At 73.0% G+C, this 55,990-nt stretch carries 53 protein-coding genes, 1 tRNA gene and 1 riboswitch (2 of these 55 only partly in view); of the genes, 26 read left to right on the top strand and 28 right to left on the bottom strand.

Annotated elements, in window-relative coordinates:
- Positions 1–695 carry the 3' portion of a PP2C family protein-serine/threonine phosphatase gene (locus AB0H82_RS24290; protein ID WP_362996019.1) on the top strand. It extends 484 nt beyond the left edge of the window, so only the last 695 of its 1,179 coding nucleotides appear in the window; the start codon falls outside the window, past its left edge; its stop codon occupies positions 693–695.
- A gap of 2 nt (positions 696–697) precedes the next feature.
- On the opposite strand, the gene AB0H82_RS24285 is transcribed toward AB0H82_RS24290, so the two are convergent.
- The 5 genes from AB0H82_RS24285 to AB0H82_RS24265 form a co-directional block, all read right to left on the bottom strand.
- Entirely contained in the window at positions 698–934 is a 237-nt protein-coding gene (locus AB0H82_RS24285) for a hypothetical protein (RefSeq protein WP_362996017.1), read from the bottom strand.
- A gap of 70 nt (positions 935–1,004) precedes the next feature.
- The gene (locus tag AB0H82_RS24280; RefSeq protein ID WP_362996015.1) at positions 1,005–2,270 is read right to left on the bottom strand and encodes an FUSC family protein; all 1,266 of its coding nucleotides are present in this window, start codon (positions 2,268–2,270) and stop codon (positions 1,005–1,007) included.
- Between the two features lie 52 nt (positions 2,271–2,322).
- Entirely contained in the window at positions 2,323–3,252 is a 930-nt protein-coding gene (locus AB0H82_RS24275; protein ID WP_362996013.1) for an SDR family oxidoreductase, read from the bottom strand.
- Between the two features lie 339 nt (positions 3,253–3,591).
- Positions 3,592–4,029: a nitroreductase/quinone reductase family protein gene (locus AB0H82_RS24270; protein WP_362996011.1), complete on the bottom strand. Its 438-nt coding sequence runs from the start codon at positions 4,027–4,029 to the stop codon at positions 3,592–3,594.
- 114 nt (positions 4,030–4,143) lie between these two features.
- Positions 4,144–5,661: an SDR family oxidoreductase gene (locus tag AB0H82_RS24265; RefSeq protein WP_362996009.1), complete on the bottom strand. Its 1,518-nt coding sequence runs from the start codon at positions 5,659–5,661 to the stop codon at positions 4,144–4,146.
- 182 nt (positions 5,662–5,843) lie between these two features.
- On the opposite strand from AB0H82_RS24265, the gene AB0H82_RS24260 reads away from it, so the two are divergent.
- From AB0H82_RS24260 to AB0H82_RS24245, 4 genes are all read left to right on the top strand, one after another.
- Positions 5,844–6,356 carry an SRPBCC family protein gene (locus tag AB0H82_RS24260; protein WP_362996007.1) on the top strand — a complete coding sequence of 171 codons (513 nt, stop codon included), beginning with the start codon at positions 5,844–5,846 and terminating at the stop codon, positions 6,354–6,356.
- Positions 6,349–7,971, top strand: a complete 1,623-nt coding sequence (locus AB0H82_RS24255) for an NAD(P)/FAD-dependent oxidoreductase (RefSeq protein WP_362996005.1) — start codon at positions 6,349–6,351, stop codon at positions 7,969–7,971. The genes AB0H82_RS24260 and AB0H82_RS24255 overlap by 8 nt, the downstream gene beginning before the upstream one ends.
- Before the next feature lie 375 nt (positions 7,972–8,346).
- Positions 8,347–9,240: a short-chain dehydrogenase/reductase gene (locus tag AB0H82_RS24250; RefSeq protein WP_362996003.1), complete on the top strand. Its 894-nt coding sequence runs from the start codon at positions 8,347–8,349 to the stop codon at positions 9,238–9,240.
- A gap of 64 nt (positions 9,241–9,304) precedes the next feature.
- Positions 9,305–10,339: a PHP domain-containing protein gene (locus AB0H82_RS24245; RefSeq protein ID WP_362996001.1), complete on the top strand. Its 1,035-nt coding sequence runs from the start codon at positions 9,305–9,307 to the stop codon at positions 10,337–10,339.
- 97 nt (positions 10,340–10,436) lie between these two features.
- On the opposite strand, the gene AB0H82_RS24240 is transcribed toward AB0H82_RS24245, so the two are convergent.
- From AB0H82_RS24240 to AB0H82_RS24215, 6 genes are all read right to left on the bottom strand, one after another.
- A complete protein-coding gene (locus AB0H82_RS24240; RefSeq protein WP_362995999.1) occupies positions 10,437–12,530 on the bottom strand; it encodes a xanthine dehydrogenase family protein molybdopterin-binding subunit in 2,094 nt (697 codons plus the stop codon).
- A 52-nt stretch (positions 12,531–12,582) separates the two neighbouring features.
- The gene (locus AB0H82_RS24235; protein WP_362995997.1) at positions 12,583–13,587 is read right to left on the bottom strand and encodes a xanthine dehydrogenase family protein subunit M; all 1,005 of its coding nucleotides are present in this window, start codon (positions 13,585–13,587) and stop codon (positions 12,583–12,585) included.
- Positions 13,584–14,141 (bottom strand): 2Fe-2S iron-sulfur cluster-binding protein, encoded by a 558-nt coding sequence (locus AB0H82_RS24230; protein WP_362996049.1) that lies wholly within the window; start codon positions 14,139–14,141, stop codon positions 13,584–13,586. Before AB0H82_RS24230 ends, AB0H82_RS24235 begins: the two co-directional genes overlap by 4 nt.
- 159 nt (positions 14,142–14,300) lie before the next feature.
- Positions 14,301–14,549 (bottom strand): DUF6332 family protein, encoded by a 249-nt coding sequence (locus AB0H82_RS24225; protein WP_362995995.1) that lies wholly within the window; start codon positions 14,547–14,549, stop codon positions 14,301–14,303.
- 201 nt (positions 14,550–14,750) lie between these two features.
- Positions 14,751–15,638, bottom strand: a complete 888-nt coding sequence (locus AB0H82_RS24220; protein WP_362995993.1) for an ANTAR domain-containing protein — start codon at positions 15,636–15,638, stop codon at positions 14,751–14,753.
- A 239-nt stretch (positions 15,639–15,877) separates the two neighbouring features.
- Positions 15,878–17,413, bottom strand: a complete 1,536-nt coding sequence (locus AB0H82_RS24215) for a diacylglycerol kinase family protein (RefSeq protein ID WP_362995991.1) — start codon at positions 17,411–17,413, stop codon at positions 15,878–15,880.
- A gap of 316 nt (positions 17,414–17,729) precedes the next feature.
- Between AB0H82_RS24215 and AB0H82_RS24210 the strand changes: the two genes are divergently transcribed.
- The gene (locus AB0H82_RS24210) at positions 17,730–19,016 is read left to right on the top strand and encodes a phosphatase PAP2 family protein (protein ID WP_362996047.1); all 1,287 of its coding nucleotides are present in this window, start codon (positions 17,730–17,732) and stop codon (positions 19,014–19,016) included.
- A 150-nt stretch (positions 19,017–19,166) separates the two neighbouring features.
- Here the strand turns inward: AB0H82_RS24210 and AB0H82_RS24205 are convergent, their stop codons facing one another.
- Positions 19,167–19,760, bottom strand: coding sequence for an MBL fold metallo-hydrolase (locus AB0H82_RS24205; RefSeq protein WP_362995989.1), 594 nt, complete (start codon positions 19,758–19,760; stop codon positions 19,167–19,169).
- Positions 19,761–19,842: 82 nt separating this feature from the next.
- Here AB0H82_RS24205 and AB0H82_RS24200 point away from each other — a divergent pair, with 82 nt between their 5' ends.
- Complete coding sequence (locus tag AB0H82_RS24200) at positions 19,843–20,799, top strand: helix-turn-helix domain-containing protein (protein WP_362995987.1); 957 nt, start codon at positions 19,843–19,845, stop codon at positions 20,797–20,799.
- Positions 20,800–20,954: 155 nt separating this feature from the next.
- Here AB0H82_RS24200 and AB0H82_RS24195 read toward each other — a convergent pair whose 3' ends face one another.
- The 4 genes from AB0H82_RS24195 to AB0H82_RS24180 form a co-directional block, all read right to left on the bottom strand.
- Entirely contained in the window at positions 20,955–21,185 is a 231-nt protein-coding gene (locus AB0H82_RS24195; protein ID WP_362995985.1) for a DUF5133 domain-containing protein, read from the bottom strand.
- A 197-nt stretch (positions 21,186–21,382) separates the two neighbouring features.
- Positions 21,383–23,662 carry a catalase gene (locus tag AB0H82_RS24190; protein ID WP_362995983.1) on the bottom strand — a complete coding sequence of 760 codons (2,280 nt, stop codon included), beginning with the start codon at positions 23,660–23,662 and terminating at the stop codon, positions 21,383–21,385.
- 321 nt (positions 23,663–23,983) lie between these two features.
- The gene (locus AB0H82_RS24185; RefSeq protein ID WP_362995981.1) at positions 23,984–24,727 is read right to left on the bottom strand and encodes a hypothetical protein; all 744 of its coding nucleotides are present in this window, start codon (positions 24,725–24,727) and stop codon (positions 23,984–23,986) included.
- A gap of 302 nt (positions 24,728–25,029) precedes the next feature.
- Positions 25,030–25,752, bottom strand: coding sequence for a LysM peptidoglycan-binding domain-containing protein (locus AB0H82_RS24180; RefSeq protein WP_362995979.1), 723 nt, complete (start codon positions 25,750–25,752; stop codon positions 25,030–25,032).
- A 4-nt stretch (positions 25,753–25,756) separates the two neighbouring features.
- Positions 25,757–25,913, bottom strand: a riboswitch (cyclic di-AMP (ydaO/yuaA leader).
- 787 nt (positions 25,914–26,700) lie between these two features.
- Here AB0H82_RS24180 and AB0H82_RS24175 point away from each other — a divergent pair.
- The 4 genes from AB0H82_RS24175 to AB0H82_RS24160 all read left to right on the top strand — a co-directional run bounded on the left by AB0H82_RS24175 (position 26,701) and on the right by AB0H82_RS24160 (position 29,821).
- Positions 26,701–26,774, top strand: a tRNA-Met gene (locus AB0H82_RS24175).
- Positions 26,775–27,004: 230 nt separating this feature from the next.
- On the top strand, positions 27,005–27,511 hold the full coding sequence (locus tag AB0H82_RS24170; protein ID WP_362995977.1) for a hypothetical protein: 507 nt from the start codon (positions 27,005–27,007) through the stop codon (positions 27,509–27,511).
- 90 nt (positions 27,512–27,601) lie between these two features.
- Positions 27,602–29,209: a hypothetical protein gene (locus AB0H82_RS24165; RefSeq protein ID WP_362995975.1), complete on the top strand. Its 1,608-nt coding sequence runs from the start codon at positions 27,602–27,604 to the stop codon at positions 29,207–29,209.
- A gap of 177 nt (positions 29,210–29,386) precedes the next feature.
- Positions 29,387–29,821 (top strand): VOC family protein, encoded by a 435-nt coding sequence (locus AB0H82_RS24160; RefSeq protein WP_362995973.1) that lies wholly within the window; start codon positions 29,387–29,389, stop codon positions 29,819–29,821.
- Positions 29,822–29,846: 25 nt separating this feature from the next.
- Here the strand turns inward: AB0H82_RS24160 and AB0H82_RS24155 are convergent, their stop codons facing one another.
- Positions 29,847–30,125 carry a S1 RNA-binding domain-containing protein gene (locus tag AB0H82_RS24155; RefSeq protein ID WP_362995971.1) on the bottom strand — a complete coding sequence of 93 codons (279 nt, stop codon included), beginning with the start codon at positions 30,123–30,125 and terminating at the stop codon, positions 29,847–29,849.
- A gap of 243 nt (positions 30,126–30,368) precedes the next feature.
- Here AB0H82_RS24155 and AB0H82_RS24150 point away from each other — a divergent pair, with 243 nt between their 5' ends.
- Genes AB0H82_RS24150 through AB0H82_RS24140 form a run of 3 tightly spaced genes read left to right on the top strand, consistent with a single transcriptional unit; the run spans position 30,369 to position 32,137 of the window.
- Positions 30,369–31,367, top strand: a complete 999-nt coding sequence (locus tag AB0H82_RS24150; protein ID WP_362995969.1) for a hypothetical protein — start codon at positions 30,369–30,371, stop codon at positions 31,365–31,367.
- Complete coding sequence (locus AB0H82_RS24145; protein WP_362995967.1) at positions 31,364–31,585, top strand: hypothetical protein; 222 nt, start codon at positions 31,364–31,366, stop codon at positions 31,583–31,585. The genes AB0H82_RS24150 and AB0H82_RS24145 overlap by 4 nt, the downstream gene beginning before the upstream one ends.
- Positions 31,586–31,630: 45 nt before the next feature.
- The gene (locus AB0H82_RS24140) at positions 31,631–32,137 is read left to right on the top strand and encodes a hypothetical protein (protein ID WP_362995965.1); all 507 of its coding nucleotides are present in this window, start codon (positions 31,631–31,633) and stop codon (positions 32,135–32,137) included.
- A 3-nt stretch (positions 32,138–32,140) separates the two neighbouring features.
- Here AB0H82_RS24140 and AB0H82_RS24135 read toward each other — a convergent pair whose 3' ends face one another.
- From AB0H82_RS24135 to hemG, 6 genes are all read right to left on the bottom strand, one after another.
- A complete protein-coding gene (locus tag AB0H82_RS24135; protein WP_362995963.1) occupies positions 32,141–32,935 on the bottom strand; it encodes a hypothetical protein in 795 nt (264 codons plus the stop codon).
- Positions 32,936–33,100: 165 nt separating this feature from the next.
- Positions 33,101–33,343: a hypothetical protein gene (locus AB0H82_RS24130; protein ID WP_362995961.1), complete on the bottom strand. Its 243-nt coding sequence runs from the start codon at positions 33,341–33,343 to the stop codon at positions 33,101–33,103.
- A 110-nt stretch (positions 33,344–33,453) separates the two neighbouring features.
- Positions 33,454–34,080, bottom strand: coding sequence for a hypothetical protein (locus tag AB0H82_RS24125; protein ID WP_362995959.1), 627 nt, complete (start codon positions 34,078–34,080; stop codon positions 33,454–33,456).
- Between the two features lie 869 nt (positions 34,081–34,949).
- Positions 34,950–35,399 carry a YdeI/OmpD-associated family protein gene (locus tag AB0H82_RS24120; RefSeq protein WP_362995957.1) on the bottom strand — a complete coding sequence of 150 codons (450 nt, stop codon included), beginning with the start codon at positions 35,397–35,399 and terminating at the stop codon, positions 34,950–34,952.
- Between the two features lie 180 nt (positions 35,400–35,579).
- Positions 35,580–36,215 carry a DsbA family protein gene (locus AB0H82_RS24115; protein WP_362996045.1) on the bottom strand — a complete coding sequence of 212 codons (636 nt, stop codon included), beginning with the start codon at positions 36,213–36,215 and terminating at the stop codon, positions 35,580–35,582.
- A 62-nt stretch (positions 36,216–36,277) separates the two neighbouring features.
- Positions 36,278–37,738, bottom strand: coding sequence for a protoporphyrinogen oxidase (gene hemG / locus AB0H82_RS24110; RefSeq protein ID WP_362995955.1), 1,461 nt, complete (start codon positions 37,736–37,738; stop codon positions 36,278–36,280).
- Between the two features lie 232 nt (positions 37,739–37,970).
- Here hemG and AB0H82_RS24105 point away from each other — a divergent pair, with 232 nt between their 5' ends.
- A complete protein-coding gene (locus tag AB0H82_RS24105) occupies positions 37,971–38,747 on the top strand; it encodes an alpha/beta fold hydrolase (RefSeq protein WP_362995953.1) in 777 nt (258 codons plus the stop codon).
- A gap of 189 nt (positions 38,748–38,936) precedes the next feature.
- Here AB0H82_RS24105 and AB0H82_RS24100 read toward each other — a convergent pair whose 3' ends face one another.
- From AB0H82_RS24100 to AB0H82_RS24080, 5 genes are all read right to left on the bottom strand, one after another.
- Positions 38,937–39,803: an NmrA family NAD(P)-binding protein gene (locus tag AB0H82_RS24100; RefSeq protein ID WP_362995951.1), complete on the bottom strand. Its 867-nt coding sequence runs from the start codon at positions 39,801–39,803 to the stop codon at positions 38,937–38,939.
- Positions 39,804–39,905: 102 nt separating this feature from the next.
- Complete coding sequence (locus AB0H82_RS24095) at positions 39,906–41,690, bottom strand: FAD-dependent monooxygenase (protein WP_362995949.1); 1,785 nt, start codon at positions 41,688–41,690, stop codon at positions 39,906–39,908.
- A 213-nt stretch (positions 41,691–41,903) separates the two neighbouring features.
- Positions 41,904–42,632: a gamma-glutamyl-gamma-aminobutyrate hydrolase family protein gene (locus AB0H82_RS24090; RefSeq protein WP_362995947.1), complete on the bottom strand. Its 729-nt coding sequence runs from the start codon at positions 42,630–42,632 to the stop codon at positions 41,904–41,906.
- On the bottom strand, positions 42,629–42,961 hold the full coding sequence (locus AB0H82_RS24085) for a non-heme iron oxygenase ferredoxin subunit (RefSeq protein WP_362995945.1): 333 nt from the start codon (positions 42,959–42,961) through the stop codon (positions 42,629–42,631). Before AB0H82_RS24085 ends, AB0H82_RS24090 begins: the two co-directional genes overlap by 4 nt.
- A gap of 151 nt (positions 42,962–43,112) precedes the next feature.
- The gene (locus tag AB0H82_RS24080) at positions 43,113–43,841 is read right to left on the bottom strand and encodes an SDR family oxidoreductase (RefSeq protein ID WP_362995943.1); all 729 of its coding nucleotides are present in this window, start codon (positions 43,839–43,841) and stop codon (positions 43,113–43,115) included.
- Between the two features lie 362 nt (positions 43,842–44,203).
- Here AB0H82_RS24080 and AB0H82_RS24075 point away from each other — a divergent pair, with 362 nt between their 5' ends.
- The 11 genes from AB0H82_RS24075 to AB0H82_RS24025 form a co-directional block, all read left to right on the top strand.
- Complete coding sequence (locus AB0H82_RS24075) at positions 44,204–44,650, top strand: carboxymuconolactone decarboxylase family protein (protein ID WP_362995941.1); 447 nt, start codon at positions 44,204–44,206, stop codon at positions 44,648–44,650.
- 136 nt (positions 44,651–44,786) lie between these two features.
- Positions 44,787–45,494 (top strand): sulfotransferase family protein, encoded by a 708-nt coding sequence (locus tag AB0H82_RS24070; protein ID WP_362995939.1) that lies wholly within the window; start codon positions 44,787–44,789, stop codon positions 45,492–45,494.
- 280 nt (positions 45,495–45,774) lie between these two features.
- On the top strand, positions 45,775–47,313 hold the full coding sequence (locus AB0H82_RS24065) for an alpha/beta hydrolase (protein ID WP_362995937.1): 1,539 nt from the start codon (positions 45,775–45,777) through the stop codon (positions 47,311–47,313).
- 211 nt (positions 47,314–47,524) lie between these two features.
- Positions 47,525–49,027 (top strand): FAD-dependent monooxygenase, encoded by a 1,503-nt coding sequence (locus AB0H82_RS24060; protein WP_362995935.1) that lies wholly within the window; start codon positions 47,525–47,527, stop codon positions 49,025–49,027.
- On the top strand, positions 49,024–50,532 hold the full coding sequence (locus AB0H82_RS24055) for an FAD-dependent monooxygenase (RefSeq protein ID WP_362995933.1): 1,509 nt from the start codon (positions 49,024–49,026) through the stop codon (positions 50,530–50,532). The genes AB0H82_RS24060 and AB0H82_RS24055 overlap by 4 nt, the downstream gene beginning before the upstream one ends.
- Positions 50,533–50,582: 50 nt before the next feature.
- The gene (gene cysC / locus AB0H82_RS24050) at positions 50,583–51,119 is read left to right on the top strand and encodes an adenylyl-sulfate kinase (RefSeq protein WP_362995931.1); all 537 of its coding nucleotides are present in this window, start codon (positions 50,583–50,585) and stop codon (positions 51,117–51,119) included.
- The gene (cysD, locus tag AB0H82_RS24045; RefSeq protein ID WP_362995929.1) at positions 51,116–52,063 is read left to right on the top strand and encodes a sulfate adenylyltransferase subunit CysD; all 948 of its coding nucleotides are present in this window, start codon (positions 51,116–51,118) and stop codon (positions 52,061–52,063) included. The genes cysC and cysD overlap by 4 nt, the downstream gene beginning before the upstream one ends.
- A 1-nt stretch (position 52,064) precedes the next feature.
- Complete coding sequence (locus AB0H82_RS24040) at positions 52,065–53,390, top strand: GTP-binding protein (protein ID WP_362995927.1); 1,326 nt, start codon at positions 52,065–52,067, stop codon at positions 53,388–53,390.
- A gap of 2 nt (positions 53,391–53,392) precedes the next feature.
- The gene (locus AB0H82_RS24035) at positions 53,393–54,520 is read left to right on the top strand and encodes an aliphatic sulfonate ABC transporter substrate-binding protein (RefSeq protein ID WP_362996043.1); all 1,128 of its coding nucleotides are present in this window, start codon (positions 53,393–53,395) and stop codon (positions 54,518–54,520) included.
- 29 nt (positions 54,521–54,549) lie between these two features.
- The gene (locus AB0H82_RS24030; RefSeq protein WP_362995925.1) at positions 54,550–55,338 is read left to right on the top strand and encodes an ABC transporter ATP-binding protein; all 789 of its coding nucleotides are present in this window, start codon (positions 54,550–54,552) and stop codon (positions 55,336–55,338) included.
- On the top strand, positions 55,325–55,990 hold the 5' portion of the coding sequence (locus tag AB0H82_RS24025) for an ABC transporter permease (protein ID WP_362995923.1). 216 nt of this gene lie beyond the right edge of the window; only the first 666 of its 882 coding nucleotides appear in the window; it begins with the start codon at positions 55,325–55,327; the stop codon falls past the right edge of the window. The genes AB0H82_RS24030 and AB0H82_RS24025 overlap by 14 nt, the downstream gene beginning before the upstream one ends.

The raw sequence follows: 55,990 nt of genomic DNA, 5'->3' as shown, positions 1-55,990 counted from the left end.
CGCGCACCATCGGCAACACCCACGTCGTCTCGACCGCCGTGCTGGAACCCGCCTACGAGATCGGCGGCGACGCCTTCGACCACAGCCTCACCCGAACGGCCCTGCACGCCACGATCGTCGACGCCATGGGCCACAACCTGCTCTCCGGCCTGACCACCGCGGTCGCCCTGGCCGCCTGCCGCAACGGCCGGCGCACCGGAGCGGACCTGCCCGAACTCCTGGAGACCGTGGACGCGGCGCTCGGCCAGTGGCTGCCCGACCAGTTCTGCACCGGCGTGCTCACCCGGCTCGACCTGGCCAGCGGGGTGCTGCGCTGGAGCAACTGCGGGCACCCGCCGCCCCTGCTGATCCGCGACAACCGGCTCGTCGACAAAGCCCTGGAACGCGAGGCCGACCCGCCCCTGGGCCTGGCCGCGCCCTTGCGCAGCACCGACCGCCAGGTCCACGAGACCCGGCTGGAACCCGGCGACCGCGTGCTCCTGTACACCGACGGGGTGACCGAGGCGCGGCTGGCGGACGGCAGCGAGTTCGGGCTCGAACGGTTCGCCGACTCCATCATCCGCGCCTCCGCCGCCGGAGAGGTGGCGGCAGAGGTGCTGCGCCGGCTCATCCACTCGATCCTGGACGCGCAGCCCGCCCGGCTCCGGGACGACGCCACCATCCTCATGTTCGAGTGGCAGCCGCCCGGCCGGTGACCTCAGCCGTCCTCGCCCCGCCGGCCGGGTTCGGTGTCCTGGTGGATGTCTTCCTGGGCGGTGGGACTGGGCGTGAGGGTGTCGCCGGCCTCCCCGTCCTTGGCGTGCTCGCGCCGCTCATCGGATACGGGCCGCGTCTCGGCGTCCTCCACCTCCTCCAGGACCTCTTCGGCCGCGGTCTGCGCGGGCCGGTGTGCGGAGCTCTGGTCGCGGTGGCTGTGGCTGTGGTTGTGGTGCATGGGTGATGTCCCTTCTGGTTTCTTTGCGGCTCTGTCTGGTTTCTTTGCGGCTCTGTCAGCACTCGGGTGGTCAGTTCTCGCGCCGGGGCCCCTCGCCACCGGCCTCCTGGGTCTCTTCGGCCTCCTTCGAGCCGTCGGAGGGGCGGCCGTCCGCCACGACCGCCAGGTCGCCCAGCAGCCGCTGGGTGTCCGCGGCCAGGCCGCCCAGGGCCGGGGTGACCTCGTGGCGGCCGTCCGTCAGCAGCCGCACGAGACGGCCGTGCGCCTCCTGCGCCGTGCGCAGGGCGGCCTGCCGCTCGGCCCCGCGGTCCACCCCGCCCGGCGGGGCACTGCCCTGTCGCGCGGAGTCCTTCAGGGCATCGGCCCGCGCCTCGGCGTCGGCGTAGTCGTCCAGCGCGCAGATGTCACCGGCCGACCGCAGCAGCTCCGTCAGGATCTGCCGCGCCTCTTCGGGCACATCGGTCAGCGCCGGCCGGTCCTGGCTCGTCTCGGCCAGCGTCCGCAGCATCACCCGGACCTGGTCGCTGATGCGGTCCCAGGCGAAGTCCCAGTCCGCGGAGGGCAGCAGCGGCTCGGAGCGGCGCAGCTTGCGTCCCGGGTTGAGGCGGTAGCTCTCGTGCGACCAGCGCCGCGCCGTGCGCAGGTCGGTCACCAGGTCGGTCAGCCGCTGCGCCCGGTCGTGCCAGGTCGCGGCCTGCTCCTGGTCGACGTTCTGCTGTACGCCGTCGGCGACCGCGTACAGCAGCTCGGCGCTCTCCTGGGCCAGCCGGGCCCGCAGATGCCGCACGTCCCGCCCGTGCACCGGGGGCAGCACCGCGGCGTTCACCACGATCCCGATGACGGCGCCGAGCACCGTCTCGAAGAGCCGGTGCAGGATGTCCACGCCCGTGTACGTCCCGTACGCCAGCACGAACAGGGCGGCGGTGGGGGCGTAGACGCCCTGGGTGCCGAACCGGGCGTAGCCGCTCAGCAGCACCGTCACCGGCAGCACGATCGCCATCGCGGCCAGCGAGTTGTTGTCCGTCACCATCGCGCCGCCCGCCGCCAGCAGGGTGCCGGTGACCACCACCGCGAGCTGCTGCAGTGCCGAGCGCACCGAGCGGTAGACGGTGCTCTGCACGATGAACAGCGCCGTCCACGGCGCCAGCATCGCCATCGGGGCGCTCCACCACCAGCCCGCCAGCGCCCAGGCCAGCACGCCGGCCCCGGCCGCCTTGAGCGACTGGACGGTCGTGTCCCGCTCGGGGCCCGGCGCCGTCACCGCCCGCCGGGCCGCGTTCCAGATGGCCTGTACGTCCCACGCCACCGCGCGCCAGATCTCGCTCACCTTCCTCATGCTCGGAAATGCTCGGCACCGTGCCCCAGGCCCCTGGACGGATGTCCGGGGGTCAGGGCAGGGGGGTGCCGCCGGTGGCGTTCATGACTTCGGCGGTGATGAAACTCGCGTGCTCCGAGGCGAGGAAGACGTAGGCCGGCGCCATCTCCGCGGGCTGCGCGGGCCGGCCCAGCGGCGCCTGCTTGCCGAACTCGGCGGTGTCGGGCAGCGTCGCGGGGATCAGCGGCGTCCACACCGGCCCCGGCGCCACCGCGTTGACGCGGATGCCGTCCTCGGCCAGCATCTGCGCCAGCCCCTGGGTGAAGGTCACGATGGCGCCCTTGGTCATGGCGTAGTCCAGCAGGTGCGGACTGGGCTTGTAGGCCTGCACCGAGGTGGTGTTGATGATCGAGCCGCCGCGCGGGATGTGCGGCACCGCCATCTTGCACAGCCAGAACATGCCGTACAGGTTGGTGCGCACGACCCGGTCGAACTGCTCCGTGGAGATGTCCTGGATGCCCTTGGGCCGGGACATCTGGTAGGCGGCGTTGTTGACCAGCAGATCGATCCGCCCGAACTCGGCCACCGCACGCTCCACCAGCGTGCGGCACTGCTCCTCCTCGCGGATGTCGCACTCCACCGCGACGGCCCGGCGCCCGGCGTCCTCCACCCAGCGCACGGTCTCGCGCGCCTCGCCGGCCTCGGCGGGCAGGTGGGTGAAGATGACGTCGGCCCCCTCGCGGGCCACGGCGATGGCCACCGCCCGCCCGATGCCGGAGTCACCCCCGGTGATCAGCGCGGCCCGGTCCCGCAGCAGCCCGGAGCCGCGGTAGGAGTCCTCACCGTGATCGGGCGGCGGGTCCATGGCGCCGGTCCACCCCGGCACCTGCTGGTCCTGCTGGGGGAAGTCGGGCCGCGGTCCCTTGGTGGTGGGATCCTGCGGCCCCTGACCACCGCTGTCCTGGGCGTTGCCGTTGCCGTTGCCGCCGGGGGCGTCCTTCATCTGCTGCTGCCTTTCTGTGGCGTGCGGCCGGGCGCGGGGCCTGCCGGGCCCCGCCGCGCCTGCTCCTACCTTCCGCAAGTCCGCGGCACCTCACCACCGGAACGCCTCGCCGTCGAGGCCCGGCCGCCCGGGTGCCGCTGCGGTCGCGGCCCCGGGTGCCCTGCCCCCCGAACGGCAAAACGCGCACGACAGGACCTGTTGCCGGGCGCCGGCAGGCATGTCCCGCCCGATCGGGGAAAGCCGACCACCATGAAGATCCTTCTCGTTCTCGTGGTCCTCGCCGTCGCCGCCGCCTGGTACCTGACCGCACGCAAGGGCCGCTGAGCATGCGGCCCAGGCTCAGGGGCGCCGCGCGGGCCCGGCCGCACCGGGCTTCACGGGGCGCAGCTCGATGAAGTCGAAGGCCTTGAGGCGGCGCAGGAGGGGCCGCAGCGGCGCCGGCAGGACGCGCTGCCGCTCGTCCACGAACACCCGCGGGTCGGCCAGCCGGACACGCCGGCCCAGGGTGCGCAGCTCGCAGCCGTTGTGGGCGAGGGTGTTGCGCACCCAGTCCGACTGCGGCCCGTACGGCAGCGAGATGACGTAGTACGGGCCGTTGCGGAACACCTTGACCGGGGTGCGGTAGAGGCGCCCCGAGGTGCGGCCGCGGTGCAGCACGGCACCGAAGCCGGGCAGGCGAGTGAGCACCGGGCCCACGACACGGTTGGCGAACCTGCGGTTGAAACGGGCCAGGCGTCTTCGGACAGGTCTCCCGGAGGATCGGGCGGTACCGGACATCCACAACTCCCTTGTCTGGTCGGGCCGTTCCACACTTTCGTCGATCCCGTCCCGCGGGACTTGTCGGATTGTGGCAGGAGACGAGGGCGTGCGGGCCGATGCCGTTCAGCCGGGTCAGTCGGGCTCCCTGCGCGCGGCCTCGGCGATGTTGCGGGCCATGCCGCCGAAGACCACGGCGTGAAAGGGCGCCACCGACCACCAGTACAGATGGCCGAGCAGCCCGCGCGGGTGGAACAGCGCGCGCTGGCGGTAGCGGATGCGGCCCGCGCCGTCCTGCTCCACGCGCATCTCCAGCCAGGCCAGCCCCGGCAGCCGCATCTCGGCCCGCAGCCGCAGCAGCCGGCCCGGGCTGATCTCCTCCACCCGCCAGAAGTCCAGGGAGTCACCCACCCGCAGGCGGTGCGCGTCGCGCCGGCCCCGGCGCAGGCCGACCCCGCCCACCAGCCGGTCCAGCAGCCCGCGCACCGCCCAGGCCAGCGGGAAGGAGTACCAGCCGTGCTCGCCGCCGATCCCCTCGACGACCCGCCACAGCGCCTGCGGGCCGGCCTCCACCACCAGCGTGCGGTGGTCGCTGTAGAGGCTGCCGCCGGCCCAGTCCGGGTCCGTGGGCAGCGGGTCGCTGGGCGCCCCGGGCACCGAGGCCGAGGACCACCGGGTGGTGACCTGCGCGTCCTGCACCCGCCGCAGCGCCAGCCGCAGCGCCTGGGTGAAGGGCAGCGGCCGGCCCGGCCCATCGGGCACCCACTCCGCGATGTCGTGCTCCTGGCAGACGACCTCGTGGCGCAGCGACTCCGCCAGCGGCCGGGCGATGCCGTGCGGCACGGGCGTCACCAGCCCCACCCAGTACCCCGACACCCTCGGCGTCAGCAGCGGCACCGGCACGATCAGCCGGTGCGGCAGCCCGGCCACCTCGGCGTAGGCCCGCATCATGTCCCGGTAGGTCATCACGTCCGGGCCGCCGATGTCGAAGCAGCGGTTCACCGAGCCGGGCAGGCCGGCGCAGGCCACCAGGTAGCGCAGCACGTCGCGCACCGCGATCGGCTGGATGCGGGTGCGCACCCAGCTGGGCGTCACCATCACCGGCAGCCGCTCGGTGAGATGGCGCAGCATCTCGAAGGACGCCGAACCCGAGCCGATGATGACCGCCGCGCGCAGCACCGCGCTGGGCACCCCCGAAGCCAGGAAGATCTCGCCCACCTCGGCCCGCGAGCGCAGATGCGGCGACAGCTGCGCCGCCTCCACCCCGGCCGGGGTGAGCCCGCCCAGATACACGATCCGCGCCACCCCGGCCGCCCGCGCCTGCTCGGCGAAGGTCCGGGCCGCCCGCCGGTCGGTGTCCTCGAAACCGGTGCCGGTGTTCAGCGCGTGCACCAGGTAGTACGCCACCTCGATGCCGCGCAGCGCGGCGGCCAGCGAGGCCGCGTCGCTCACATCCGCGCGGACCACCTCCACCCGACCGGCCCACGGGTGGTCGCGCAGCTTGTGCGGGGAACGGGCCAGGCACCGCACCCGGTGCCCGGCCGCCAGCAGTTCGGGCACCAGCCGGCCCCCGATGTAGCCGGTGGCCCCCGTCACCAGGACGTGCCGGCCACCGCGGGGGGCCTGGCGGGGGGCCTGTTCGGGTTCGCTCACGTGCGCTGCCGCCTCGTTTCGGTGCCGGGGGAGCGGGGCCGCTTCACCCCCGCAGTCTCACCCGCCGCGGCCCGCCCCGCGACACACACGCCCGGGGCGCGCGCACGGCCCCGGTCCCGCACGATGTTGAGACGAGCGGTTCGGGGCACTCGGCGATGACGGCGAGTCAGGGAGGCAGAGAGATGGCGCAGCGTCATCGACTGATCAGGGTGAGTCCGGCCACGGTGTGGAGGGTCCTGGCCGACGGCGAACGCTATGCCCAGTGGGTGGTGGGCACCGCATCCTCCACCCCGGTGCGCGGCCACTGGCCCGCCGTCGGCGCGGCCATCGAGTACCAGGTACGCCTGGGCCCCGTGCGGGCCACCAACGAAACGGTCGTACGGCGCTGCGAGGCGGGCTCCGTCCTGGAACTGGAGGCCAAAGCGGGCCCGCTGGGCACCGCACGCATCGCCATCGAAGTACGGCCCTGGGGCGAACACTGCCTGGTCATCGTGGACGAACACCCGCTGCGCGGCATGGGCGGCGCCCTGCACAACGCCGGCGTGGAGGCACTGATCCAGCTGCGCCACCGCGCGATGCTCGCCCGCCTGGCCCAGGTGTGCGAAGCCGAACAGGAGCACCCGCGCCGCGCCCTGGGCACGGTGACCGCCGGCCCGGGCACCGGCCCCGCGGGAGGCGGCGAGGCACATGCCTGACGCGGTGGTGATCGGGGCCGGCCCCAACGGACTGGTCGCCGCCAACCTCCTGGCCGACGCCGGGTGGAGCGTGACGGTCCTGGAGGAACAGAGCGAGCCCGGCGGCGCGGTGCGCCACGACCGCGGCGTGCACCCCGACTTCGTCAACGACCTCTTCAGCTCCTTCTACCCGCTGGCCGCCGCCTCCCCGATCCTGCGGCGGCTGCGCCTGGACGAGTACGGCCTGCGCTGGAGCCACGCACCCCACGTCCTGGCCCACCCCCTCAGCGACGGCCGCTGCGCCGTCCTGGACCGCCGGGTCGAGGTCACCGCGGACTCCCTGGAGGCCTTCGCCGCCGGCGACGGCGCGGCCTGGCACCGGCTGCACGAGCTGTGGCACGACATCCACCCCGACATCCTGAACGCCCTGTTCACCCCCTTCCCGCCGGTGCGCTCCGCCGCGCGCCTGGCCTGGCGGCTCAAGGCGGCGGGCGCCCTGCACCTGGCCCGCAGCCTGCTGCTGCCGGTCCGGCGCCTGGGCGAGGAGGAGTTCGCCGGCGAGGGCGGCCGGCTCCTGCTGGCCGGCAACGCCCTGCACGCCGACCTGGCGCCCGAGGCGGCCGGCAGCGGCGGCTTCGGCTGGCTCATGAGCCTGCTGGGCCAGAGCTACGGCTTTCCCGTCCCCGTCGGCGGCGCAGGCGAGCTCGTCCAGGCGCTGGTCAAACGGCTGCACGCACGCGGCGGCACCGTGCAGTGCGGCCGCCTGGTCCAGCAGATCCTCGTCCGGGACGGGCGCGCCGTCGCGGTGCGCACCGCGGACGGCGAGAGCGTGCCCGCCGCCCGCGCCGTGCTGGCCGACGTGTCGGTGCCCGCCCTGTACGGCGAACTGGTCGCCGCCGAGCACCTGCCCGGCCAGCTCCTGGCCGACCTGCGCCGCTTCCAGTGGGACTTCGCCACCTTCAAGGTGGACTGGGCGCTCAAGGGGCCGGTGCCCTGGCAGGCCAAGGAGGCCGCGGGCGCGGGCACCGTGCACCTGGCCGACGGGGTGGACGAACTCACCCGGTTCGCCGCGCAGCTGGCCATGCACCAGGTGCCCGACCGGCCCTTCCTGCTCTTCGGCCAGATGACCACCGCGGACGCCACCCGCTCACCGCGGGGCACCGAGTCCGCCTGGGCCTACACCCACGTGCCGCAGGACATCCGCACCGACGCCGGCCAGGAGCACCTCACGGGCGCCTGGAGCCCGGCCGAGCAGGACCGCATGGCCGACCGCGTCGAAGAGCAGGTCGAACGCTTCGCGCCCGGCTTCCGCACCCTCATCCGCGCCCGCCGCATCCTGGCCCCGACCACCCTGCAGTCCATGGACCGCAACCTGCACGGCGGCGCACTCAACGGCGGCACCACCTCCCTGCACCAGCAGCTGTTCTTCCGGCCCTCCCCGGGCACCGGCCGCCCCGAGACACCCGTGGCCGGCCTCTTCCTCGCCTCGGCCGGCGCCCACCCCGGCGGCGGCGTGCACGGCGCCCCCGGTGCCAACGCGGCCCGCGCCGCACTGCGGCGCCGACTGCCCCTGCTGTCCGCCGCCCAACGCAGACTCACCTCCCGCGACCGCACCGGCAGCCGGCATCCCCACTAGCCCCCGACCCCGCGCCGCCCCCGGAACCCCCGACCCCCGCGCCGCCCCCCCGCGGCGGCCCTCCGCCCCCGACGACATCCGACGCCCTGCCCCCCCCCGGGGCCCCGACCCCCGCGCCTCCGCGAGGGCCCTCCGCCCTCAACGAGACCCGACCCTCCGCCCCGGACCTTTCGACGCCCTGCCCCGACCCCCGCGACGACCCCCGATCCCTCGACGCCCTGCCCCCGGACCCTCGACCCCGGCGAGCGACGGCCCTCCGACGCCCCCGGACGACACCCCCACTAGCCCCCCGACCCCGCCCCCCCCGAGCCCGACGCCCAGCACCCCTCGCTCCCACCTCCGCCCCGCCCCCGACATCTGCGAAGGGCCCCCGCCATGCGCGACAGCGACAGCCCCCTGCGCGGCCGCACCGTGGTGGTGACCGGGGCGGCCCGGGGGCTGGGGGCCGCCCTGGCCTGTGAACTGGCCCGTCGGCACGCCCGGGTCGCCCTGCTGGGGCACGAGCGGGCCGCCCTCGCCGCGGTGGCGGGCGCCCTGCCCGGCCCGGCCCTCGCCCTGGAAGTCGACATCACCGATCCGGCCGCCCTGCACACCGCCGCCGAGACCGTCCGCGCCCGCCTGGGCCGGCCCAGCGTCGTCGTCGCCAACGCGGGCATCGCCCAGGCCGGCCCGATCGAGACCGCCGACCCCGCCTCCTGGCGCCGGGTGATCGACGTCAACCTCACCGGCAGCGCGTTCACCGCCCAGGCCTTCCTGCCCGACCTGCTGCACACCCGCGGCTACCACCTGCAGATCGCCTCCACGGCCGCGCTGGGCGCCGTCCCCCTGCTGAGCGCCTACTGCGCCTCCAAGGCCGGCGCCGAGGCCTTCGCCCACGCCCTGCGCGCCGAGACGGCCCACCGCGGCGTGGCGGTGGGCATCGCCTACCTCAACTGGACCGGCACCGAAATGATCCGCGACATCCACACCCACCCGGCGCTTCGGGCGCCCCGTCTCCTGCTGCCGCCCCCCGCCCGCCGCATCCTGCCCACCGACCAGGTCGCCGCCCGCCTGGCCCGGGCCGTGGAACAGCGCCGCACCGCCGTCTACATCCCCGCCTGGGCGCGCCTGGCCCAGGCGGGCCGGGCCGGGCTGCCGCCCCTGGTCACCCGCCTGGCCCGGGCCCGCTTCACGCGCCGCCAGCCCGGCCTGCCCCGCACCCAGACCGGGCTGCTGGGCCCCGGCGGCCTGGCCGACCAGGCCGCCCGGCGCGACACCCCCCGCCCCTAGGGCGAGGCTGGAAAACGGACACACCCGTACCTAAAGCCGCCCCTTGGACCCTACGGAGGCGCCGATGGAGCCCGGCAAGGCCCTGGACCGCATCGCCTTCCTGCTCGAACGCGGCCGCGCCCCCACCTACCGCGTGCGGGCCTTTCGCACCGCGGCCGAGGTGATCGACCGGCTCGGTGCGCAGGAGACGGCGCGCCGCGCCGCCGACGGCTCCCTGGAGTCCCTCAAGGGCATCGGGCCCAAGACCGCGGCGGTCATCCGCGAGGCGCTGGCCGGCGCCGTGCCCGGCTACCTGGAGCGCCTGGAGGAGGAAGCCCGCGCCCCGCTGGCCGCGGACGCGGCCGGCGCCGGGCTGCGGGCGCTGCTGCGCGGCGACTGCCATCTGCACTCCGACTGGTCCGACGGCGGCAGCCCCATCGAGGCGATGGGCCGCGCCGCCCGCGAGATCGGCCACGAGTGGGCCGTGCTCACCGACCACTCGCCCCGGCTGACCATCGCGCGCGGCCTGTCCCCCGACCGGCTGCGCGAACAGCTGGCGGTGGTCGCCGACCTCAACGCCCGGTGGGCGCCCTTTCGCCTGCTGACCGGCATCGAGTGCGACATCCTGGAGGACGGTTCCCTGGACCAGGAGCCGGAGCTGCTGGACCGCCTGGACGTCGTGGTCGTCTCGGTGCACTCCAAACTGCGCATGGACGCCGCCGCGATGACCCGGCGCATGGTCGCGGCCGTGAGCAACCCCCGGGCCGACGTGCTCGGCCACTGCACCGGCCGCCTGGTCACCGGCCGCGGCCGGCCCGAGTCGCAGTTCGACGCGCAGGAGGTGTTCGCCGCCTGCGCCGCCGCCGCCACGGCCGTGGAGATCAACAGCCGCCCCGAACGGCTCGACCCGCCCCGGCGCCTGCTGCGCCAGGCCGTCGATGCCGGGGTGCTGTTCAGCGTGGACACCGACGCGCACGCGCCCGGCCAGCTGGACTGGCAGATCATCGGCTGTGCGCGGGCCGAGGAGTGCGGGGTGCCGGCCGAGCGGGTGGTGAACACCTGGCCGGCCAGGGAGGTGCTGGCCTGGACCCGGGCCAGCCGGGCCCGCACCACCGCCTGACCCCCGCGCTTGCATCTCGACGCGCCAGACCCCGCTCACCTGCACCGGAATGTGACCGCCACCCGACCGCGACCTGATCCGCCGGACAGGCCCCAGGTCACAGGGCGCTGTTGAGGACCCGGTCGGGGGTGAGCGGCAGCTCCCGCAGCCGTACGCCGGTCGCGTGGTGCACCGCGTTGGCGATGGCCGCGGCCGTCCCGACGATGCCGATCTCCCCGATGCCCTTGCTGCCCATCGGGTTGAGGTGGGGGTCCTCCTCCTCGATCCAGTGCGCCTCGATCACCGGCACGTCGGCGTGCGCGGGAACGTGGTACGAGGCCAGGTCGCACTCCGCGAAGTCACCGAAGGCGGCATCCACCGTGCTGCCCTCCGTCAGCGCCATGCCCAGCCCCATCGTCATGGCGCCGATGAACTGCGAGCGGGCGGTACGGGAGTTGAGGATGCGCCCGGCGGCGTAGACGCCGAGCAGCCGGCGCACCCGTACCTCCCCGGTCACCGTGTCCACGCCGACCTCGGCGAAGTGGGCGCCGAAAGCGTGCCGGGCGTAGTCGCTGTCCGCGTCGGCGGTGCCGGCCGTGTCGGCCGTGGCCTCCACCCCCTCGGGCGGCAGTTGCCCCTCCCGGTCCGCGAGCCGGCCGGCCAGGCGGGTGCAGGCCTCGTGGACCGCCCACCCCCACGACGCCGTCCCCGAGGAGCCGCCGGCCAGCGGCGCCGACGGCAGGTCACTGCTGCCGATCTCGGTGCGCACCCGCTCCACCGGGACGCGGAGCGCGTCGGCGGCGACCTGCGCGAGCACGGTACGGGCCCCGGTGCCGATGTCGGTGGCGTTGACCCGGACCACGAACCGCCCGTCGGGGCAGGCGCGGGCGCCGGCCCGGCACGGCGCGACGACCACTGGATAGGTGGCCGCGGCGACCCCGCTGCCCACCAGCACCGGCCCCTCGGCCCGCGAGCGGGGCCGCGGGTCGCGCCCGGCCCAGCCGAAGCGCCGGGCCCCCTCCCGCAGGCACTCGGCCAGGTGCCGGCTGCTGAAGGGCAGGCCCCGGTCGGGCTCGGTGGCGGTGTCGTTGCGCAGCCGCAGCTCGACGGGGTCGATGCCGAGCGCCACGGCCAGCTCGTCCATCGCCGACTCCAGCGCGTACATGCCCGGCGCCTCACCCGGGGCCCGCATCCACGAGGGGGTCGGCACATCCAGCGGCACCACCTGGTGGGTGGTGCGGCCGTGGGGCGAGGCGTACATGACGCGGGTGGCGGCGGCGGCCGTCTCCATGAACTCCTTGACGCGCGAGGTGTGCGCGGTCACCTCGTGGATCACGGAGGTCAGCGTGCCGTCCCGCTCGGCACCCAGCCGCACCCGCTGCAGCGTGGGCGAGCGGTGGCCCACCACGGAGGCCAGCTCCCGTCGCGGCAGGACCAGTTTCACCGGCCGGCCCGTCGCGCGGGCGGCCATCGCGGCCAGCACCACGTGCGGGCGCGGCGTGCCCTTGCAGCCGAAGCCGCCGCCGACGTGTTCGGAGACGACGGTGACCTGCTCCTCGGACAGCTCGAACAGGCCCGCCAGGACGTCGCGGACGGTGGTGGCGCCCTGGCTGGAGTCGTACACGAACAGCCGCCCGTCCTGCCAGTGGGCGGTGGCCGCGTGCGGCTCCATGGGGTGGTTGTGCAGGGGCGGCACCCGGTAGCGGGCATCCACGCGCACCGGCGCGGCGTCGAACGCCCCCTCGGGGTCCCCGCGCACGTGCTCGCCCGAGGTGCCGTCGGAGTCCTCGGGCACGTAGGCGCCGGGGTGCCCGGTGCGCAGGGTGACGTCGTGGGGCTCCTCGGCGCAGCTGACCCGTACGGCCGCGGCCCCCTCGCGCGCCGCCTCCAGGCTGTCGGCGACCACCAGCGCCACGTACCAGCCGCGGTGCGGGACGCGGGCGTTCTGCAGCACGGCCAGGGTCGCGTCGTCCGGCTCGGCCAGGCGCGGCGCGTTGCGGTGGCTGAGGACGGCAAGGACGCCGGGCAGCGCCAGCGCCGCCCGGTCGTCGAGGGCCGTGACCTCGCCGCGCGCCACCGTGGCCGCCACCGGCCAGGCGTAGGCGCACCCGGGGGGCGTGTGCTCGGCGGCGTACCGGGCGATCCCGTGCACCTTGTCGGGGCCCTCCCTGCGCTCCAGGTCCGCCCCGAGAGCGTCGACGGTGTCCGGCATGAGGTTCTCCCTGCTGAAGGGCTGGGGCGAGTGGGGGAGTGGGGCTGGGGGGTCAGGGCGCGGCGGGCGGGGCGGGCGTGGCGGCCAGCCGGCGCAGGACGTCGCAGGCCAGGTTGCGGGCCAGGCGCACCTTGTACGCGTTGTCGCGCAGCGGCAGCGCCTCCGCGAGCTCCGCCTCCACGGCCCCGGCGAACGCCTCCTGGCTCGGCGCCGCGCCGTGCAGGGCCTGTTCGGCCCGCCGGGCGCGCCAGGGCCGGTGGGCCAGCGCGCCGAACGCGATGCGCACCTCGTCCACGGCGCCGTCCCTGACGCCGAGCACCACGGCCACCGAGGCGAGCGCGAAGGCGTAGGAGGCCCGGTCGCGGGCCTTGCGGTAGGCCGAGACGGTGCCCGGGGGCGGGGGCGGCAGCAGCACCCCGGTGATGAGTTCGCCGGGCGCGATCTCGGTGTCCCGCTCCGGGCTCTCGCCCGGCAGCCGGTGGAACTCGGCGGCCGGCAGCGTCCGCGCGCCGCGGGCGCCCTGCAGTTCGACCCGGGCGTCCAGCGCGGCGAGCGCGACGGCCATGTCGGAGGGGTGGGTGGCGATGCACTGCGCGGAGTGGCCCAGCACGGCGTGGTCGCGGTGGACGCCCTCGCGCGCCCCGCAGCCGGTGCCGGGCTCGCGCTTGTTGCACGGCTTGCCCAGGTCCTGGAAGTAGGGGCAGCGGGTGCGCTGCAGCAGGTTGCCGCCGGTGGTGGCCATGTTGCGCAGCTGGCCGGAGGCGCCCGCCAGCAGCGCCTGGGAGAGCACCGGGTAGCGCTCGCGGATCAGCGGGTGGGCGGCCAGGTCGCTGTTGCGCACCGTCGCGCCGGCCCGCACGGAGCCGTCGGCGAGCTCCTCGACCGCATCCAGCGGCAGCCGGCTGACGTCGATGAGCGTGCGGGGCCGCTCCACCCCGAGCTTCATCAGGTCGACGAGGTTGGTTCCGCCACCCAGGTAGCGGGAGGTGGCCCGGCCGGCGTGGGCGGCGGTCGCCTCGTCGACGCTGTGGGCCCGCACGTACATGAAGGACTTCACCGGACCCCACCCCCGCCACCCGCACCGGCGTCCGCACCGGTTGCGGCGTCCTCGACGGCTTCGACGGCTTCGACGGCTTCGACGATGTGTGGATAGGCCCCGCAGCGGCACAGGTTGCCGCTGAGCCGCTCGCGGATCTCGTCCCTGGTCAGCGGCACGGGCGCGCCGGTGGCCGCCGCCGGGTCCGTCACGTGCGAGGGGTGGCCCGCCGCGGCCTCCGCGAGGGCGCCGACGGCCGAACAGATCTGCCCCGGCGTGCAGTACCCGCACTGGAACGCGTCGCGCTCGACGAAGGCCCGCTGCAGCGGGTGGTCCCGCTCGCCGTCGCCGTCCCGCAGCCCCTCGACGGTGGTGATGTCGCACCCCTCCAGGGCGACGGCCAGCAGCAGGCAGCTGTTGGCGCGGCGCCCGTCGACCAGGACGGTGCAGGCACCGCACTGGCCGTGGTCGCAGCCCTTCTTGGCGCCCGTCAGACCCAGCTGTTCGCGCAGGACGTCCAGCAGGGTGGCGCGGTGATCGACGACGGGGCCGCACGGCCTGCCGTTCACCTTCATGGGCACTGGTGAATGGAACACATCGGTTCCCATGGCGCTCTGCTCCCTCGTCCCGGCCGTGCTGCGTGACGTCATCGCGTATCCAGCCTGAGTCAGGACACACGTTCCGGCATGCCGAAAGCGCGCGGGCCACCCCCGGGCGGGGGCGGGTCGGACGGGTCAGGGCCGCCGGGTGCCCGTGCGGCGCCACAGGACGTGCACGACCCGCAGCACCGCGAGGGCCGCGCCGAGCACGGCGCCCACCCGGGGCAGCGCCTGGTCCAGGACGGCCGGCAGCTGCCAGACCGCGACAGGACCGGCGATCACCCCGAACACCACGGCGCCCGCGAAACAGGCGCTGAACAGCGCGTATCCGATCTCGACGGTGATCTCGTCCCGTTCGGCCTGGCTGCGGCGGCTGCTCCCCATGACGCAGAGCCTACGGAGGCGGCCGGGCGGGGCGTACGGCGGCTCAGTCCCGGCAGACGCCCACCGCGCCCACCGCGCCCGCCGCGAGCGCCGCGAACGAGCGGACCGGCCCGCCGTGCCGGCCCTGCTTCCGCGACCCGCGCGACACCCCGGCCCAGGGCCGCGCCTGGGACCCGGCGGCGAGCCTCGCACGAGGGCCCGCTACGCCACCGGGCCCGCCCCCTGGCCGGGGATGCGGGCGAGCCGGTGCAGGTCCTCCAGCGCGTCCAGGAGCACGGTGTCCTGGTGCCACTTGATCCAGGAGCCCATGGTGCGGCCGGTGGCGCCCAGCGCCCGCAGCTGTGCCTGGGTGAAGCCGGCCAGCGGGCGGGCGTGGTGGGAGGAGATGACGCCGCGGACGGTGTTCTGGTCGTCGAGGAGGGGGATGCTGTGGACGCCGCGGCAGCCGGAGGTCAGGATCACCCGGCGCGTCTCGTCGTCGAAGCCGGGCGAGGACTCGACTTCCTTGACGGTGACCTGGCGGCTGGCGGAGGCGGCCCGCGAGCAGGCGGTGTTGCCCTCGACGAACGCGAAGTAGTCGGTGAAGTGCCGGGGCAGCCCCGCGTGTTTGGCCAGGCGCAGCACGTCGTCCTCCAGGAGCTGCACGTTGCCCATGTCGGTCTCGGTGACGCTCAGCACGCGGCGCAGCGCGGCGCCCAGGACCTCGCCCTGGTTGGCCGCGTCCAGGGTGCCGGCGCCGAGCGCGGCCAGGCTGGGCACCGGGTACGGGGTGCGCCGGGGGAGCCAGGTCTGCGCGCCGGGCTCCGGCCCCGGGGTGCGGGCGACCGCGGCGGCCAGCTGGTGCAGTTTGATGTTGGCCCGCTGGGAGGCCCGGCGCAGCAGCGCGAACGCCGCCTGCGGGTCGGCCAGCTGGTAGCGCTCCACCAGGATGCCCTCGGCCAGCGCGATCCTGGGCCGGGTGCGCGCCTGGACCTCCAGCTCGGCCACCTGGGCGCGCAGCTGCTCGGCGGTGGCCCGCAGCTGTTCCGTCTCATCCCTGAGCAGGGGCGACCGCTCGCCGTCGGGCTGCTCATCGGATGAGGGGGGCACAGTCGAAACGGTCGTCAAGCTCTCTCCCCAGGCCGCACCCTGCGGCCGCCTCGCTTCTGTGTGAGCAGCACGGCCGCAATGCCCGCCTGGGCCCCGGCCGGCACATTCCGCAGCCGGGGCCTGCTCCTCACGCACACTGAGGCGACCGTATCGGGCCCTGCCCCGTCATGTCATGACCGGCCCGGAGCCCCGGCCTCCGGCCCCGGCGCCTGCCGGGGCCGGGGCCGGGCGGTGCGCGCTCAGCGCAGCCACTGCTCCTGATCGGCGGGGCGGTACAGGGTGATCGCCTTGGGCAGCTTGTCGAGCACCAGGCGCCGGTAGGTGGCGTCGGTCACCTCGCCGTCGTAGGCGAAGTGCGGCTCGCCCTGCAGCACTTCCAGCTCCAGCCGGCGCACCTGGGCGGTGGTCAGCACCCGGGAGCTGTGCAGCGTCCCGGTCAGCACGGCCAGCAGGAGCCGGGTGCGGGCCAGCGGGGTGCCGGCGTCCACCGCGCGCACGTCGAGCAGTCCGTCGTCGAGCTGGGTGCGGTAGGTGGGGGCGAAACCGGCCGGGTGGTAGATGCCGTTGCCCGCGAACAGCAGCCAGATGCTGCGCCGGCGGCCGTTGATGACCACCCGCAGCGGGCTGCCGGTGGCCAGGACCCTGGCCAGCCCCACGGTGAGCGCGGGCCACTTGCCGATCCGCTGCTCCAGCCGCTCGCGGGCGTGCACGAGTTCGGAGTACACCCCGATGCTGAACGTGTTGAGGAAGAGCTGCTCGGTGCCGCCGGGCGTGCCGGGCTCCTGGGGGGAGGAGGCCCGGCCCACGTCGGCGGTGACCGCCTCGCCCGCCCGGATCGCGCGGGCCACGTCCTCCAGGCTCTGGTTGCCGAGGTCCGCGGCGAAGTGGTTAAAGGTGCCGCCGGGGAAGACCGCCAGCGGCACCCGGTGGCGGGCGGCGGTCGCGCTGCCCGCGTTGACGGTGCCGTCCCCGCCGCACACGCCCAGCGCCCCGCCGTCCGCGACGGCCCGCACCGCCGCCTCCTCCAGCAGCGCCACCAGGTCGTCACCGGGCTCGAACACGGTGATCGCCGCCTGCGGCAGCAGCGCGCGCAGGGCCTCGGCGGTGTCCTTGGACCAGGCGACGCCGGAGGCGGGGTTGACCACCAGATGCAGGCCCTTGCCCTCGGCCAGCGCGGGGGCGGGCCGGCGCGGGGGCGCGGCGGCGGCCGCGGCCTCCGGTTTCACCGGCCACCAGCGGCAGGTGAGCAGGGCCGCGCCGACCCCGACGACCACCCCGGCGGCCAGCCGGCCCCGGTGGCCGTGGGACGGGGCGCCGCGGCCGCGCACCCGGGCCAGGCCCGCGGCGAACGGCAGCACGGCCAGCCCGTGCCGGGGCGACTCCAGGGCGACCCCGCAGGCGAAGGCGGCCGCCGAGGCCATCGGGCTGGTGGGCAGCGGCCCCGGGCCCGGGCGGGCGGCGCGCCCGGTGAGCGCGTCCAGGACACGGCCGGCCCCCGCGCGGGCGGGGCGGCCGGCGGCCGGCTTGGCCAACGTCCGGCTGACCGCCGCGACGATCGCCACCGAGCCCAGGCCGCGCAGCGCCGCCCGGCGCGCGCTGCGGCCGCCCGTGCCGCCGAGCGCGGCCGCGGCGGCCAGCCACACGGTCTCGCTGCCGGCGGCCCGGCCCAGCAGGCGCAGCGCGGCCCCCGCCCGCCCGGCAGGCGGGGCGGCGAAGGCCGCGGCCACCCGGTCTCCCGGCCCCGGTATCGTGCCCAGCCGTCCAGGTCGCTTCATACGCTCGCTTCACCTCTGCACCTAGAAATCCAGTGCGCGCGAGCGGCCCGGCCCGCGGCGCTGCCTCACCCTAGCCGCGCCCGCTCTTTTGTTCGGAAAGATGGTTCGCCCGCACCGCTCCGCTAGCATGATCGAACTCACGACGATCGCCCTGATAGCCCAACCGGCACCATAAAAACACGCTATCTCGCACGAAAAGTGAGCCATTTAACTAAAATCTAACAAATCGGCCAAGCAATTGATATCAATAGCAACGCGAATATTTTCGCAACAAAATCGCAGAATTGTATTCTCCGCGCTGCGCAGGCCGCGGGTGCTGCTGTGGACCGCGGCCGGCGCGGTGACCCTCGCGTTCCTGGTCGCACTGGAGATCGCCGCCCGCCACTACGGCCTGCCCGGACCGATCGCCAACCAGGCGCGCGAAGTGATATTCGCCCCCAAATCGGGCCCGCTGCTGTATGCCAGCATGGCGCTGATGATGGTGGTCCTCACCTGGCGCCAGCGCGCCGTCGCGGCCGCCGCCGCCGTCGGGATCGACCTCGTCTTCTTCCTGGTGCGCTGGCTCGTCGGCGCCGACATGATGTTCGGCAACGGCGCGCTGTGGGTGATTCTGGGCTATGGGGTCATCGCCCTGACCCGCCGCACCGGCCAGGAGCGTGTCCTGCTGCTCAAGGGCGTCGGCCTGGGCCTGCTCCTGGTGGCCGGCCGCAAGACCGGCGACGCCTGGCTGCTCATCACCTCCAAGACCCGCCCCACCGTCCTGGACGAGTACGTGGCGACCGCCGACCACGCCCTGGGCAACCCCTCCTGGCTGGCCGGCCGCCTGGTCGAGGCCACCGGCCCCGTCGGCGCCCACATCCTGGACTGGGTCTACATCCAGCTCGCGGTCGCCGCCGTCGCCGTCTCCCTCTACCAGCTGCGCCACGTGGCCGCCGAGCGCCGCTTCCCCGGCCACTACCTGGTGCGCACCTTCCTGGTCATCGGCCTCCTGGGCCCGGCCATCTATATGATCTTCCCGGTGGTCGGGCCGATCTTCACCTACGGCACCGGCGCCTTCGGCACCGGCGGCCAGCAGTGGGCGCTGGCCGACCTGTGGCCCCACACCCCGCCGCCCCTCGACACCCCGCACGCCATCCCGTTCGACGAGATCACCCCCCGCAACTGCATGCCCAGCCTGCACACCGCATGGGCCACCGCGATCTTCATCCACTCCCGCAAGGGCCCGCGCGTGCTGCGCTACGCCGGCACGTTCTGGCTCCTGGCCACCCTCGGCGCCACCCTGGGATTCGGCTACCACTACGGCGCGGACATCGTCGCCGGCGTGGTCTTCGCCTTCACCATCGACGCGGCCCTGCGCGCCCTGGACCGCGGCTGGGACCGCCCGGCCCTCCAGCTCGTCCTGCACGGCACGGCCGTCTTCACGCTGATGCTGGTCTCCTACCGCTATTTGCCGGTGCAGATGGCCGACCACCCGTGGATATTCGGACCGCTCCTCATCCTGGCGATGATCTCGGTCATCCACGGCTACGTACGCACCACCCGGCTGTGGGAGCCCAAGACGGCACCGGCACAACACCCCGAACCGCAGCCCGAAATGGTGTGAGCCGCACCGGGCCAAAGGCCCGGACACGCCTCTATTTGCCCGAACAGGACCCGGACACCGGCCAGAACACGAGCACCGGCGGGTGAAAAAGCCCGCCCGGTGAAAAACCCGCCCCGCGCCCCGCCCCCGGGCTGATCCAAAAGACACGCCCTAGCGCGGCGTGCTCTCCTGGCCCCTGAACGGGCCGCCGTGGCCGGGCACGATCACATCCGCGGCGGCCAGCACCCGCAGCCGCGAGGCGCGCAGCACCGCGCGGTCGGGTGCCACCGGGTCCTCCGCCGGGCCCCGCGCGTGCCACCACAGGTCACCGGCGAAGGCGACCACCCCCGCCTTCGTGCCCGCCAGCAGCGTGATGTCCTCCCGGCTGTGGCCCGGAGTGCGGATCAGCCGCAGCGACGGCGTCAGCTCATAGCCCTCCGCATCCCGGTTGCGCCACTGATCGCCGAGGTATTCCACCTGGTGGTCGTGGACCCGGGCCCGCCCGAACAGGCCCACGTTCATGGTGTTGTCGGGATGGTGATGGCTCAGCACCACATCGGTGATGTCGTCCGGGCCCAGCCCCAGCTCTCCGAGCGGCCCCAGGATGTCCTCACGGCTCGCCACCATCCCCGGATCGAAGATCACATGCCGGCCGGCGTCAAAGACGTAGGAGACGGTGGCGGCCACCCCGGGCCCGGTGGAACCGACGTAACCCGTGGTCAAAATCGTGTACACGGCGCTGCGGCCGAGCGGTGCGTCTGTCATGCCCCCCATCCTTCTGCCCGGCCGGGACGCCCACGAGTGGCACAACTGACACCGATCGCAGGATCAGTGCCACACTGCGCGCGTGCCCCCCTTCCACAGCGTCGCCGCCTACGCCCCGCCCGGAGCCGGCCTGCTCGCCGCCGGCATCGTCACCGAGATCTTCGGCCCGCACGGCCCGGCGCTGCCCGGCTTCGACTTCGCCCTGTGCACCGAGCACCCCGGCCCCGTCCCCACCGACCTGGGCACAGCGCTGACCATCACGCACGGCCTGGACCGGCTCGCCCGCGCCGACCTCGTCATCGCCCTGCCCTGGGCCGGCTTCCGCACCCCGCCCCCCGCCGCCGTCCTCGACGCCCTGGCCGCCGCCCACCGGCGCGGCGCCCTGGTGGCGGCCCACTGCGTCGGCACCTTCGCGCTGGCCGCCGCCGGCCTCCTGGACGGCCGGCGGGCCACCACCCACTGGCGGTTCGCCGACCTGCTCGCCCACCGCCACCCGGCCCTCACCGTCGAACCCGACGCCCTCTACATCGACGAAGGAGACATCGTCACCGGCGCCGGAGCCGCCGCCGGCTTCGATCTGTGCCTGCACCTGCTGCGCAGGGAACACGGCGCCGCGCTGGCCAACGCCGTCGCCCGGGACGTGGTACTGCCCTCCCACCGCGACGGCGGCCAGGCCCAGTACCTGGCCGCCCCCACCCCCAAGGACTGCCACGACGAACGCCTCACCGACGTCCTGGCCTGGGCCCGCGCAAACCTCCACGAACCCCTGCCCGTGGCCGAACTGGCCCGCCGCGCCCTGATGAGCAAACGCTCCTTCGCCCGCCGCTTCACCGCCGCCACCGGCACCACCCCCCACGCCTGGCTGCGCACCCTGCGCCTGAGCAGCGCCGAAGAACTCCTGGAGACCACCGACCTGCCCGTCGAGGAGATCGCCCGCCGCGTCGGCTACACCAGCGCCGCCGTCCTGCGCGAACAGTTCGTACGCCGCCGGGGCGTCCCCCCGCGCACCTACCGCCGCTCCTTCACCGCCACCCCCTGACCCGGTCGGCACGGCGCCGGGCGCAGCGGGAACTCACCGGCAGCGAGGCGCGGACCACCGCGTTCGGCGTCGCACCGGACGAGCCCCGCACACGCGTCGGCCGCCGCCCCCGGTGGGGCGGCGGCCAGCGGCGCGGAACGCGTATCGCACCGCTCCTAGGACACGGCCAGGGCGGAGTCACCCTCGCGGGAGAGGGCGGTGAGGCGGCTGCGGGCGGCCGCCAGGGCGGCACCTATCTCACGGGTCCCGGTCGACACGCACAGCGTGTAGGCGACGTCCTCCATCCGCTGACGGGCCTCCTTGGTGCCCTTCTCGGCGTGCGCAGCACGCAGCGTCTCGTACTGCTCCACCAGGTTCTTCAGCACCACGGGGTGTGCCATCAGCATCAGAGGCCTCCTCATCGCCACTACTCGCAGGGGGTGTGCACCGCCCCTTGTGCCCCCGATTCAGATCGGCATTCCCCCACAAATCAGCATTGTCGCCCCGGTGGGCGCCGCCCTCCAGTCGAGCCGCGGGCCCGGTGCGGGCGGCGGCGGCCCGCACCGCCACCGCCCCCACCGGGCCCCGCACCTCGCCCGGGGACCTACAGGGCGGGAGTGAACCGCTCCCAGACCCGGTGCGAGCCCAGCAGCCCGGTGACCGCCTCAAGGACCGCCTCAGGGCCCGCACCGCCGACCACGCCCGCGGCGTCCGCGGGCAGCCCCGCCGCCTCCAGAGCGGCCGCGCCGCGCCCCCAGGCCCCGATGGCCTTGCCGTGCCGGAACGCCTCCATGAGCATCAGCAGCAGCCGCGGCTCGACACCGGTCAGCCGGGCCGCGCCGTCGTCCGCCTTGGCATCGCGCGCCCCGTAGGCGTCGGGCGCGGGGGCGGGGGCCCCGGCCAGCAGCAGGGCGTCGAACTCGATGGACCGGGCGGTGGTGAAGGTGCGCTGCACGGTCACCGGGTCGCCGTCGGCATCCAGGGTGCCGCCGGCCGGGGCGATGACCAGCGGAACCATGCCCGCGTCCAGGACCGCCCGGCGCACCGTGCGCACCCCCTCCAGGTCGCTGACGCCGTCGGTGACGATGCCGATGATCCGGCCGTCCACCGGCCACTCCTGGCCCAGCTGGGAGAGCGCGGGGCTCGGCTCGACCGCGGCGAGCGGCGCGGACGGCTCGGGCACCGGCAGGCCCAGGCCCGCGGCGACCTGCGCGCACAGCTCGGGGTCGATGTTGGCCAGCACGTTCAGGCCGCGCTGCTTGATGCCCTCGTTCCAGCACTTGCCGAGCTCGAAGGTGTAGGCGGCCGCGATGTGCTCGCGCTCGGTGGGCGTCATGCTGAGCCAGAACTGCCGGGGCTGGCTGAAGTGGTCGTCGAAGGTGGCCGCCGCGTCACGGACCTTGCGCGAGGCCGGCACCTCGGCCGGCACCTCGATGTAGGCCCCGGTGTCCGCACCCGCCAAAAACGGACAGCCCCCGTCCACCGAGTTGGGCCGGTACGGCGCGGCCCCCCGGTGCACGGCCGTCTGGTGCATGCCGTCGCGCAGCATGTCGTTGACGGGCGCATGGGTGCGGTTGATCGGCAGCTGGGCGAAGTTGGGCCCGCCCAGCCGGCTGATCTGGGTGTCGAGGTAGGAGAAGAGCCGCCCCTGCAGCAGCGGGTCGTCGGTGACGTCGATGCCCGGCACGAGATGGCCCGGGTGGAAGGCGACCTGCTCGGTCTCGGCGAAGTAGTTCGAGGGATTGGCGTTCAGCGTCATCAGCCCGATCGGACGCACCGGCGCCAGCTCCTCGGGCACGATCTTCGTCGGATCCAGCAGGTCGATGCCCTCGAACATCTGGTCCTCGGTGTCGGGGAAGGCCTGGACCCCCAGCTCCCACTCCGGGAACGCCCCGGCCTCGATGGCATCGGCCAGGTCACGGCGGTGGAAGTCGGGGTCCACACCGCCGGTGAGCTGCGCCTCCTCCCACACCTGCGAGTGCACACCCAGCCGGGGCTTCCAGTGGAACTTCACCAAGGTGGTGGCGCCCTCGGCGTTGACCAGCCGGAAGGTGTGGACGCCGAAGCCCTCCATCATCCGGTAGGAGCGCGGGATGCCGCGGTCCGACATGTTCCACAGCGTGTGGTGGGTGGCCTCGGTGTGCAGGGTCACGAAGTCCCAGAACGTGTCGTGCGCGCTCTGCGCCTGCGGGATCTCCCGGTCCGGATGCGGCTTGCCGGCATGGATGATGTCGGGGAACTTGATCGCGTCCTGGATGAAGAACACCGGGATGTTGTTGCCGACCAGGTCGAAGACGCCCTCGTCGGTGTAGAACTTCGTCGCGAAGCCACGGGTGTCGCGCACCGTGTCGGCGGAGCCGCGCGAACCGAGCACGGTGGAGAAGCGCACGTACACCGGCGTCTCCACCCCCTCGGCGAGGAACCCCGCCCTGGTGATCCCCGCGGCGCTGCCGTACGCCCGGAAGACACCGTGCGCCGCGGCCCCGCGGGCGTGCACCACCCGCTCGGGAATCCGCTCGTGGTCGAAGTGGGTGATCTTCTCCCGCAGATGGTGGTCCTGCAGCAGCACCGGGCCGCGCGGCCCCGCCTTCAGCGAATGGTCGGTCTCATACAGGCGCGCCCCCTGCGCGGTGGTCAGGTAGGCGCCCTCCTGGGCGACCTTCTCCTGCGGCACCCCGGTGGGCTGCCCCGTCGGGCTGTAGGTCTGCGGGCCGCGCTGGTCGGCCTTGGGCGGCAACGGCTCACGCGGCTTCGTGGGCTCCTCCACCGGCACCGCCTCCGGGCCCGGCGCACCGGGAATCTCGTTTGCGGACCGCATGGCGTTCTGGACCTTCTCCACGGCCTTCTCCGCGGCGGCCGACACGGGGTTCTTCTTCTCGCTCACTGGATTCCGATCGTTCGAGAGGGACCGTGCCACGCACAGCCGTGCGTGACACGCGGCAGGGGCGCTATCGCGAGACGACGGGTACCCCACGACTCCTTGTGGGACACATGTACTGCGCCGTCCGGGCCCCTCTCCCGACCCACCCGGCCGGACCCCGACACCAGTGCCTGCCGCACGGCAGCAGGCAGGCAGGCAGCAGGCAGGCCGGTCCGGCCGGCCTGCCGTCATGCCCGCCGTCCGTGGCCTGCCCTCACCCGGCCACCGGCGAAGCCGCCGGACCGTGACCGGCACCGGCCTGCCGCAGCGCTGCCATGAGCGCTGTCACGCACCGGCAGCCGCGGGCTGCTGCTCCTCGCCCTGCACCGGGCCGGCCGGCTCCTCGCCCTGCGCCGGCGCGGCCTGCTCGGGCACCGGCGCCGAAGCGGCGGTGTAGAAGACCGACGAGCCCTGCTTGCTGCGCTGGACCTGGCTCTTGGCCACCAGCCCTTCGAGGGTGGTGCGCACCACGGTCGTCTTGACGCTGCGCTGCGGGTGGGCCTGGCCCAGGGCCGTGGCGATCTCCGCCGCCGAGCGCGGCTCGCTCTGCGCGGCGAGATGCCCGCGGATCAGCTCGACCAGCGTCGGCTGCGCCGGCTTGGCGGGCCTGGCGGCCTCAGCCTTGCCGGCCCCGCTGCCGGAGCTCTTCCCGGCCCCCTTCCCGGAGCTCTTCGCGGCGGCCTTCCCCTCGCTCTTCCCGGCGGCCGCCTTGGGGGGAGCGGTCTTGCCCGCCCGCGCCCGCTTGCTCGCCGCCGCATCGGAGCCGGTGGACTTCTTCTTCGTACGGGGGGCGGGCACCGCGGCCCGCTCCTCCAGGGCCGCAGGCTCTGCGGGGGCCGGCTCCTCACCGAGCGCCTGCTGGATGCTGACCAGCACCGCGTGGTCGCGCTGATGAGCCGCCAACTGCTCCTGCAGGGAGGCGATTTCCGCACCGAGGCGCTGCTGCTCCTTGGCGTTGCGTTCGAGGTCGGCACGGACTTGAGCGGTGTACTGCGATGTCAGTTCGGTGGCGGAAACATTCTCGGACATGGGGCGCACAACCTTTCCCGGACCTGCGGCCGGAGTTGAAGAGCCTGCTGCACATGTGTGCTTCCCGAGGCCGGGGTTGGGGCCCGGGCCTGCGGGGTGACAGCAATATTCAGTACACAGATGCCCTGACACGGCGATAGTACGGACAACCGGAGCGGCCCATTCTCCTTGACCATGCTGTGAACTGACCCGAGTTTCCACACATCCGATGCCATGGGCGGCGGCTGCACCACGCGATGAGCCCCGGAACGCCAGGCGTTCCGGGGCTCAGTCACCGACCGGGAAAGGGGTGGGGGTGCGGTCTAGTACGGGCCGTTCACATTGTCGATCGAGCCGTAGCGGTCGGCCGCGTAGTTGCAGGCGGCGGTGATGTTGGCGACCGGGTCGTAGCTGTCCGTCGAGGTGCCGGGCACGTGGTAGGCGGAGAAGGTGGGGGCGATGACCTGCAGGAGACCCTTGGAGGGGGTTCCGGCGACCGCGTTGGAGTCCCAGTTGTTGATGGCCATCGGGTTGCCGGAGGACTCCCGCATGATGTTGCGGTGGATGCCCTCGTAGGTGCCGGGGATGCCGTGCTGGGCCATGATGTCGAGCGACTGCCGGATCCAGCCGTCGAGGTTGTTGGCGTAGGACTTCTTCACCGCGGCGGGCTCGGCGGCGGCATTGGTGCGCGCGGAGCGGTCCGCCCGCTCGGGGGCGGCCGGGGCCTGCTCGCCGAGGGTGAGCTTGAGGCCGGGGTGGATCAGCTTCGGGTCGTCACCGAGGACGCCGCGGTTGTCCTGGTACAGCTTCTGCCAGCCGCCGCTCACGGAGTGCTCCCGGGCGATCTCGGCCAGGGAGTCACCCGCGACGACGACATAGGTCTTGGGGGCCGCGGCGGGCTTGGCGGCCGCGGCGGCCGGTGCGGCGGCGGCCGTGGTGGCGCCGAGCACCGGAAGAACGAGCACGGCGCCGCCGGTGCCCGCGGCGGCGATGCCCCGGGCGAGCGGGCTGGACTTGGGGCGGCGGTGCTTACCCTTTGCGGGCATGACGAATTCCTCTCCGTCGCCTGCGGGGTGAGCTGTCGGGTTCGGACGGGAGCTGTCCGGTCGCAGGGCATGCGACTTCACCCCGAGCCGTCCCGTCACCGGGATCGGCGGCTTACCTGGGTCCCCCGCTCCTGCCGTGCGTGAGTCAGTGGGTGTGGGTGGGAGAGTTTCCGGACAGCGGCAGGATTCGGCGTTCCATCCGGATTGACGGTGACGTTAGGCGAGAAAGCCGGTGCGGAACAAGGCCGGAATTCGAATACGGGGAATGCGCGGGGCCCGTCCCGGGTGAGAAGAACCCCGCCTCCTCTTTGATCAAAAACCCAACTCTCTTTGCGCGGAACGAAAACACGCTCAGCGGCCCGCGACGCCGTGGGCCTCCGGGCGTGACACATTTCACTGGCACGTAAGCCGCCAAAGCCCTGATGGGGATATTTTTGGTTAAATGCGGACACGATCAAAGATGGCCATTCGTGCCAGAACGGGCATATCACCATCGGCGCCGACCTGCCGGCCTGGCAGGCCACCCGGGCGTGAGCGGTATCCCCTGCCGCCGCGGGTCCACAGCGGACACCGCGTCAATAACGCTTCTGGTAGGGGGGTATGGGGCCGGGCGCCCGTCACTCGTTCCATGCGGGCGGGCAGAACGGCAAGCCGGTAAAGAAAGTGACGCCTGCCCAGAAAAGAAGGACGGCCGCCGCGACGGGCACCCTGTCCGGGCGGCCCGCGGAATTCCCCTTTTCATTCCGGCGGAAAGCGGCCCAGGGGAGCGGATGTGAAAGGGGAAAATGTTCTGCGGCTGTGTACTGCACGGCCGGGCAAGGCACTTGCCCACCGGCCCGCGTACGGAATGCCGCCCGTCCGGCGGCTGCCGCGCCGCTCGCGGACGCCTCCCGGGGCCTGCGCCGTGGTGTGAGGGCCCTCCCAAGTGGCGTAGGGTGGAGGAACCGACGCGGGGTGGAGCAGCTCGGTAGCTCGCTGGGCTCATAACCCAGAGGTCGCAGGTTCAAATCCTGTCCCCGCTACTGCGACAGCAGGGCCCGGATCCCGTGCGGATCCGGGCCCTGCTGCGTGTTACGGGCGGCGGCCGCGCACAGGTGCCCGGTGGCGCATGTGCAACAGGGGCGTATGCGCGGGCAGTTGGGTGGAACGCGCCGAGCGGGCCGGGCCTGGGGCGTTCCCCGTCCGAAGCAGCGCGTACTGCTGATCAGGGCACCGCACCTGTCCAGGGCGCCGCCCATGTCAGGCTCCTCCCGTGGAGATACTCGAAGTCCTGACCGGCATGGCGATGACGGGCCGGCTGGGCCCGGTGTTCAGCGGCGCCGACTGGAGCGATGTGACCGCGGCTCTGGGCGAGCCGTGGGACATGGGAACCATGAGCCGGAAAAGAACGTGGCCGCGCCTGTTCGCCTACGGAGACCTGGAGCTGAGTGTCTGCCGCTGCCGCACGGTCTCCCTCATCTGTGTGCAGACCTGGCGCGAGGTCATCGAGCTCCCCGCGCCGCTGGCCGGGGGAGCGGACACCTTCCCGGCAGGCATCACGTATGCGGACGTGACCGACGCCCTGGACAGGGCCGGCTGCTCCTGGAAGCCCTACCCGCCGCTGACGTTCGGCACCCAGTGCTCGCTGGTGGCGGGCCCCGCGCAGGCGAACTTCACCTTCGAGACCCCCGGGGGCGAACAGCCCGTACTGAACGTCATGGGCCTGCCCGGCAACGCACATGACTGCCCCGCGCGGCCCGCAGGCCACCACCACCCCTGACTCCGGAGCTCAGCCCCACCGTCGCACAACCATTCGCCCATCCCGCCGGTCAAACGCGCGACACACACAGCAAGATCCGATGGGGGAGTCTTGAAGAAGTTCACGGCAGCGCTGACCACGAGCCTTGTGGTCTGCACTGCCACACTGGTCGCCGCACCCGCGGCGCACGCAGGGGACGGCGATTCGCGCAGCCGCACGGAAACCCTGCAGGAGGGCGGCAGGATCTACGCCCTCTACGAGCACATGTCCGCGCGTTTCCACCCCAAGGACGTCACGCTCGAAATCCACGCGAAGAACGACCCCGAGGTCCTCGCCAGCATCCGCCTCACCGGCACCGAGACCTGCCCCGACACGGGCGACTGCTACGAGAGCACCTTCCGCTCCGAGCCGGTCACCCTGCCCGCCATGGGCGCCTACGTGATCGACGTCGTGGCCAGGGACGGACAGCCCAACGAGATCGTCCAGCGCTCGACCGGCTTTCTCAACTACGGGCTCAACCCCAAGCTGACCCTCACCAGCAGCCACCCCTGGATCTCCTACGACAACCCGACCGGCAAGGTCACCGGCTCCCTGGTGGCCGAGGACCCCAACACCCACGAGGTGAAGCCCTTCGCCGGGGTGGGCATGTACTACCGCGCCCGGGAGACCCGCAAGGAGGGATGGGTGTGGACGAATGAGAGGGGGCGGTTCACCACCTCCGGGTACTTCGGCGAGTACAGCACCGACGTCACCTATGAGTACATGTTCGACCAGCAGTACGAGACGCTCAGCGTGCCCTTCCGCAAGCAGGAACTGAAGTTCACGGTGGACACCCCCGCCGGCACGGTCACCGCCCCCTACGGCAGTGACATCCCCGTCAGCGGCAAGCTCACCCGCATCGCGGACGACGGCACCGAAAAGCCGCTCGCCGCCGAGGTGCGGATCACCGAGGGCACGTCAGGCACCGGCAAGACCGTGGTGAGCGGCGAGAACGGCACCTTCGCCACCGGCTACACCGTCAAGCGGAGCGGGCCGGTCAGTGTCCAGCCGAGCGCGCGCAGCTGGTTCACGGCGCCGTCCCCGCACTCCTTCACCCTGGCCACGCCCCCGCGCACGAGCAAGCTGAGCGACGTCAAGGCCACGGTGAGCAAGTACCGCAAGGTCACCTTCACCGGCAAGCTCGGCGTCACCCAGGGCACCTACCCGGCGGGCACCAAGGCACAGGTGTCCATCGACTACCGCCCCGAGGGCGGGACCTGGTCGAGCACCGGCACCTTCGACGCCGCCTACGGCGCCTCCTTCACGGCCTCCTCGCCCAAGAAGGCCGACTCCGGCGCCCAGTGGCGGCTGCGCCTGGTCAACGCGAGCGTGAACAGCGAGAGCTTCAAGCTGGGCCGCAAGGACACCCAGGTCTGGGACGACGGGGTCACCCCCGAGGGCGTCCGCAAGGGCACCAAGGTCACCGCCAAGGGCGGCCTGATGCAGAAGTCCGGATCCACCTGGCGGCCCTACGGCGGGCAGAAGATCCGCGTCTGGTTCAAGGCCGCGACGGCCGGTTCCACCTGGAAGGAACTGGGCAGCACCAGGACGCTGAGCAACGGCACGTTCAGCAAGAAGTTCACCGCCCAGCAGGACGGCACCTGGCAGATGCGCTACACCGACACGGTCAGCTCCCACTACGCGGACTACGGCCGCGAGGACTACGTCGACGTCCGCTAGCGGACACCGGGGCCCGCGCGCCCGCACCGGGGCACGGAGCCCCACCTCCAGAAGGCGGCCCCGCCGGACGACGTGTCCGGCGGGGCCGCCTTCGCCGCAGAACGGGCGAGCCGGCCGGACAACTCCGGCAACCGCACCGGAAGATGAGCGCCGCCCAGCCCCTGCTATCGTGCGCCGATGTCATCGATCAAGCAGTTCCAAGTCACCTTCGACTGCGCGGAACCCGAGCGCGTGGCCCGCTTCTGGTGCGAGGTACTGGGCTACGTCGTACCGCCGCCCCCGGAGGGCTTTGCCACGTGGGAGGACTTCCACCGCTCCCAGCCGCCCGAGGAGCAGGGCACATGGGCCGCCTGCGTCGACCTCTCGGGGGTGGGCCCGCGCCTGTTCTTCCAGCGCGTCCCCGAAGGCAAGACCGCCAAGAACCGGGTGCACCTGGACGTGCGGGCCGGCACCGGACTCGTGGGGGAGGAGCGCCTGGCCGTACTTGAGGCCGAATGCGCACGCCTGGTCGCGCTCGGCGCGGTCCGTGTGCAGCTGCTGGCCGCCGACGAGGACAACGAGTCGTGCATCGTGATGCAGGACATCGAGGGCAACGAGTTCTGCCTCGACTGACCCGCCCCCTGCTGTCACCGACGGGTCACCGGCGCCCGGTTGAGGCCTGCCGTCGGGAGAGGCCCAGCCTGCGCCGCTCTCGGTCGACCTCGGCGACGACCACCGTGACCTCGTCGCCCACCTGGACGGCATCCGACGGGGTCCGTACGGGCGTCCGGGTGGGCTCGCGCAGAGGCACCAGCCCCTCGATGCCGTCGCCGACCAGGCCGAAGGCACCGAAGGGGACCACCTCGGTGACCGGTCCGCGCGGATTCCGCCCTGCCGCGATGCTGTCGGCGAATGCCAGGAAGAGGGCCGGCCGCATCGCTCGCAGGGACAGTCGGGCCTCCAGATTCCAGGTGTCGAACTGGAGGACGGCCCCCGGTGATCACCGACTAAAGTTGATCATGTCTGGGACGTAAGTCCTGTTTTGGGTATGGGCGCGCCGTTGGCCACTTCTGCTGGTCCGTTCCTTGTGTCAGGGTCGCGATCAAGGTCGTCCTGGTGCGCGCGGCTTCGTCCCTTGAGGTCCGCGCCGGGGCGACATCGCCATTGACGGGAAAGTCTCATGCCTGTTCTGCACCGCACAACTGCCGGTTCCATAGCCGCCGTCACCACCGGCGCACTCCTCCTGGGCATCGCCCCGGCCGCCCTTGCCGACGGCCCGTCAGCGGTCGAGAAGACCGCGGCCGCCGTTGAGAGGGCCACCGGCACCACCGACATCGCCCCCAGCGAGCCTTTCGCCGACGGAACCCTCACCGCCAAGACCGCCAACGAGGACGGGCCGAGCGCGACGGTCACCCTCCCCGCCACAGCCGACGGCACCGTCAACACGACGACCTCCGGCGGCCTCAGCGTCAGCATCGGCCTGCCGAACACCAGTAACGCCCAGGCCGTCAAGACCGCCAACGGCACGGTCGTCTACCCGGACGCTGCCAGAGGCACCGACCTGGCCCTGCAGCCCACCACTGACGGCGGCGCGCGAGCCCTGGTCACCATCAACAACAGCGACGCTGCCCGGGAGTACCGCTTCGATCTGCACCTGCCTGACGGTGCCGTGACCCAGCAACTGGACGACGGCACGGTTCTGATCCTGGCCGGTGCGGGCGAGGATGCGGAAATCATCGGTGCCTTCGACGCCCCATGGGCAGAGGACGCGAACGGGAAAGCTGTTGCGACCGCCTACCGCGTCGAAGACGGCGCGTTAGTTCAGTCTGTTGAGTTCGACCATGAGGCGGCCTTCCCGATCGTCGCCGACCCGCAGATGACGCTCGGGAAACGGGTCTATCTGCACTTCGGGATCAAGGAGGTGAAGGGGATCGCCAAAATCGGCACTCCGGCCAAGTACCTGTCTGCCGCCGTGTGCAAGAAGGTGCCCTCGACCATCGCTATCGTCCTCAAGCCCCGCGCCGTATGTGCGTATCTCGTGACCAAACGCGTGGGAGCTACCGTGAAGGTGTTCAAGGATGCGGCCAAGCGCAGCCAGTGCGTGCGCGTCACCGTGCCGTTCACGCCGGTCGGAGAGGCCATGACCGTGACGAGGAAGAAGTGCAGCAGCCTGCAGTGAGTGAGCATCGTGGCTCCGGCGAGAAGAACGCATGGCGCGGCCCGCTTTTGTGCTTTGTGGAGATTGCCGCAGCGGTGTTCGTCATGAACTGGTTCTTCAGCGATGACCGGGACCCCCTGCCCACTGCGATCATGTGGTCTTGCGTGGCTGGAGCAGCGGCGAGCATCCTCTTCCCCGGTCTTGCCCGGCTGTACAAAGCGTGGCGCAAGCGCTTCTGAGGGAAGCCGTGGGGAGTTGCCGGGGCGGCATGAAGGGAGTGAGCGATGAGCGAACAGCAGCGGCACGGCGGCGAGGAACCCACCTGGGACTCCCTCGGCACCAAGGGGAAGATCCTGGCCGCGGTCGGGATCACGGGACTCGGCGTCGGGGTCGCGGCCCTCGTTCTGCTCTTCCTCCTGCTCATGGTCCTGATCGTGACGGCCGCGTTCAGCGACTCGATCGAGTTCGACGGGCCGGGCACCCTGCTCTGGGCCGCCCTGCTGTGTCTGCCCTGCGGGCTGCTCGCCGGTGTCTTCACCGCCCCGGTGCGCTTCCTGCTGCGCCTCAACCAGCCCGCCCGGCGCACTCGGCAGGCGGTGGAGGCGGTCGCCTCCTGCCTCACCACGTTCCTCGCCGCCCTGTTCGTCCTGGAGTTCACCCCCGGCCTGCACGCCACCGACCCGTACCTGCCCGCGGCGGGGGCCACCGTGCTCGGGATCGCGGCGGACCTGGTGGTGGAGCGGGCGGAGTCCCGCAGGCGGCAGCGGCCGCGGGAGCGTCAGGGGCGGTAGCGCTCAGCCGGAGGCGAGCGGCCGCTGCCGCAGCTCGTGCATGGCGATGATCAGGGAGCGTTCGCGGGCGAAGTCGGCATGGATGTGCACCGCCGCCGGGGACAGGTGCTCCACGGCCTCGTCGATGGCCGCCAGCGCCTGGGTGTAGTGGCCCAGCCCGCGGTGAGCCGTGGCCTCGCGGAACAGCGCGATCGGGTCGGTCCGGGTGGCGAACGCTTTACGGTCCAGGATGCGCAGCATGGCTTCTTCGCGGCCCGCCAGGCCGTGGGCGAGCCACAGCCCGTGCAGCAGGACATGCAGCGTCTTGGCGTGGTCGTCGGCCTGCGCCAGCACCTCGTCCATGAGCGGGTATCCGCCGCGGTCGGACCGGGCGAGCAGGGCGAAGGCCCCCAATGCCCGCGAGTAGCAGTCCAGTTCGCCTCCGCCGTGCGAGGTGTGGGGGGCCAGGAGTTCCTCGATGGCCTGACAGCGGAAGTCGTAGCGCAGACTGTTGAGGTAGAGGTGCCGCAGGGCGCGGGCCGCGGTCGGCTCGCCGTGCCGGGCGATCTCGTGCGGTTCCAGCAGCAGCAGCGCGCTGCGCCCCATGGCGCGCGCCTGCCACGCGGCATCGGCGCACACCTCGGCCGACTCCTGCCAGGTGGCCCCCATGCCGCCGAGCAGGTCCGCGAGCAGCAGGGGCCAGCGCTCACCCTGCGCGGCCGACGCCGCCGCGGCGGCCCGCAGGCGGTCCAGCAGCACCTCGCGCCCGCCCGGGGCCCTGGCATCAGTCATCGGGTCCTTGCCTTCCGTGGCCGACACCTCCCCACCTGCCGCCTGCCGCCTGCCGCCTGCCGCCCGGTGCCCGGGGCGTTCAGGAGCGGCAGCGGGGTGAGCGTGCCCGCGGCCGCCCGGAGCGCAGCGCGGTGGTGAGGGGGACGGGTCCCTCCTCACCACCGCGCCGCCTGCGGCTGCCGAACGCGTGTGTCAGCGCCGGGCGCCGGGCGCGTGGCCCGTGCCCTCGTGGTCGTAGCCCGCGGCCTCGGCCCAGACGATGCCCAGCGGGCCGCCGGTGCTGTCGTACGTGCCGGCGAACCCCTCGTGGTCGTAGCCCACCTGGTGGTGCGGGGCGTAGCGGTCGTGGTCGTCGTCGGCGACGGCCGCGCCTGCCCCGACGGCCAGGGCGGAGACGGTCAGGGCGGCGGCGAGGATGGTCGAGCGAACGCGCATGAGTATATTCCTCCTGGAATATGCAGGTACTGTCGCTATGTCACCTGCCGCGGCAGCGGGGCCGGGTAACGGCATGGCCCACCCTCTCCACCCGAACGGGCCCCGGAGTGCTACCGCACGGCCCACTTGATCGGCTCCTTGTAGTACCCCTGCGAGTACGTCACCGCCTTCAGCGTGGCGTCGGCGGGAATGAGGTAGGGCTCGCACACGGTGCGCGTCTCGCCCTTCTTCCAGATGTCGTCGCCCTCCAGGCTCTTGGCGCCGTCGTTGCCGACGCAGTCCGAGGGCCGGCTGGAGAGGTCGCCGATGAGGAGGAACTTCGTCGCGGGCTCGCCCGCGGAGGTCTCGCCGCTCACGTCGCTCATCACCATCGGCTCCTTGACCGCGGAACCGCCCACGTGCTTGGCCTTCACATAGATCCAGGCGACCTTCAGGTCCTTGTACTTCTTCCGGTCGTTCAGCTCGTCCAGGTCGGCCGGCTTGCCCAGGGTGACCTTCGTCGGCGTGAGGGAGAACGTGCCGGTCTTCTCGTACTTGGTTATCTCCTGCACCGGCCCGGCCTGCCCGAGCTTGAGGTCCTTGGGCGCCCGGCTCGCCTCCGCGGACCCGCCGGCCCCGCCGGACCTGCTCTTCTTGCCCGACCCGCCGCCGCACGCGGCCAGCGAGAGAGCGGTGACGGCGGCAAGAGCCGCGAGGCCGATGCGCCGGCGGCAGGGGGTGGTGCGCTGAGTACTCATGTGTTTCCTGTGTTTCCTGATCCTGTGTGTTGCTCGGTGCGGGCGGCGTCACGACCGTCAGAGGATGCCACGGGGCAGGAGCCGCGCGTACGCGGCCCTGCCGAGTCCCGGCGGCCCGCGGATGCCGTGCGCCGTATCCGCGCGGGGGCAGGCCGGGGAGGACGCCCCCCGGGTCAGAGGTCCTGCCAGGTCAGGACTTTCGCCACGACCGCACCGGGGCGAGTCTTTCCAAGGTGCTGACTGCCTGTCAGGCGCGGTGCGTGCGCGCCCGCCTGACCAGCCGTCACTGCCCGCTGCCTGCGGAGGGGAACCGGGAACCGATGCCCGCCACCGTGACGCGCCGTCTGTCTCTGGCCTGTGTCGCAGCCGTCACCAGCGGGGCGCTCCTTGCCGCCGTGGCTCCCACCGCCATGGCCGCCGGCACCGCCGCCGTCGCGTCCGCCGCCCACGTCGCAGCGGGCGAGGCGACGGCGCCCGCTCTCACCGCGGAGCAGTGGGCCAGAGCCGCCGCACGCCACGAGACGCGGAGGTCCCCCGTGGCCTACATGTTCATCTTCGGCTGCTTCTGCGTCCTGGGGGCGGTCAGTCTCCTGGCCGCCCGCACCGGATACCGGGGTGAGGCCTGCGACAGGTCTGCCGGGTATGACGTCCCGGCGCGGGTGAAGGCCGACCCCGCGCTCAGGAAGCGGGCGAATCAGCTGATCGCTTTCTGGTGCACCGGCGCGGCGCTGCTGCCTTCGGCATCCCGGGGCGGGTGCCGGACCGGGGTGCCGAAGGGGTGCCGCGAAAGCGCTGAGCGCATGCGTGGAGGGGCGGGCCGGGGAGGGGGGGAGTGGGTGGGTGTGTGTCCGGGAGGGGGCCCGGTGTGGTTACGTGAACGGCTCCTCGCGCAGGTCCGCCACCGCCTTCTCGATCCGCCGCCGGCGCGTCTCGGGCTTCTTCGCGCTTTCGATGGCGTGCACGTGCGCCCTCTTGCGGCTGGGTGACAGCCGGTCGTAGACCTTGCGGGCGATCGGGTCGGCGTCCAGGGCCTGGGTGAAGTCATCCGGTTCGACCAGGACACGGGGTTCGGTGTCCAGGACGAGGTCCACCTCGACCTCCTCGCCGGTCTCGACGCCGGCGGCCTCCCGGTTGGCCTTGCTGAAGCCGATCAGGTGGCGGCCCCGCATGATCGCGAGGCGGCTGTTCCAGGAGTGCCCGTTGACCGTGATGGTCACGGCCGGCCGTTTGCCTCCGTCGAGCTTCTCCACGACCTCCGGAGGAACTTCCAGGCCCCGCATGGGCTCGGGAGGCTCGACGTGGGTTCGGAACTTCATCATCTGCTCCTGTCGACGTGGGGCGGCGCGCGGCGCGACGGTCACCTGGGTGCGTCCGGGGATCGTGCTGTGTCACATCCTGACGGGGCCGGGCGCCCTGGGGGCGGGGTTCGGTGCCATCCGTGTGGCGCAGCGTACGGCGGCCCGCGCGGGAGCGTGGCGCGGGCCGGCGGCCGGCAGGGGTCAGTCGAACACCGGCTTGCGGTCCCGGGTGCGCTTGAGCTCGAAGAACCCGTCCGTCGCGGTGACCAGCAGCACGCCGTCCCACAGCTTCGCCGCGGCCTCGCCGCGCGGTACGGGGGTGACCACCGGGCCGAAGAACGCGTTGCCGTCCACGGCGATCACCGGGGTGCCCACGTCGTAGCCGACCCGGTCCATGCCGGCGTGGTGCGAGGCGCGCAGCGCCGTGTCGTACTCGGTGGAGTCCATCGCCGCGGCCAGTTCCCCCTCCAGGCCGGCCGCCTCCAGCGCGGCCCTGAGGGTGTCCCGGTCCTTGGGCGCCTTCCGGTGGTGGTAGCGGGTGCCCAGTTCGGTGTAGAGGCGGCCGAGCACCTCGGGGCCGTACTTCTGCTCGGCGGCCATGCACACCCGCACCGGCCCGAAGCCCAGCCCGACGCGGTACTTGTGCGGCACGTCGCGCCCCTCGTTCAGGACGGCGAGGCTCATCACGTGCCAGCGGACGGTGATGGGCCGCTGCCCCTGCACCTCGTGGATCCACCGGGAGGCGATCCACGCCCACGGGCACTGCGGGTCGAACCAGAAGTCGACGGCGCTCACGCGCTCCTGGGGCCCGGGGCCCGCGGTGTCCTCCTGGGGCATCGGCATGTCAGCCTCCTTCGCGAGGGTTTTGTGCTGTGGGCGGGGTGCGGGCCACTCATGGCTCATGCCGAGGGGGCGGGGGCGTCGGTGCGCAGTCCGCCGAGCACCTCCTCGACGGCCTTGAGGGCGCTGGCCACGCACTGGCCGACGCCGACCCCGTCGTAGGCGGCGCCGCACACCGCGAGCCCGGGCTGTGACGTGACCCCCGCACGGATGCGCGCCACCCGCTCCAGGTGCCCGACCGTGTACTGCGGCACCGCCGCGCCCCACCGGCTCACCCGCGAGTCCAGCGGCCCGCCGGTGATCCCGGTGACCTCGGCGAGTTCGGCGGCGGCGAGCGCGACGAGGTCGGCGTCCTCGCGTCCGAGCAGGTCCTCGCCGCCGCTGCCGCCGGCCTGGCAGCGCACGATGTCCACCTCGCCCGCCAGGTGCGGCCACTTCACGGTGGAGAACGTGACCACCTTCAGCGCCCGCCCGTCCACCGCCGGCACCCGGTAGCCGCTGTGCCCCAGGGCGCGCATCGCCGCGAGCGCCTCACGGGGGAAGGCGAGCGTGATGATCACGGAGCCGGCGTAGGGGATCTCGGCGAGCGCCGCGGTGGCCTGGGAGCTGCCGGCCCCGGCGAGCAGCGGGCCGGCCTGGGCGGCGGGAGTGGCGACGATGACGGCGTCCGCGTCGAGGTGCTCCGGCCCGGCGGCGGCGTCCACGCGCACCCGCCAGCCGTGCGCGCGGCGTTCGAGGGCGCGCACCGTGGTCCCGGTGCGCACCGCCGAGCCGGGCGAGGCGGCGAGCAGGCCGTCGGCCAGGACCTGGGGCAGGGAGCCGAGCCCCCGGGCCAGGGTGGAGATGCCGGTGGTGGGCGCCTGCCCCGGCGGCGGCGGGGCGGGCAGCAGCGCCGCGGCCGCCTCGGCGAGCGAGGCGCGCCGGCGCGCGGCGGTGACCAGCGGGGTGAGGGTGGCCTCGAACGACAGCTCGTCGGCGCGGCCGAAGTAGGCGTCGGACAGGAAGGGGTCCACCAGGCGGTCCACGACCTCACGGCCCAGGCGTCCGCCGACGAAGTCCGCCACGGACACGTCCCCGTCCCGCTCGCTCCGCGCCAGCGTCAGGTCCTCGCGCGCCCGGGCCGTCCCCGCCTCGGACAGGACGCCGGACGCGGCGAGCTCGTCCAGGTCGCAGGGCACACCCATGAACTGGCGCTCCAGCGGCGGCCGCAGCTGCTTTCCGCTCCACAGCGCCATCGACTTGGTGCCCGCCGCCACGACCTGGTCCTCCAGGCCGGCCGCCCGGAGCAGGCGGGCGGTCTTGGGACGCCGGGCGTAGGTCGACTCCGCGCCCTCGTCGATGACGACGCCCGCCAGCTCCGAGACGGCCAGCTGCCCGCCCAGCCGGGACCCGGCCTCAAGGACGGTCACCCGCACCGGCTCCTCGCGCAGGAAGAACGCCGCCGCCAGCCCCGCGACGCCGCCCCCGACGACGACCACATGCGGAACCGCGCCTGCCCGAGCCACTCCGTTGTCCGCCATACGACCTGCTCCTTCGTGGATACGGTGTCGCATCAGTTTTGAAGGGGTGTCGATAGTCTCGGTTGAGCGGGAGTGGACCCGAAACCGGCCCGTTCCAGGGGCAGTTGGGGCTGTGCGAGCCTCCTTGCCGCCGGGGGTGCCGCACCCGATTCATCCTCAACCCGCCATCGACCGGGCCGCTGGACATTACCGCTGCGACAACACACCCATGGAACCTGAGGAGAGTGGTGGCATGCGGAAGGTCGTTTCCCAGGACGGCACAACGATCGCCTGTCGCAGCACCGGCGACGGCCCGCCCATCGTGCTGATGAACGGCGCGTTCCGCGATCACACCATCTTCGACGCGCTGGTCCCGGAGCTGGCGCCGCACTGCACCGCCTACGTCTACGACCGCCGGGGCCGGGGACAGAGCGGCGACGCCCCCCACTACGCCGTCGAGCGCGAGATCGAGGACCTCGCGGCGGTCATCGAGGACGCCGGCGGACAGGCGGTCGTCTTCGCCGGCTCCACCGGCGCGAACCTCGCCCTGGAAGCGGCCCTGGCCGGCGTGCCGATCACCAAACTCGCGCTGCACGAGCCCTACTTCCGCATCCCCCCGCACCCCAAGCCGCCGGCGGACTGCATGGACACCCTGCGCACGCTGCTCGCCCAGGACCGGCGCGGCGAGACCGCGGAGTACTGGCTGCGCGAACTGCTGGGCCTGAGCCCCCAGGTCATCGCCGACTGGCGCAAGGCCCCCCTGTGGGCGACGAACGAGACCAACGCCCACACCCTGCTGTACGACACGACCATCCTCGGCGACTTCGAGGTGCCCGCCGAGCGCCTGGCGGCCCTGCGGACCCCGACGCTGGTCCTCAACAGCGACGCGACCGGCGACTGGCTGCGCGACGCGGCCCGGGCGACCGCGACCGTCCTGCCCAACGGCTGGGGGATGCAGCTGCCCGGCTCCTGGCACCGCATCGACACCGACATCCTGGGCCGGGCCCTCACCGGCTTCGCCACCACCTGACACACCAGCTCCGCCGCCGCGGCCGGCACCGGTCACCGGCCGCGGCGGCGGCGTGCCCGCACCCGTGGGCGACGGCGCCGCCGGGCGAGCCCCCGGAGCCGGCCGCATCGGCCTCGATCCGGGTCCGGCCAGGACCCCGTCCACAGTCACCGGGGGCCAGGTGCACGGCCCGGGCCCCCGGGCCAAGGGTCAGGCCACCGGCACCGTCCAGTTGTCGCGCAGCCACGTCTCCAGGGGGACCAGGGCGGGCCGGATGCGGCGCAGTTCGGGCATGTCGGCGCTGTAGCCCTCGTGGTCGAGCCAGTCGAACATGGCGGCCAGGTCCGGGCGGGCGGTGCGCAGCGGTTCGAAGGAGCGCTGCTCGTAGCGGGCCGGGACACCGGCCACCGTCCCGAACGCCGCGGCGATCTGCGGTCCGGTCAGTTCCGCACTGGCGATCTCCACCTGCCGGCCCAGCCACGCGGCCGGGTCGTCGAAGGCGTCCGCGGCGAACGCCCCGATGTCGCTCGTCGCGATCACCTGGACCGGCACCTCGGGGCGCAGCCACAGGCCGAGGACCAGCTCGCCGTCGACCGGCTTCGGGCCGAGGTCCAGGAGGATGTCGTAGAACATGGTCGGCCGCAGCACCGTCGCCGGCAGGCCGAGCTTGTGGAGGTGCTGCTCGATGTTCCACTTGCTCCGGAAGTGCGGGATGACCTCGCAGCGGTCCGCGCCGCCCACCGAGCTGTACACGAAGTGGGCCACGCCCGCCTCGGCGGCGGCCTCGGCCACCGCCTTGCCCTGCCGCTCCTCCGCGGCCACCCCGCCGGGACCCCGGAACGTCTGGACGCTGAACACCCCCTGCACGCCCCGCATCGCCGCGCTCAGCGACGCCCTGTCCTCCAGGTCTCCGCGCACGAGCACCGCACCCGCCTCGGCGAGCGCGAGCGCCGCGGGCGCCTGCGGATCACGCACCAGTGCGTGTACGACCCGTCCCCGGCGCAGCAGTTCGCGGGCCGTCGCACCTCCTTGCCGGCCGGTTCCGCCCAGCACCAGGACCGCTCCGTCTACCGCCACGGTATTCCTCCGTTGTCCATTGCCCACCGATATGTGTGGTCCCGGCCTGCCCGGGGGCGGGATGCCGTGGGCAGGCCGGGACCCTGTCGTCTGCCGTGCGATTCAGGAACGGGAAGCGGAACCCGCGGTGATGCCCGGGTCGAGCAGGCGGGAGAACGCGTTGGCGAGCAGGTCCGCCGGGTTCTCGCCGGCGCCCATGCTGCGCCAGGCCACGTGGTTGTCGGGGCGCACCAGGACGGCGCCGTCCGCGGAGACCTCGCGGACGCGTTCCCAGCCGCCCTCGGCGTCAGTGAACTCCGCGCCCTCGCCGATGCGGACCGCGTGGATGGCCACGGACAGCTTCTCCGCCACCTGTGCGGCCGCCTCGGCCCACGCGGTGCCCTGCGCCCCGGTGATCAGCACGAACCCGGCCGGGGAGCCGGTCAGGTCGTGGGTGGACAGGCGCCGGCCGTCCTGTTCGAGCCATGCGTGCGGCAGCCGGTGCCCGGGCCGGGTGGTGGGCCGGTACACATCGCGCATCGGCACCCGGGCCGGGGGTGTGCTGCCGTCGGGGACGACCGCGCCCTGCTCGTAGTTGAAGCCGATCTCGAAGTCGTGCGCCTGGCAGCCGGCGCGGTGGGTGTCCAGGATCTCCGCGGTCCGGGCCCGCACCACCTCGCCGATGGGGGACTGGTCGAAGTACGCGGCGAACATCCGCTGCCTGCGCTGGGCGGGGGCGTGCGGGCCGAGGCCCACCGTGTCCAGGACGGCCTGGTGGTGGGAGGCCGCGGAGACCGCCCAGTCGACGTTGAGCTGGCACACGGGCCGCCGCTCGGCCTCGTAGGTGTCCAGGAAGGCGTCGTCGGCGCGGCCGCCGAGCACCGCGGCCAGCTTCCACGCCAGGTTGTGGGCGTCCTGGATGCCGGAGTTCAGGCCCAGGCCGACGGTGGGCGGCTGGCGGTGCGCGGAGTCGCCGGCCAGCAGCACCCGTCCCTTGCGGTACCGCTCGGCGACCAGGGCCTGCACCGTCCAGTTGGTCACGTGGTGCAGGTTCAGCTCCAGGTCGGGCAGGCCCAGCAGCTGGCGCACCCGGGCCACGACCGACTCCTCGTCGAGCCGGTCGGCGTCCATCGGCGGGAAGTGCAGGACCCACTCCTCGCAGGCCTTGCCCCAGCTGGGGCCCATCTCGATGAGGTTGCTGCACAGGTCCGGGTCGTAGGCGTTGAGGAAGTGGGTGAGCAGGGTGCCCTCCTGCCACCACTGCGACAGGTCGGCGCTGAAGTACGCGGTCGTCACGTCCAGCAGGCCGGGCACGCCCTGCATCTCGATGCCCAGGGCGCCGCCCACCGTGCGGCCGCCGTCGGCCCCGATCAGGTAGCGGGCGGTGACCGTGGTGGTCTCGCCGGTGGCCCGCTCGCGGACCTCGGCAACCACCCGGTCGCCGTGGTCGGTGAAGGCGACCATCTCGTGGCCGAACAGGACGCGTCCGGGGTTACGTTCCTCGGCGGTGCGCCGCAGGATCGGCTCCAGGCGCACCTGCGGCAGCTTGACCGGCATGACCGGGCCGGCCGCCGCGTACCGCTCGCGCAGCGTGCCGCCGCCGAAGGCGTCGATCTCGTGGAGCTGCTGGGCGTCCATCGGCCGGTCCCCGGCGAGCGAGGTCAGCCAGCGCAGCTTCCCGAACAGTTCCAGGGGCGCCCCCTGTTCCACCATCGGCCCGTCGAGCCCGTGCTGACGGAAGATCTCCATCGTGCGCTGATTGAGGTAGTGCGCCTTGGGCACGTGCGCGGTGTCCGCGTGCCGTTCGACGAGCAGGTGGTCCACACCGTGGTCGGACAGGAAGTTGGAGGCGGCAAGACCGCATCCGCCACCGCCCACGATAAGAACCGGAACCTCGACTGCTCCCATTTTCGTCCTTCCGGAAGGTGACAGTCTCACGCTCACGGGGACTGCCGGATGTGCCGGGAATGAAAGCGGCACGGAATGTGCCGGGATGTGCCGTGCTCGGCTGTGCATGCTGCATGCGTGATGTGCGCGAAGCATGACCAGGGGTTCTCCAGCCCGGGTCGATGACGGGTGGATCCGCCGGGTCGCTCGGTCGGGTGGCTCCCGCCGGGTGGTTCAGCTGCGCCGGGCCGCGTCCGCCAGGGCCCGGTGGAGGCGGTCGTCCTCGGTCTGGCCGGCCTCCCACTGCACGCCGAGCGCGAAGGGGTGGCCCACCGCCTCGACCGCCTCGACGACGCCGTCGGGTGTGCGGGCGGTGGCGGTCAGGCCGGTGCCGATCCGGTCCACGGCCTGGTGGTGGTGGCAGGCGGTCTTGGGGGTGTCGTCGCCGAAGATCTCGGCGATGCGGCTGCCGGCCCGCAGCTCCAGGACGTGCCGGCCGAACTCGAAGCCGGCGCCCTGCGGGCGGTGGGCGTCGCTGCCGGTGACCTCCGGCAGATGCTGGTGCAAGGTGCCCGCGCACCGCACGTTGAGCAGCTGCATGCCGCGGCAGATGGCCAGCAGCGGCAGCTGCGCCTCCAACGCGGCGCCGATCAGGGCGAGTTCGGCGCGGTCCAGGTCCGGGCTGCCGCCGCGGGTCCTGGGGTGCCGCTCCTGCCCGTACAGTGCGGGATCCACATCCGGGCCGCCCGGGACGAGCAGGCCCTGGAGGCCGCCGACGAGCTGCTCGACGCCGGGCCCCGGCGGCAGCACCACGGGAGTGCAGCCCGCGGCGGCCAGGAAGTCCACGTGCGACTGGAGCGAGAGGCTCACCACCATGTCGGTGCCCTGCAGGGTGACCGGGACCGTCCGTGCGGTGATCCCGACCACCGGCTTCGCCGGCCGTGCCGGCCGTGCTGACTTCATGTCCCTGTCTCCTGGTCCGTGGAGCGGGGTGCCACGTAGACGAAGCCGTCCTCGACCTTCACCCGGTAGGTGGCGATCGGCTGGGTGGCCGGCGGGTTGACGGGCTTTCCGGTGCGCAGGTCGAAGCACGAGCCGTGCAGCCAGCACTCGATCGTGGTGCCGTAGACCTCCCCCTCGGCGAGGGAGACCTCGGCGTGCGAGCACAGGTCGCTGACCGCGTACACCGTGTCGTTCCTGCGCACCAGCGCCACCGGTGCGTCCTCGACCTCCACCGCGATCGCGCCGTCGGCCGGGATCTTGTCCACCGGACAAACCTTGATGAAGCTCATCGCTCCCGCTCTCCTCCTGCATCGGGGTCCGGTATCTCCCGGATCTCACGCGCCGGGAGTCACGTTCCGCCCGGGCTCTTGAGGATGAGCCGAGCAGAAGACGAGGTTCATCGGAGCCCGCGGGCGGGCGCCGGGCCGGATGCGGGGCCTGCTACCAGGGCACCGGGCCGTCCTCCGACAGGGAGGCTCCCGAGGGCCCGGCGGCGTCCAGCAGCGCCAGCCGGACCGCGATCACAGCGCCCTGGGCGGGGGTGCGCCGGCCCCGGTGGCCGTTGATGTCCGTGGCCACCACGCCGGGGTGGGCCGCGTTCACCTTGACCGGGGTGTCCCGCAGCTCCTTGGCGTAGGCGAGGGTCAGGGCGTTCAGCGCGGTCTTGGAGGACTGGTAGGCGAGCATGTTGACATGCGCCATCGGGGAGGCGGGATCGGCGTTGAGGGCCAGCGAACCCAGGTGGCTGGACATGTTGACGATGCGCCCGGCCGGCGAGCGGCGCAGCAGCGGCAGCATCGCGTTGGTCACGGTGACCACGCCGAAGACGTTGGTCTCGTACACCTCCCGCAGGTCGTCCGCGGCCGCCTGGCTGGGCGCCCCGGTGAAACCCCCGGCGATCCCGGCGTTGTTGACCAGGATGTCCAGGCGGCCGTAGCGCTGCTCGATCAGGTCCGCGGCCCGGGCCACGCAGGCCGCGTCGCGCACGTCGACGCGCAGCGGCACCGCCGTGATGCCGCGGTCCGCAAGGACGGCGCTCGCCTGTTTGCCGCGCACCTCGTCCCTGGCGCCGACCAGGACGAGCACGCCCCGCTCGCCCAACTGCCGTGCGGTCTCCAGCCCGATGCCCTTGTTGGCGCCCGTGATCAGCGCGATCTTGTCGAGGGGCACGTCGGTCGTCCCTTCCGTCGTAGAGGGGGGATGTCGTAGCGGGGGATAGGGGGGCGGGCGCGCCCGCCCCGGCTCCGGCGGGGCTCACCCACGTCGCAACCCGTCGAAGACTCACACAGTTCGACCGGCACACCCCAGGCCATGGTGAACGCCGCACATGTTCAACTGCGGCAACGCGCGGTCGAACACCGGCGCCGGCCGCGGGCGTTCGCCACCCCCTTGCAGGACGGACAGCGCGACGGCAGCCTGGTGCACCGGCACTCGCCGCTGCCCGCCCCCGCTTCGCCCGCCGCCCCCGCGCACCTGGCCGGGAGGCGCCGGAGCGACGGCGGCGCGGGCCCGAACTCACAGGAGACGCCCCGATGCCACCCCGGATGAACAACCCCTCGCTGGTCGTCGCCGACGCCCTGCAGCCCCTGCTCGACCTGACCAAGGTCATCGGCAAGGTCGGCGTCCCGCAGCGCACGCTCGACCTCATCCGGCTGCGGGTGAGCCAGATCAACGGCCGCATCTACACCATCCCCGACGACCTGGGTCAGGCCGCCGAGGCGGACACCCGCCTGCCCCAGGTCGCCGAGTGGCGCGAGGCGACCTGCTTCAGCCCCGCCGAGCGCGCCGCCCTGGCGCTGGCCGAGGACGCCACCGAACTCAGCGGCCGCGACGACGCGGTGCCCGACGAGGTCTGGCAGGACGCGGCCGGCCACTACACCGAGGAGGAACTCGCTTCCCTGGTCATCCACATCGGCCTGGTCAACTGCTGGAACCGCATCAACGTCGCCACCCGGCAGGTGCCCGCGGCCTGGCGCTGAACCGCCCCGCCCACCCCGGACAGCGCCCGTCGGCGACGAGGCCTGTCACATCCGCGCGCCGCCGGGCGTCATAGCAGTGACGGCCGGCCCCTCACGCACCCCGCCGACCACCCAGCCGCAGGGAAGGAACCGCACCGTGTTGAAGCTCATCAACGCCGGTCTCGGCAGGACCGGGACCACCTCACTCCAGGTGGCGCTGGAACAGCTCGGATACGGCCCCTGCTACCACATGTTCGACATCGTCGGCGACGAGAACCGTCTTGAGCAGTGGGAACGCATCATCTGCGAGGGGCAACAGCCCGACTGGGAGACGGTGTTCGAGGGATACACCTCCGCGGTGGACGGCCCTCCCTCCTTCTACTACGACCAGATCATCCAGGCGTTCCCCGACGCCAAGGTCGTCCTCACGGTGCGCGACGCCGACGGCTGGTACGAGAGCACGTACAACACGCTGTACCAGTTCGTCCTGAAGAACAAGGAGACCCCTCCCGAGCAGGGCACCCGCCAGGCCCGGGTCTTCCGCATGACCAACGTCATGACCTGGGAGGGGCTGTTCAAGGGCCGGTTCTCCGACAAGGACCACGCCATCGAGGTCTACCACCGCCGCAACCAGGAGATCATCGACGCGGTCCCCGCCGACAACCTCCTGGTCTACGACGTCACACAGGGCTGGGAACCGCTGTGCGCCTTCCTGGGTGAACAGGCGCCGACGACCGTCTTCCCGCACGCCAACACCACCGCGAACATGCGCGAGCGGATGCAGCAGATGGCCGCCGGCGGCCCGCCCGCCCCCGGCACTCCCTCCGTATCCGGCGCTCCGTCCGCACCCGGCGGAGCGCGGTAACAGCACCCCCTCTTCTTTTCTCCTTTCCCCGCGGAGAGCCGAATTCCCGGCTGCTCCGCGGGGTTTTTCGCGTTTGCAGAACCGGCCCGCCGCACTGGCCCGATACCGCCATTCAAGGCCCGCTCGACCGGCGGTCATTGTTCAACCGTAGTTGTTTTCACGCCACTTCCCGCAGCCGATAGTCTCGCGCCGCCCCCTGGACCCTGCCCGTGAAAAACCGGCCTCGCCGGCCTGCCCGTATATCGGCCCGGCCGCGGACCAGCCTCAAGAAGGGGATTACGTGAGGAAGTTCCTAGCAATTACGGCGGCGGCCGCCACTGCCCTGGCGGGAACGCTCGCCGCGGCACCGGCGAAAGCCCCGGCCGACCGGCCGGTGTCCGGCGTCTCCTGGGCGCCCTGCCCGGACAGCGACCCCGTCGTCGGGGGCCTGCTCAAGGGGCTGGAGTGCGGCTCGCTCGACGTCCCGCTCGACCACGACCGGCCCCAGGGCCGCACCATAGAACTGGCGCTGACCCGCGCCAAGCACACCGCACCCCAGGAGCAGTACCAGGGCATCGTGCTGCTCAACCGCGGCCAGTGGCCCGGCCAGTTCGGCCGCGACCTGCCCACCCGGTTCGCCAAGGGCACCTCCGGACTGTCCCCGGCCGTCGGCGCCACCTACGACTGGATCGGCTTCGACCCGCGCGGCACCGGCGCCAGCGAACCGCGGATCACCTGCGAGCCGGGCTACGTCTGGCCCGGCACCGCCCGCGCCGACCTGGTCCCCGCCACCACCGCAGAGGAAGAGGCCTGGCGCACCAAGGCCCGCGACTACGCCGCCAGCTGCGGCCGCGCCCACGGCGACACCCTGGACCACCTCGGCACCAAGGACGCCGCCCGCGACCTGGACCTGATCCGCCGGGCCCTGGGCCAGGAACAACTCACCTACTTCGGCTGGGACTACGGCACCTACCTCGGCTCGCTGTACGCCTCGATGTACCCCCACCGGGTGCGCCGCATGGTCCTGGACACCGTGATGCTCCCCGAAAAGGGCTGGTACAAGAACGTCCTCGCACAGAACGCGACCTTCGAGAAGAGCGCCGAGAACTACTTTTCCTGGATCGCCCGGCACGATGCGACCTACCACCTGGGCACCACCCGGGCCGCGGTCGAGGCCAAGTACTACGAGGGCATGGACCTGCTGCGCCGGGCGCCCGTCGAGGGCAGGATCGGCCCGGCCGAGTACACCGAGGTCTTCCTGGTCCCCCTCTACCGCCGCTCCGCCTGGACCGGCCACACCAAGGCCCTGGCCGACTGGGTGCTGCGCAAGGACCCCGCGGGCCTGAAGGCCCACTTCAACGAACCGGGCTACCCCACGCAGAACAAGCAGGCCATGTACAACGCGGTCCAGTGCACCGACTCGCCCTGGCCGCGCGACTGGCAGCGCTGGCACACCGATTTCTCCCGCCAGTACCACGCCGGCAACACCTTCCTGACCTGGTACAACGCCTGGTATAACGCGCCGTGCGCGTTCTGGCCCGCGCCCGCGGACACCCCGCGGATGATCGGCGCCAAGGACGTCGACGCGCTGGTGGTCCAGGGCCAGCACGTCGCCGGCTCCCCGCTGTCGGGCGCCCACGCCCTGCACCGGCGCTTCCCCAACTCCCGGCTGCTGGTGGAGCGCGAGGGCTACGAGCACGAGACGTCCCTGTCCCGCAACGCCAACGCCTGCGTCAACGACCTGGTCGGCGCCTACCTCAGGGACGGCAGCCGCCCGGCCGCCGGCCAGGGCGCCGACGCCACCTGCCAGGCGGGCCCGCAGCCGGTCCCCGCGCCCTGACCCGCACCCGGAAGCCGGCCCGCACCCGGAACGTGCCCCCGGTATCCGGAAGTTGTTCGTCCGCCCGCCGCGTTCAACCGCGTGAAATGCGCGGTTGAACGCCCAATCCATCGGCCCCGCTTATGAATTCATCACCGTCATTGCAGCCGAACATGGTGATGTGTAGTTTGACATCGACGATTCCTCAGCCGCCCCGCGTGGAAGGTCAACAATGGAAACTGGCGTAATAATTGTCGGTGCCGGGCCGGTCGGATTGATGCTGGCCGGCGAACTCCACTTGGGCGGTGTGAATGTCGCCGTCTTCGACAAGCTCACCGCCCCCTCCGGGGAATCCCGCGCGCTCGGCTTCAACCGGCGGGCAGCGGAATCACTGGACCAGCGCGGACTGCTTCCCCGGCTCGGTGAATTCCGGTGGGGCCCGATGGGGCACTTCGGCGGCGTCCGCTTCGACCTCGGCATGCTGGACGAGGACCACAGCGGCGTCCTGGGGCTGTCCCAGGCCCGCACCGAGGCCATGCTGGGCGGCTGGCTGGCCGAGCTCGGGGTGCCGGTGCACCGCGGCCACGAGGTGACCGCGCTGCGCGAGCGGGAAGACGGCGTCGAGGTGAGCTTCACCGGTCCCCAGGGTCCCGGCGCGGCGAGCGCCCGGTACGTGGTGGGCTGCGACGGCCCGCACAGCACCGTCCGCACGGCGGCCGCCATCCCCGTCCAGGAGTGGCAGCCCACCCGCGGCATGTACACCGCGGAGATCACCGGGGTGACGCTGCGCCCGCGGCCCATCGGCGAACGCCTGCCCGGCGGCCACATGGTGGTGTGCACCCCGCTGGGCGAGGGCCGCTGCCGCATCGTCGTCCACGACAAGGACCTGCCCCCGCGGCAGGACCCCGCCACCCTGACGTTCACACAGGTCGCCGACGCCTGGCAGCGCCTCACCGGCGAGACCATCCACCACGCTCAGGCGCAGTGGATGTGGTCGTGCGACAACGCGGCCGCCCTGGCCGGCACCTACCGGCGCGGCCGGGTGCTCCTGGCGGGCGACGCCGCGCACGCGATGCCGCCGCTGGCCGCCTGGGGACTCAGCGCCGGACTGCAGGACGCGGTCAACCTCGGCTGGAAACTGGCCGCCGTGCTGGCCGGCCGGGCCCCGGAAGACCTGCTGGACACCTACCACGGTGAACGCCACCCGGTCGGACAGCAGCTGATCCGTAACGCCCGGGCCGCCTCGATGCTCTACCTCGGCGACGCCGACATGGACCCGCTGCGCGGCGTGCTGGGCGAGCTGATGGCCCACCAGGACGCGGCCGGACACCTGGCCGGCATCGTGAGCGGCCTGGGCATCGGCTACGACATGGGCCCGGGGGAGCACCCGCTGCTGGGCCGGCGCATGCCGCCCCACCGCGAACTCGCCCTGCCCGACGGCACCGTGGTCCGCGTCGCGAGCCTGCTGCACAGCGCGCGCGGCGTGCTGATCTGTACGCGGGGCACGGAGGGCGCGGGCAAGGCCGCCCAGCTCGCCGCGGACTGGAGCGACCGCATCGACATCGTCACCGCCGCCTGGGCCGACCACCCCGATCCGGTGGCGGAGGCGGTCCTGGTCCGGCCCGACGGCTACGTCGCCTGGACCGCGCCGGGCAGCGACCGCGACCTGAGCGAGGTACTGGCCCACTGGTTCGGCACCCCCCGCGCCAGCCACCGAACAGGAGCGTGCGCATGACCAGGGACGTGATCGTCGTCGGCGCGGGCCCGGTCGGGCTGATGATGGCCGGCGAACTGCGCCTGGGCGGCGCCGACGTCGTCGTCTACGAAAAGCTGCCCGCCCCGGCGCGCGAGTCCCGCGGCGCCAGCCTCACCCGGCGCGCCGTCGAAAGCTTCGACCAGCGCGGACTGCTGTCCCGGCTCGGCGCGACCGAGCCCGCCGACAGCCACTTCGGCGGCGTGCCCATCGACCTGGGCATCCTGGCGGAGGACCACAGCGGCGCCCGGGGCGTCTCGCAGTTCCGCACCGAGCGGATGCTGGAGGACTGGGTGGGCGAACTCGGGGTGCCGGTGCGCCGCGGCCATGAGGTGACCGCGCTGAGCGAGCGGCCGGGCGGCGTCGACGTGACCTTCGAGGGGCCGCAGGGGCCCGGCCGGGACAGCGCCCGCTACCTCATCGGCTGCGACGGCGGCCGCAGCACCGTCCGCAAGCTGGCCGGCATCGACTTCTCCGGGCCCGAACCCACCCGCGGCTTCTACACGGCCGACGTGACCGGCATCGAGACCCGCCGCCGGCGCATCGGCGAGAACCTCCCCGACGGCAGCATGATCATGGCGATGGACCTGGAGGACGGCGTCACCCGCATCGTCGCCTACGAGCGGGGCATGCGCCCCAAGGACCGCGACTCGCTGTCCTACGCCGAACTCGCCGACGCCTGGCAGCGGTTGACCGGCGAGTCCATCCACCACGGGCAGTGCCGCTGGATCAGCTGCTTCACCGACGCCTCCCGGGTGGCCGCCGAATACCGGCGCGGCCGCGTCTTCCTGGCGGGCGACGCCACCCACGTCCAGCCGCCGGCCATGGCCCAGGGGCTGAGCGTGGGCGTGCAGGACGCGGTCAACCTCGGCTGGAAACTGGCCGCCGTGCTGGCCGGCCGGGCCCCCGAAGACCTGCTGGACACCTACCACGGCGAGCGCCACCCCATCGGACGGCAACTGGCGCGCAACGCCCGCGCCGCCATCGAACTGCGCCTCACCGGCCAGGAGATGGCCCCGCTGCGCGACGTGCTGGGCGAGCTGCTGACCCACCAGGACGCGGCCGCACACCTGGCCGGCGTCCTCAGCGGCCTGGGCATCGGCTACGACATGGGCCCGGGGGAGCACCCTTTGCTGGGCCGGCGCCTGCCGCCCCACCGCGAACTCGCCCTGCCCGACGGCACCGTGGTCCGCGTCGCGAGCCTGCTGCACCGCGCGCGCGGCGTGCTGATCTGTACGCGGGGCACGGAGGGCGCGGGCAAGGCCGCCCAGCTCGCCGCGGACTGGAGCGACCGCATCGACATCGTCACCGCCGCCTGGGCCGACCACCCCGATCCGGTGGCGGAGGCGGTCCTGGTCCGGCCCGACGGCTACGTCGCCTGGACCGCGCCGGGCAGCGACCGCGACCTGAGCGAGGTACTGGCCCACTGGTTCGGCACCCCCCGCACCACCACCGCCCCCGCCACCGCGGCTGCCGGGCCGCTCTGACCCGGATGCGCGGCGCGGACGACACCCCCCGACCCCCTCAGGAGATTCACGTGACGACCGGAGTCACCGTCTGGCTCACCGGACTGCCGAGCGCCGGCAAGACCACCATCGCCTACGAGCTGGCCGACCGGCTCCGCGCGGACGGCCACCGCGTGGAGGTCCTGGACGGCGACGAGATCCGCGAGGCGCTCTCGGCCGGCCTCGGCTTCTCCCGCACCGACCGCGACACCAACGTGCAGCGCATCGGCTTCGTCGCCGAACTCCTGGCCCGCAACGGCGTCCTGGCGCTGGTCCCGGTGATCGCCCCGTACACCGACAGCCGCGAAGCGGTGCGCAAACGCCACGACAGCAACCGCACCCCCTACCTCGAAGTGCACGTCGCCACCCCCCTGGCGGTGTGCAGCGCCCGCGATGTGAAGGGCCTGTACGCCAAGCAGGCCGCGGGCGAGCTGACCGGCCTGACCGGAGTGGACGACCCGTACCAGGAGCCCACCGCGCCGGACCTGCGCATCGACTCCCAGCACCAGACCGTGCGGGAGTCCGCCGCCGCGGTGTACGCCGTGCTCACCGAAAGGGGACTGTTATGACGCCGACCGTCGACCCGGTCAGGGCCGGCGAGGAGGACGGGGCAACCGCCTGCGCCCTCTCCCACCCCGACGCGCTGGAGTCGGAGGCGGTCCACATCCTGCGCGAGGTGGCGGGCGAGTTCGAGAACCCGGTGGTGCTGTTCTCCGGCGGCAAGGACTCCATCGTCATGCTGCACCTGGCACTGAAGGCGTTCACGCCGGCGCCGGTGCCCTTCGCGCTGCTGCACGTGGACACCGGGCACAACTTCCCCGAGGTGCTGGCCTTCCGCGACCGCGCGGTGGCCCGGCACGGACTGCGCATGCACGTCGCCTCGGTGCAGGACTACATCGACCGCGGCGAGCTCAAGGAACGCCCCGACGGCACCCGCAACCCGCTGCAGACCCGGCCGCTGACCGACACCATCCAGCAGCAGGGCTTCGACGCCGTGTTCGGCGGCGGGCGCCGGGACGAGGAGAAGGCCCGCGCCAAGGAGCGCGTGTTCTCCCTGCGCGACGAATTCTCCCAGTGGGACCCGCGCCGCCAGCGCCCCGAGCTGTGGAACCTGTACAACGGCCGGCACCTGCCGCGCGAACACGTCCGCGTCTTCCCGCTCTCCAACTGGACCGAGCTGGACGTGTGGCTGTACATCGCCCGCGAGCGCATCGACCTGCCCGAGATCTACTTCGCCCACGAACGCGAGGTGTTCCGGCGCAACCACATGTGGCTGACCGCCGGCGAGTGGGGCGGCCCCAGGGACGGCGAGCGAACCGAGCGGCGGCGGGTGCGCTACCGCACGGTGGGCGACATGTCCTGCACCGGCGCGGTGGACTCCGACGCCGACACCATCGAGAAGGTCATCACGGAGATCGCCGCGTCCCGGCTGACCGAACGCGGCGCGACCCGGGCCGACGACAAGCTCTCCGAGGCCGCGATGGAAGACCGCAAGCGCGAGGGGTACTTCTGAGATGAGTGTTCTGACCGACACCACCGTCGACACGCTGCGCTTCGCCACCGCCGGCTCCGTGGACGACGGCAAGTCCACCCTGGTGGGCCGCCTCCTGCACGACTCCAAGTCGGTCCTGGCCGACCAGCTGGAAGCCGTCGCCCACGCCTCCCGCAACCGCGGCCAGGCCACCCCCGACCTGGCACTGCTCACCGACGGCCTGCGCGCCGAACGCGAACAGGGCATCACCATCGACGTCGCCTACCGCTACTTCGCCACCCCGCGGCGCCGCTTCATCCTCGCCGACACCCCCGGACACGTGCAGTACACCCGCAACATGGTCACCGGCGCCTCCACCGCCGAACTGACGGTGATCCTGGTCGACGCCCGCAACGGCGTCGTCGAGCAGACCCGCCGCCACACCGCCATCGCCGCCCTGCTGCGCGTCCCGCACGTCGTGCTCGCCGTCAACAAGATGGACCTCGTCGGCCACCAGGAGTCCGTCTTCACCGCCATCGCCGAGGAATACACCGCCTACGTCAAGGAACTGGGCGGCCCCGAGGCCACCGTGATCCCCATCTCCGCGCTGGCCGGCGACAACGTCGTGGACACCTCCGCGCACATGGACTGGTACGGCGGCCCCACCGTCCTGGAACACCTGGAGACCGTGCCGGTCGGCCACCAGCCGGCGCACTGCTCCGCCCGGCTGCCCGTGCAGTACGTGATCCGCCCGCAGAGCCCCGAGCACCCCGACTACCGCGGCTACGCCGGCCGGATCGCCGAGGGCGCCTTCCACGTCGGGCAGCAGGTGCGCGTACTGCCCTCGGGCCGCACCTCCACCATCGCCGCCATCGAACGCCTGGGCCGGCCCGTCCACAGCGCCCGGACCCTGGAGTCGGTGACCGTGCTGCTCACCGACGACCTCGACGTCTCGCGCGGCGACCTGATCGTGCCCGCCACGGACGCGCCGGCCACCACCCAGGAGGTGCAGGCGACCGTGTGCCACGTCGCCGACCAGCCGCTGCGCGTGGGCCACCGGGTGCTGCTCAAACACGGCACCCGCACGGTCAAGGCCATCGTCAAGGACATCCCCTCCCGGCTCACCCTGGACGACCTGTCCCTGTATCCGCACCCCGGACAGCTCGCCGCCAACGACATCGGCCGGGTCGAGATCCGCACCGCCGAACCGCTGCCCCTCGACTCCTACACCGACTCCCGGCGCACCGGCTCGTTCATCCTGATCGACCCCGGGGACGGCACCACCCTCACCGCGGGCATGGCCGGCGAGTCGTTCGCCTCCCCGGACCCGGCCGCCGAGGCCGCCCGGGACGACGGATGGGACTTCTGACCATGCCCGCCACCGGCCCGCCCCCGCCCGCCCGCCGCGTCCCGCGCCGCGCCGCACCCGTCCTGGCCGCCGTGTTCCTGCTGGCCCCCACCGCCTGCGGCTACGGCTCCCAGGCCAAGGACGACAACGGCACCGCGAAGATCGCCGCCGGCGCGCAACGCATCGACGGCCTGGACTCCGTACGCATCGGCTACTTCGCCAACCTCACCCACGGCACCGCGCTGGTGGGCAACCGCAAGGGCTTCTTCCAAAAGGCGCTGGGCGCCACCAGGGCGACGTACGCGACGTTCAACGCCGGCCCCTCCGAGATCGAGGCGATCAACTCCGGGTCGATCGACATCGGCTGGATCGGCCCGTCCCCGGCCATCAACGGATTCGCCAAGTCCGGCGGCAAGAACCTGCGCATCATCGGCGGTTCGGCCTCCGGCGGGGTCAAGCTGGTCGTCAACCCCGAGAAGATCACTTCGCTCCGGGACGTCAAGGGCAAGAAGATCGCCACCCCGCAGCTCGGCAACACCCAGGACGTGGCCCTGCTCAACTGGGCGGCCGAGCAGGGCTGGCACGTCGACGCGCAGAGCGGCAAGGGCGAGGTGACCGTGGTGCGCAGCGACAACAAGGTCACCCCGGACGCCTACAAGGCCGGCTCCGTCGACGGCGCGTGGGTGCCCGAGCCGACCGCCTCCAAAATCGTCGCCCAGGGCGGCAAGGTCCTGCTGGACGAGAAGACGCTGTGGCCCGGCGGCACGTTCGTCATCACGAACATCATCGTGTCGCAGAAGTTCCTCGCCCGGCACCCGCGGGTCGTCGAGGCGGTGCTGAAGGCGTCGGTGGACACCAACAAGTGGATCGACGCCCACCCCCGGGCGGCCAAGGCGGCCGCCAACCAGCAGCTGGCCGCCGACGCCGGCAAGGCGCTGCCCCGCCAGGTCCTGGACCCGGCCTGGAAGTCCATCGACTTCACCGACGACCCGCTGGCCGCCACCCTGCGCACCCAGGCCGGGCACGCCGTCAAGGCCGGCCTGCTCGATGCGCCCGACCTGGCCGGCATCTACGACCTCACCCCGCTCAACACGATCCTCAAGGCCGCCGGCCGGCCCCCGGCCGGCGACGCCGGACTCGGCGTCAGGTGACCCCGATGCGCTCCCAGGAGGTGACGACCATGACCACGACGCTGGCCGAGGCCGGTGAGGGCACCACGACGGCCCGCCACGCCGCCCGCCTCGCACACGTCTCGAAGTCGTTCCCCGGCCCCGCCGGGCCCCAGCTCGTGCTGGACGACATCAGCCTGACCGTGGCACCCGGCGAGTTCGTCACCCTCCTGGGGGCCTCGGGCTGCGGCAAATCCACCCTGCTCAACCTCGTCGCCGGCCTCGACGGGCCCACCACCGGCGAGATCACCACCGACGGCCGGCCGGCCCTGATGTTCCAGGAACACGCCCTGTTCCCCTGGCTGACCGCCGGCAAGAACATCGAACTCGCCCTCAAACTGCGCGGCATCGCCCCCCGGCAACGGCGCGAGCGCGCCGAGGAGCTCCTGGAACTCGTCCGCCTCAAAGGCGCCCACGGCAAGCGGGTGCACGAGCTGTCCGGCGGCATGCGCCAGCGCGTCGCGCTGGCCCGCGCGCTGGCCCAGGAGAGCCGCCTGCTGCTGATGGACGAACCCTTCGCCGCCCTGGACGCCATCACCCGCGACGTGCTGCACGACGAACTGACCCGGATCTGGAGCGAGACCCGGCTGTCGGTGCTGTTCGTCACCCACAACGTGCGCGAGGCCGCCCGCCTGGCCCAGCGCGTGATCCTGCTGTCCTCCCGCCCCGGGCGCATCGCCCGCGCCTGGGACGTGGACATCCCCCAGCCGCGCCGCATCGAGGACACCGCCGTCGCGGAGCTCTCCATCGAGATCACCGAACAACTGCGGGGGGAGATCCGCCGGCATGGCCAGTACTGAGACACCCACCGCCAAGGACGGCAACGACCTCGCCGGCCTCGACGCCCTGGAAACCCGCCAGCAGATCCGCAAGCCCTTCACCCTGACCCTGCGCGAAAAGGTCCTGCCGCCCGTCACCGCCGTCGCGCTCGTCCTCGCGGTGTGGCAGGCGCTGGTCTCCTTCGAGATCGTCGACGACCCCAGCAAGCTGCCCTCCCCGGGCGCCGTCTACGACGTGGCGCGCCAGGCCTGGCTGGAGGGCGAACTCCTGGGCTACATCTGGACGTCCGTCTCGCGCGGCCTGCTCGGCTTCTGCCTGGCCCTGCTCATCGGCACCCCCCTGGGCCTGCTCGTGGCCCGGCTGACGTTCCTGCGCGCGGCGATCGGCCCGATCCTGTCCGGCCTGCAGTCCCTGCCCTCGGTGGCCTGGGTGCCGCCCGCGGTGATCTGGCTGGGCCTGAACAACTCGATGATGTACGCGGTGATCCTGCTCGGCGCGGTCCCCTCCATCGCCAACGGCCTGGTCTCCGGCGTCGACCAGGTGCCGCCGCTGTTCCTGCGGGCCGGACGCACCATGGGCGCCACCGGCCTCAAGGGCACCTGGCACGTGGTGCTGCCGGCCGCCCTGCCCGGCTACGTCGCCGGACTCAAACAGGGCTGGGCGTTCTCCTGG

Origin of the sequence: Streptomyces sp. NPDC050732 (genome assembly GCF_040654255.1) — a bacterium.
In the GTDB taxonomy this organism is placed as follows: domain Bacteria; phylum Actinomycetota; class Actinomycetes; order Streptomycetales; family Streptomycetaceae; genus Streptomyces.
This window is presented reverse-complemented; position numbering and strand designations above follow the sequence as displayed.

Bases quoted from the DNA above. Each gene is read 5' to 3' on its own strand.
- AB0H82_RS24245 (WP_362996001.1), top strand. From the start codon at position 9,305: ATGGAGCCCGGCAAGGCCCTGGACCGCATCGCCTTCCTGCTCGAACGC.
- AB0H82_RS24085 (WP_362995945.1), bottom strand. From the start codon at position 42,961: ATGAGCTTCATCAAGGTTTGTCCGGTGGACAAGATCCCGGCCGACGGC.
- AB0H82_RS24185 (WP_362995981.1), bottom strand. From the start codon at position 24,727: ATGTCCGAGAATGTTTCCGCCACCGAACTGACATCGCAGTACACCGCT.
- AB0H82_RS24275 (WP_362996013.1), bottom strand. From the start codon at position 3,252: ATGAAGGACGCCCCCGGCGGCAACGGCAACGGCAACGCCCAGGACAGC.
- cysD (WP_362995929.1), top strand. From the start codon at position 51,116: ATGACGCCGACCGTCGACCCGGTCAGGGCCGGCGAGGAGGACGGGGCA.
- AB0H82_RS24125 (WP_362995959.1), bottom strand. From the start codon at position 34,080: ATGAGTACTCAGCGCACCACCCCCTGCCGCCGGCGCATCGGCCTCGCG.
- AB0H82_RS24075 (WP_362995941.1), top strand. From the start codon at position 44,204: ATGCCACCCCGGATGAACAACCCCTCGCTGGTCGTCGCCGACGCCCTG.
- AB0H82_RS24030 (WP_362995925.1), top strand. From the start codon at position 54,550: ATGACCACGACGCTGGCCGAGGCCGGTGAGGGCACCACGACGGCCCGC.
- AB0H82_RS24095 (WP_362995949.1), bottom strand. From the start codon at position 41,690: ATGGGAGCAGTCGAGGTTCCGGTTCTTATCGTGGGCGGTGGCGGATGC.
- AB0H82_RS24160 (WP_362995973.1), top strand. From the start codon at position 29,387: ATGTCATCGATCAAGCAGTTCCAAGTCACCTTCGACTGCGCGGAACCC.
- AB0H82_RS24040 (WP_362995927.1), top strand. From the start codon at position 52,065: ATGAGTGTTCTGACCGACACCACCGTCGACACGCTGCGCTTCGCCACC.
- AB0H82_RS24260 (WP_362996007.1), top strand. From the start codon at position 5,844: ATGGCGCAGCGTCATCGACTGATCAGGGTGAGTCCGGCCACGGTGTGG.
- AB0H82_RS24225 (WP_362995995.1), bottom strand. From the start codon at position 14,549: ATGGGGAGCAGCCGCCGCAGCCAGGCCGAACGGGACGAGATCACCGTC.
- AB0H82_RS24105 (WP_362995953.1), top strand. From the start codon at position 37,971: ATGCGGAAGGTCGTTTCCCAGGACGGCACAACGATCGCCTGTCGCAGC.
- AB0H82_RS24180 (WP_362995979.1), bottom strand. From the start codon at position 25,752: ATGCCCGCAAAGGGTAAGCACCGCCGCCCCAAGTCCAGCCCGCTCGCC.
- AB0H82_RS24150 (WP_362995969.1), top strand. From the start codon at position 30,369: ATGCCTGTTCTGCACCGCACAACTGCCGGTTCCATAGCCGCCGTCACC.
- AB0H82_RS24140 (WP_362995965.1), top strand. From the start codon at position 31,631: ATGAGCGAACAGCAGCGGCACGGCGGCGAGGAACCCACCTGGGACTCC.
- AB0H82_RS24285 (WP_362996017.1), bottom strand. From the start codon at position 934: ATGCACCACAACCACAGCCACAGCCACCGCGACCAGAGCTCCGCACAC.
- AB0H82_RS24130 (WP_362995961.1), bottom strand. From the start codon at position 33,343: ATGCGCGTTCGCTCGACCATCCTCGCCGCCGCCCTGACCGTCTCCGCC.
- AB0H82_RS24195 (WP_362995985.1), bottom strand. From the start codon at position 21,185: ATGCTGATGGCACACCCCGTGGTGCTGAAGAACCTGGTGGAGCAGTAC.
- AB0H82_RS24270 (WP_362996011.1), bottom strand. From the start codon at position 4,029: ATGTCCGGTACCGCCCGATCCTCCGGGAGACCTGTCCGAAGACGCCTG.
- AB0H82_RS24215 (WP_362995991.1), bottom strand. From the start codon at position 17,413: ATGAAGCGACCTGGACGGCTGGGCACGATACCGGGGCCGGGAGACCGG.
- hemG (WP_362995955.1), bottom strand. From the start codon at position 37,738: ATGGCGGACAACGGAGTGGCTCGGGCAGGCGCGGTTCCGCATGTGGTC.
- AB0H82_RS24115 (WP_362996045.1), bottom strand. From the start codon at position 36,215: ATGCCCCAGGAGGACACCGCGGGCCCCGGGCCCCAGGAGCGCGTGAGC.
- AB0H82_RS24035 (WP_362996043.1), top strand. From the start codon at position 53,393: ATGCCCGCCACCGGCCCGCCCCCGCCCGCCCGCCGCGTCCCGCGCCGC.
- AB0H82_RS24090 (WP_362995947.1), bottom strand. From the start codon at position 42,632: ATGAAGTCAGCACGGCCGGCACGGCCGGCGAAGCCGGTGGTCGGGATC.
- AB0H82_RS24120 (WP_362995957.1), bottom strand. From the start codon at position 35,399: ATGATGAAGTTCCGAACCCACGTCGAGCCTCCCGAGCCCATGCGGGGC.
- AB0H82_RS24250 (WP_362996003.1), top strand. From the start codon at position 8,347: ATGCGCGACAGCGACAGCCCCCTGCGCGGCCGCACCGTGGTGGTGACC.
- AB0H82_RS24255 (WP_362996005.1), top strand. From the start codon at position 6,349: ATGCCTGACGCGGTGGTGATCGGGGCCGGCCCCAACGGACTGGTCGCC.
- AB0H82_RS24280 (WP_362996015.1), bottom strand. From the start codon at position 2,270: ATGAGGAAGGTGAGCGAGATCTGGCGCGCGGTGGCGTGGGACGTACAG.
- AB0H82_RS24060 (WP_362995935.1), top strand. From the start codon at position 47,525: ATGGAAACTGGCGTAATAATTGTCGGTGCCGGGCCGGTCGGATTGATG.
- AB0H82_RS24155 (WP_362995971.1), bottom strand. From the start codon at position 30,125: ATGCGGCCGGCCCTCTTCCTGGCATTCGCCGACAGCATCGCGGCAGGG.
- AB0H82_RS24205 (WP_362995989.1), bottom strand. From the start codon at position 19,760: ATGACAGACGCACCGCTCGGCCGCAGCGCCGTGTACACGATTTTGACC.
- AB0H82_RS24055 (WP_362995933.1), top strand. From the start codon at position 49,024: ATGACCAGGGACGTGATCGTCGTCGGCGCGGGCCCGGTCGGGCTGATG.
- AB0H82_RS24240 (WP_362995999.1), bottom strand. From the start codon at position 12,530: ATGCCGGACACCGTCGACGCTCTCGGGGCGGACCTGGAGCGCAGGGAG.
- AB0H82_RS24230 (WP_362996049.1), bottom strand. From the start codon at position 14,141: ATGAAGGTGAACGGCAGGCCGTGCGGCCCCGTCGTCGATCACCGCGCC.